Here is a 57671-nt window from a genome sequence, read left to right on the forward strand (position 1 = left end):
CCTATTCTCCTTGGGAAAGAGGAATAAATGAAAATACGAATGGATTAATCAGGGATTACTTCCCAAAAGGAACCGATTTTAATAAAGTATCAGAACTGGAGATTAACCTTGTGGCAAACCGATTGAATAATCGTCCTCGTAAAACGAGAGGTTACAAAACACCTAATGAATTATTTAAAGGAGTGCCCTCTCATTTACTTCGTTCATTACGGTGTTGCGCTTAATATGTGAATCCAAGAAATTTATTTAATTTTGTTTTTTATTTTGGTCAAGATTGGATAATGAGTATTTATTATTGGCACCAGAATATTATATTTATAAAAAAATGGCAGATTTGCACTGGGTTTTAAAATATAGCACAGAACACAAAAGAACCAAGAATATATTATTATATATTTATAGAAATAATGTGCATTGTTTCTAATATCACACGGCTGAATTTCGGAGTTTTTATAGACGACATATAATCAGCATTACCGGGACGATTAAAGTTATTGGCACAATAAGCCTTCAATTGGTTCTATCTGAGTTAGAGCGGTAGCCAAAGTCGCCTCGAAAGCTCGATCATCCTATCGATAAAGAGGCAACCAGCTTATTTATTTAATGTCGCTGTTTAAACCATTTTTCAATATCTTCAATGACAATCGATGAATTATCTTCTTTTCCACTATTTTTAAAGAAATGATCAAGGCCGTCATAAGTCATAAAAGTAACATTTTGCTTGTTGATTTTATGTCGCATGTTGTCGAATGATTCAACATTAACATTGATATCATTCATATTTTGTATAATCAAAATAGGTGATTTTATTGATGATATGACAGCCTGATTATCAATGGATAGCGATTCTTTCCACCAGCGAATGCCGTGGGTACTCATAATAAAATCGTCCGGCAGCTTACCTTCTTTCATTAATTCAAGCAGATTTTTCAGATTTTTTACTTCATCATCTATTTTTGTTCCCTGATAATTCTTTATCGTACTGTAAATGACATCATCACTAAAATAGCGCCCACCCGCATTTATTGATATTGTTGCATTACTGACATCTGACTGTGCTGTCACTAAGTTGGCAATAATGGCGCCTTCACTTCCACCCAGTAATACTACTTTTTTATAATTCTTTTTTAAGAGATTTATAACAGCGATATAATCCGATACTCTTTTTTTAGGTGAGTCATTGAGCATGTAGGCTTTGGGGCATTTATCGTCTTCTATTTCTACATCATCCTGCTTTGATGTATTTTCATTTAATCCATATTTTTCAATCAGTAAGAGATCACTATCAGGGATAACTCGGCCAAATTTCTTTATCATCCTTTTATTTCTTATAACACTCTTACAATCAGATCCCTGAATAAGAACCAATAGGTTTTTAGATTCTCCGTTATTTCGCTGAAAGAGATAATAAGTAATATCTTTTTTATCATCAGATGCCAGCGTATGGGTAGAAAAATTACCGATGCTTTTAACAGGTAAAGAAAAAATCAAAATAGATAAAATAATAATATATTTAATCATGTGATTACTTCCCTCTAAATGAATAAAAAACATGCAACAAACAATTCTGATTGAAGAAGAATTATTTTAAGTATTTTTGCAATAAAAAAATGGCCACCTTTTAAGGCAGCCATTTTTCACCGTAGTTTATTTAGATATTAAATCCAGAAGAACCACGCAATGACAGAGATAATGGCTATACATGCCAGATTCAGCACGATACCCACTCTCACCATTTCCGATTGCTTGATATAGCCCGAGCCATAAACAATCGCATTAGGTGGTGTTGCAACAGGCAACATAAATGCACAAGATGCACCGATACCAATAATCATGGTCAGGACGATAACTGGCATGCCCAGTGCTTCTGCAACGGTAGCGAAGATAGGTACAAGCAGCGCCGCACTCGCGGTGTTACTGGTAAATTCTGTCAGGAAGATGATAAATGCAGCTATCGCAACAATGATGACAAACCACGGACTGGTGCCAAAAGTTGATGCCATGCCATTCGCCATCACTTCGCTGGCGCCTGAATTTTTCAAAACAGCGCTCAGTGTCAGACCGCCGCCGAATAGCATCAGTACGCCCCATTCTGTGTTGTTCTGAATCTGTGACCATGTTGATACACCCGTCACGCCAATCAGAATAGCCGCACTGACTGCAATAATGGTATCCAGATCTTTTACACCCCCCAGAGCATCACTAATAACAGAACTAAAAATCCAGCATACGACTGTCAGCGTGAAAATGCCCATGGCAATTAAGCGCTTACAATTCCACTCAAGATGTTCCAGTTTCAGGTCAAATTTGTGATTCAGATTCGGGCGCAGCATGACATACATCAATGCCACCATGACCGGCAGCAAGATGAGTACCATCGGTATGCCATATTTCATCCATGTGACGAAATCCATACCCAACTGTGCGGCAGCAATGGCATTGGGTGGGCTGCCAACCAATGTACCCAAGCCACCAATACTGGCGCTGTATGCAACCCCCAACAGAACAAATACGAATGTATTGCGTTCAGTACGCACATCCAAATTAGCCAGAATGCCGAGGATCAATGGCAACATCATCGCCGCAGTAGCGGTATTGCTTATCCACATGGAAAGCACTGCGGTAATGCCAAAAATCAATAACACCGCTACCGACAAACGCCCACGGGCAATCATCAGCAAGCGGTTAGCAATCAACCTGTCCAGACCTTGGATATGTAGCGCTGTAGCCAATGCAAAGCCACCGAAGAATAAAAATATAATCGGATTTGCAAAAGATTTCAGCGCGTCACCTGTATTCATCAACCCCATAACAACAGCCAGAATTGGAACACACAGTGCGGTAATGGTGACATGAATGGCTTCCGTGAGCCACAAAACACCAACAAATGCCATCAATGCCAAGCCTGCATTTGCTTTTTCCCCGTAAGGTAAAAACTTAAGCAGAACCACAAGCAAGATGATGTCCAGCGCGAGGATAATTAAACCTCTTTTACTTGAGGGCATAGGCCCAACCGCTGGCGCTAAAGATTCAGAAGCGTCCATGAAGACTCCGTAGAACAATGAAACATAACCCTGTAATGTAAAAAGAATAATTAATGAATCATTGCCATAAATGTTAAAGAATTACATTACATGTGAAATAATAAGGTGTCTTAACGACAAAGAAAATACTAGGTGAATGATTTTGGGATCTACCGCGCGGGATTTGTTTAATTTGTGAATAATTATTCTAAAATTAACGAAAAATTTCCAATAACTTCACAAGTTCGTTAAGTAATCAGGTAAATAATTCTATTTATAAAATAAAATTTTCTCTTATTAAAAAGGCGGAAGAGAGTTAACTCTTCCGCCAATACATAAATAATATTTATTTTTTATTGAAGCTTAGTCAGATTACGCTTGACCTTTGACTTCTTTCAATCCGTTGAAAGGTGCACGATTACCCAGTGCTTCTTCGATACGGATCAGCTGATTATATTTAGCAACACGATCAGAACGGCTCATGGAGCCTGTTTTGATTTGGCCTGCCGCAGTACCTACTGCCAAATCAGCAATAGTTGCATCTTCAGTTTCACCGGAACGGTGTGAGATGACCGCAGTATAACCCGCGTCTTTTGCCATCTTGATTGCAGCCAGAGTTTCGGTCAGAGAACCAATCTGGTTGAATTTGATCAGGATGGAGTTCGCGATACCTTTTTCGATGCCTTCTTTCAGGATCTTGGTGTTGGTTACGAACAAATCGTCACCAACCAATTGGATTTTGTCACCCAGCACGTTAGTTTGATAAGCAAAACCGTCCCAGTCAGATTCGTTCAGGCCATCTTCGATGGAAACGATTGGGTACTCTTTGGTCAAGCCTTCCAGATAGTGGGTAAATTCCTGAGAAGTGAAAGTTTTGCCTTCGCCTTTCAGTTCGTAATTACCGGTTGCTTCGTTATAGAACTCAGAAGCGGCGCAGTCCATAGCCAGAGTAATGTCTTTGCCCAGTACGTAACCTGCTTGTTCAACTGCTTCTTTGATTGCAGCCAGTGCTGCTGCGTTGGATTCCAGGTTTGGCGCATAGCCACCTTCGTCGCCCACCGCAGTGCTCATGCCTTTTGCTTTCAGTACTTTTGCCAGATTGTGGAATACTTCAGAACCAATGCGCACCGCTTCTTTCAGTGTGCTCGCGCCAACTGGCTGGATCATGAATTCCTGAATATCCACGTTGTTATCTGCGTGTTCACCACCGTTGATGATGTTCATCATTGGCAGAGGCATGGAGAATTTGCCTGGAGTACCGTTCAGTTCAGCGATGTGCTCATACAGAGGCATACCTTTTGCTGCTGCCGCTGCTTTGGCATTCGCAAGGGAAACAGCCAAAATCGCGTTAGCACCGAAGTTAGATTTGTTTTCAGTGCCATCCAGTTCGATCATGATTTTGTCGATGTTAGCTTGGTCTTTCGCATCCTGACCAACCAGAGCCTGTGCAATCGGGCCATTGACCGCAGAAATTGCTTTCAGTACACCTTTGCCCATGAAGCGAGATTTATCGCCATCACGCAGTTCCAGTGCTTCACGGGAACCTGTAGATGCGCCTGATGGCGCAGCAGCCAAACCAACGAAGCCACCTTCCAGATGCACTTCTGCTTCTACAGTTGGATTACCACGGGAGTCGATGATTTCACGGCCAAGTACTTTAACGATTTTGGACATTCGGTTTTCCTCAAATCACAAGTTAAATTTCGGGCAACAGGTTGAATCTAAAAACAAGAAAAAATAACTGCTTTTAAAGTCACCAGATTACAACCAACCCATTGCCCCATATCTTATTTCAACTGGCCTTTCTGATACTTGCCTGCTGCTTCAACAAAGCCGGCAAATAGCGGATGACCATCGCGAGGCGTTGAAGTGAATTCAGGGTGGAACTGACACGCCACAAACCATGGGTGAGCCGGGTTCTCAATAATTTCCACCAGTTTGTTGTCGATTGAACGGCCCGCAACACGCAAACCTGCATCTTCGAGGCGTTTCAACAACAAATTGTTCACTTCATAACGGTGGCGATGACGCTCAATGATGTCATCCTGACCATAAAGTTCACGCACCAAGCTATTTTCGGTCAGATGACACAGCTGGCCACCAACACGCATCGTTCCGCCGAGATCGCTCTCTTCGCTGCGAACTTCTAAGTTGCCGTTCTCATCACGCCATTCGGTGATCAGACCAACAACCGGTAATTTACATTCAGGTTCAAACTCAGTGGAGTTAGCGCCTGCCAGACCTGCAACGTTACGGGCAAACTCAATCAGAGCAACCTGCATACCCAGACAAATACCCAAATAAGGGACGTTGTTCTCACGGGCATAACGCGCAGTCATGATCTTGCCTTCAACACCACGGCCACCGAAGCCGCCCGGTACCAGAATCGCATCCAGGCCTTTCAGCATTTCAACGCCACGGGTTTCAACATCCTGTGAATCGATCAACTTGATGTTGACAGTCAGACGGTTTTTCAACCCGCCGTGCTTCAGTGCTTCAATCACTGATTTATAAGCATCTGGCAGCTCAACGTATTTGCCGACCATCCCGATAGTCACTTCACCGGATGGATTGGCTTCTTCATAAATGACCTGTTCCCATTCGGACAGATCAGCTTCCGGGCATTCGATGCTGAATCGTTTACAAATATAATCATCTAAGCCCTGAGATTTCAAGAGGGCTGGGATTTTATAAATGGAATCAACATCTTTTAAAGAGATAACCGCTTTCTCTGGTACGTTACAGAAAAGGGCGATTTTTGCACGCTCATTAGCTGGGATGATGCGATCTGAACGGCAGATCAACACGTCCGGCTGGATACCAATGGACAGCAATTCTTTCACGGAATGCTGGGTTGGCTTAGTTTTCACTTCGCCCGCAGCAGCCATGTAAGGCACTAAAGTCAAATGCATGAACAGGGTATTTTCGCGACCCACTTCAACCGCCATCTGGCGAATGGCTTCCAGGAATGGCAGGGATTCGATGTCACCAACAGTGCCGCCGATTTCTACCAATACAACATCATGGCCTTCTGCGCCACGAATGATGCGGTCTTTGATTTCGTTGGTGATGTGAGGAATAACCTGAATGGTTGCGCCCAAATAATCGCCGCGGCGTTCTTTGCGCAGTACTTCAGAGTAAACACGGCCGGTCGTGAAGTTATTGCGGCGTGTCATTTTGGTTCGGATGAAACGTTCGTAGTGACCTAAATCAAGATCAGTTTCAGCGCCGTCTTCGGTGACGAAAACTTCCCCGTGTTGGGTTGGGCTCATTGTGCCTGGATCGACGTTGATGTACGGGTCCAGTTTCATAATGGTGACATTGAGTCCACGGGCTTCGAGTATAGCCGCCAAAGAGGCTGCGGCAATGCCTTTACCCAGAGAGGATACGACCCCGCCGGTCACAAAAATATAATTAGTTTTCATGCTGAACCTGAAAGTTTAGGTTTAAAAGAATGATGAATATAACAGGACGGGAAAGCAGTATACCCTAACCTTAATTTCGCTACAAACCATCTAAGCAGGTTAACCTACCCAACAATCAGTTACATAGCGAAATAAACCTTCTGCTTTCCTTTTAAATTCATCAAGTTATTAGTATAAAAATTTTTCACCTGATTCAGGTTATTCAGCCTTTCATGCAACAGCCTTTTTGCTGTTTCTATACAATTTGTCGTGTTTACAGGCAATTTACCGTGATTGCAGCATTGCCGTAGTTACGATGCTAGGACTGCTGATCTTTAACCCGCTGCCACATTTCGTCCATTTCTTCCAGTGTAGCAGTTTCCAGTGACAAGCCTTTGTCGAGGATCAGTTTTTCGACGTTACGGAAACGCTTTTCAAATTTATTGCAGGCTTTTTGCAGCGCCATCTCTGGATCGTGTTCCAAATGACGGGACAAATTCACAACCGAGAACAATAAATCCCCCAGTTCTTCTTCCAGTCGGGCTTCATCAACGACGGCCTGCTGTGCTTCATCCATGACTTCATCAATTTCTTCATAGACTTTATCCAGCACCGGGCCAAGGGTATCCCAGTCAAAACCGACAGAAGCACAGCGCCGTTGGATTTTATATGCTTTCATCAACGCCGGCAGGCTGGCGGGAATATCATCCAGCACGGAATGTTGGTTTTTTTCTGCCCTTTCTGTGGTCTTACGCTGTTCCCAGCTTCCTGCCACTTCTTCGCCGTGGGTTTCGGCTTGTTGGTTGAAAATATGGGGATGGCGGCGCTCCAATTTATCACACACCGCCTCACAGATATCATCGAAATCAAATTGCTGCTGTTCTTGCGCCATCTGAGCGTAAAACACGATATGAAACAGCAAATCCCCCAACTCTTCTTTCAAGTCATTGGCATCATTGCGTTCAATCGCATCAAGGACTTCATAAGTTTCTTCCAGTGTATAAGGGGCGATCGAGGCCGAAGTCTGTACTTTGTCCCAAGAGCAACCATCCTCGGGATGACGCAATTGCGCCATAATCCCTTTCAGTCTTTCAATAGAAATAGGTTTCATCTTATCCATGTTTTAATCAGTTACCCTGTAAACGTCTGGCTTCAATAACATCAGGCAATTGATTGAGCTTCGCCAATACCCGCCCGAGCACTTGTAAGTTGTAGATCTCAATATTCATGTCAATGGTGGCAAGTTGCTGCTTAACATCACTCCGGCTGCTGACCCCAAGCACATTGACCTTTTCATTGGCAAGGATAGTAGTGATGTCTCGCAATAATCCACTGCGGTCATTGGCGAGTACCCGCACCACAAGGGAGTAGCCGCTGGAGTAGCTTTCGCCCCAAACGGCATCGACAATCCGTTCCGGTGAGCTGGCTTCCAGTTCAACCAGTTGATCACAATCAGCACGGTGAATGGAAATCCCCCGCCCGCGGGTAATAAACCCGATGATTTCATCGCCCGGAATTGGCTGGCAGCAACGGGCAATGTGATGCATCAGGTTGCCAACGCCTTCGACAACAACACGGCCATTATCTTTCGCTGTGCTGCGAGCGGCATGGGCTTTATTTTCCAGAGTGCGAAGTGCTTTGCGATCTTCTTCTTCCGCCGTGGTTTTGTTGAATTTGCTTTGCAGGAAATTCACTAACTGATGGATACGAATGTCACCAACACCGATCCCTGCCAATACTTCTTCCAGTGAATGGACGTTATAACGGGCAATCAGTTCTTTTTCAGCCTCTTTAAGCGTGATGCCCAAATGTGCCAATTCGTTATCCAGCATCTGGCGGCCGGCAAGGATATTCTTGTCACGATCTTGCTTGCGGAACCAGTTATGAATTTTCGCCCGACCACGGCTGGTAGTGACATAGCCAAGGTTTGGATTCAACCAGTCTCGACTTGGGTTAGGCTGCTTCTGAGTGATGATTTCAATCTGATCGCCCATTTGAAGCTGGTAGCTGAAGGGGACGATTCGCCCGCCTATTTTTGCCCCAATGCAACGGTGCCCGACATCACTGTGTATATGGTAGGCAAAATCCAGTGGTGTCGAACCGGTTGGCAGATCAATCACATCCCCTTTTGGCGTAAAGACATAAACCCGGTCATCAAACACCTGACTGCGCACTTCATCCAGCATTTCGCCGGTATCCGCCATCTCTTCTTGCCATGCTATCAATTTGCGCAGCCATGCAATGCGGCTTTCATAACTGCCGGATTTGCCGCCGCCAATCGCGGTGCCTTCTTTATATTTCCAATGTGCTGCAACTCCAAGCTCCGCATCATCGTGCATTTGGCGGGTGCGGATCTGAATTTCAAGGGTTTTGCCATTAGGCCCCAAGACAACGGTGTGAATGGATTGATAGCCGTTCGGTTTTGGGTTGGCAACATAATCGTCAAATTCATCGGGCAGATGACGATAGTGAGTATGCACTATTCCTAATGCGGCGTAGCAATCCTGCAAGCGATCGACAACAATCCGCACAGCGCGTACGTCAAACAGCTCGTCGAACGACAGAGATTTTTTCTGCATTTTGCGCCAAATGCTGTAAATATGTTTGGGGCGTCCGTAAATTTCACCGTTAATCCCTTCTTTCAGCATGTACTTGCGCAAGGTGGTGATGAATTTCTCGATATATTGCTCACGATCAATCCGGCGTTCATGCAGCAGTTTGGCAATTTTTTTATATTCATCGGGATGCAGATAACGGAAGCAAAAATCTTCCAGCTCCCATTTTAACTGCCCAATCCCCAACCGATTGGCAAGCGGGGCATAGATATTGGAGCACTCTTTGGCCGCCAGTACCCGCTCATCCTCAGTGGCATCTTTCACTTCCCGCAAATGGGCGATGCGTTCTGCCAACTTAATAATCACGCAGCGGAAATCTTCCACCATTGCCAATAACATCCGGCGAACGTTATCGACTTGCGTAGAACAGGTTGAATCGGTGTGAGTGGCTTTCAACTGGCGAATGGCATCCATTTCCAGCACGCCGGTCACCAGATTTGTAATCTCCTTACCAAACTTTTCTGTCACTGTTTCACTGTCGAGCAGTTTAGAATCAAGGATGGGGAAAAGTAGCGCTGCACGCATACTGTCATTGTCCATGCTCAATGTAGACAAGATCTCCACCATTTCCACACCGCGCCACAGCAATAATTCCGCATTGGGATGATCTTGAACTTTTTCGTGACAGTAATGCCAGGTTTCAACCAATTTTTCACTCGATTGTGGATTGGTGATATTTAAACTCGCGATCCACTTATCGACAGCGAATTCCCCCGCTGGCGTAAGGTGCGCACTTCTTACCGCAACCATAATTTCTCCCTACTCGATAACCATTGGCTCATGGCTGACCATTATTTGCGGCCATTCGTTTCATGAATAAATGCTTCATTGGCAATTGGTTCACGAACAAACAGCGCCATGGACTCCAGATGGCCGGTGTGCGGAAACATATCCAGCATCCGCACACTAACAAGATGATAACCAGCCTCCAGCATAACTTTGCTGTCCCGCGCCAGAGTTGTGGGATTACAGGAAACGTAAACCACTTTTTCAGGGGCCAGTTTTACTATGTGTGACATGACACCCGCAGCGCCTGCGCGGGCGGGATCCAACAAGACTTTATTGAATCCCAACGCAGCCCAAGGCTGCTGATGAATATCCGCTTCCAGATTTTCATGGAAAAAATCGACATTCTGGAGTTTATTTAACTGAGCATTATATTGCCCACTCGCGACCAACGCGGCAACCCCTTCTACGCCTACCACCGATCGCACCTTAGTCGCAATCGGCAGAGTAAAGTTTCCCATCCCGCAAAATAGATCCAACACCCTGTCCGTTGGCTGCAAATCCAGCCATGACAGTGCCTGAGCGACCATTTGCTGGTTAACCTCGTCATTAACCTGAATAAAATCCTGCGGGCTGAATACTAATTTTAAACCATTTACCTGATACCAGGGTTCATCTTGCACCTCAATCAAAGGCTCAAGTGTTTTTTCATCCCCCGCCAGATAAATTTTCACATTATTCTGCACTGAGAAAGTGCGTAGCTTCTCCCTGTCTTCGTGCTTTAAAAGATCAAGGTGACGCAATACCAGCAGTGGGCCATTATCAGCCAGCACCAGCTCAACATGCCCCAGCCGCTTGACGGCTTTCAATTGGTTCAGGCACTGAGACAACGGTTGCAATAACCGTTCCAGATCTGGATGCATGACGGAACAATACTCAATGTTGACCAAATCATTGCTCTGGCTCTGGCGGAATCCCATCAGCAGAGTACGTTGCTTGGCATGATATTGCAGACCGAGCCTGGCCCTGCGTCGATAGCCATATTCCGGACCATGAATAATGGGATGTGCGCTGATGCTGATGCCCGTTTCCCGCTGGATCAGGTGTTCCAATACGCTAGCTTTTGTGTCGGCCTGCAACCCGATGGCAACGTGTTGTTGCTGGCATCCGCCACACGCCTTGAAATGCGGGCAGCGGGGTGTAACACGATGCGGGCTGTCTGATAGCCGTTTCACCACCTTGGCCTTCGCGAACTGGCGTTTTTCTTCTGTCAGTTGGATCTGGGCCTGCTCACCCGGCAATAATCCTGAAATAAAGATAGTTTTTCCCTTATGACGGGCAATGCCTTGCCCTTGGGCATCGAGGTTATCTGCGGTAACTGAAATAATGCCTCGGTTTACGGAACGACGATTTGGGGAGTAAAATTGCACCATGATTCTGACTGACTTTAAGAAATTTAGTTTTGATTTTCCCACAATGGACGCCTATGACCAAATATAGCCTACGCACCCGTATGATGAGCCTGATATTGGTTCCTGTTTTACTGGTCGGAACGCTTGTGAGTATATCATTTATCTCATACCGCTATTATGAGTTGAAGAGCCTGATAGTCCGCGCGGGGATCAGTATTATTGAACCGCTATCCATCGCCAGCGAAGTGGGCATTAACTTAGACAATCGCAGGCGGGTTAAGTCATTGATAAACAGCCTGCACCGACGGAACTCTGAAATTGTCAGGGCAATTGCAATTTTCGATGAGCATCATAAATTATTCGATATTTCAAACAACAAATATGATGTCAATCGCCTGAGATTAACTCCCGAGGAGCCAATTCCGACCTCATTAACCAAAACTGAGTATGGAAGTAGCATTATCCTGAAGATGCCCATTATCTCAGAAACCCTCACATCTCAATCATGGCAAAACGCGGCCAGCAGTGCGCAGCCCATCGGCTATATCGCGATTGACTTGGATTTACGCGCAGCCCAGCTCCAGCAATACAAAGAAATTGCCACCTCAATTATCTTGTTGATTCTGTGTTTGGGAGGAACGGCCTTATTTGCCTACGCATTGGTGCGCAAGGTGACGCAGCCACTGAATTGTATGGTTGAAGTGGTGGATCGCATCCGGCAGGGGCAACTGGATAGCCGCGTAACCGGTGCCATGCCCGGCGAGCTGGCAGCCCTCCAGCATGGCATCAATACCGTGGCAGGTTCGCTTTCTAAGTACAAAGATGAAATGCAGCTCCACATTGATCAGGCCACGTCTGATTTGCAAATCACCATGGAGCAGTTGGAAATCCAAAATGTTGAATTGACCCTCGCCAAAAAGCGGGCACAAGAAGCAGTCAGGATTAAAACGGAATTTCTCGCCAATATGTCCCATGAATTGCGCACACCGCTGAATGGTGTCATTGGTTTTACTCGCCAAATGTTAAAAACGCCCATCACATCCCAACAGATGGAATATCTTTATGTCATTGATCGTTCAGCCAATAATCTACTTAAAATCATCAATGACATTCTGGATTTCTCCCGGCTGGAATCCAACAAGCTGGTTTTGGATCAAGTCCCTTTTCTGCTGCGGGATACTGTCAATGAAGTGATTGAGCTGCTGACCCCTGCCGCCAGCGTGAAAAATCTGCCGCTGTATCACCATATTGATGACGAATTGCCAAACCTGATGATTGGTGATCCGATTCGTTTGCAGCAAATACTCATCAATTTGATTGGCAATGCGATTAAATTTACGGACAAAGGCTGTGTGACGTTGGATATCAAATTACGCCAGCATCAGCATCACCTTGTGCAAATTGATTTCGCTGTTACCGATACAGGTATCGGCATTAAGCCCGAATATCGCCCGATACTGTTTCAGGCCTTCAATCAGGCAGATGCCAGCATTACCCGTCATTACGGCGGAACCGGGCTTGGCCTGAGCATCACCAAAAGGTTGGTCAATGAAATGAAGGGGCAAATTGATTTCATCAGTGAAGTAGCCAAAGGAACTGTGTTCTATTTTGATATCTGGCTGGAAAAAGAAGAGCTTTTATTGGATTCACTGTCAAAAGATCTGCCTGTCTTTTCTGCGGCCGCACGCTTGCCGATGACGGTCATGGCCGTTGACGACAATCCCGCCAATCTTAAATTGATTGGCACATTGTTAGGTGAACAAGTTGAAAATACGTTGCTGTGCAGCAGCGGCATGGAAGCATTGGAAATGGCGGAAAAGCATGCTTTGGATCTGATTTTGATGGATATCCAGATGGCGGATATGGACGGAATACAGACATCCAAGCAGATCCATCAATTGCCCCGACATAAGACAACACCTATTGTGGCTGTCACGGCTTTTGCCTGCAATGAGGCAAAAAACACGCCATTTATCGATTGCCTTACCAAGCCTTTGGATGAAAACCGTCTGAAAACATTATTGAATCAATTCAGTCCACCGGAAAGAAGCGGTCAACAAGACAAACCTCAAGCCATCGATTGGGACATGGCGCTGAAACAAACTGCGGGTAAAGAATCACTGGCGAGGGAGATGCTGGAAATGCTGCTCCAGACATTGCCTGAAATAAAAAATATGATTGAACTCGCCTTGCTCCCTGACGGCGGGGTGACTCGCAACCACTTTCAGCATTATATCCACCAATTGCACGGCAGTTGTTGCTATAATGGTGTCCCAAAACTGAAAGCGATTTGCGAAGTTGTCGAAAAACAGCTGCAACAAAACATTGATTTACTCGATCTGGAACCGGAATTACTGGAATTCATAGATGAAATCAATCATGTCATTGAGGCCGCGCCCGATATTCTCCGAGCAACCAAGCCCCTTATTTCGTTACCATAAACTTGCGATATTCCTCGTAAGCATAATGGTCAGTCATGCCACTGATATAATCCTGAATGAGACGTGCCCGATAATAGAATTCGATAATATCTTTGTCAGCTTCATCAGTGGCTACTATCCCCTCCACCGCTTCGTTATAAGCCAGACGATGCTTGGTGGAAAGCTTGTGCAACAGTCGGGTTTCAATAAAGAATTTAGTGTGAAAATTATTTTGGTTCAGCTCCATGAAATCCTGTCTGGACATCTCCAGCAAAGGGCTATAAACGTCCAGCAACCCGTTGATAATCCGGTAACCCTGCAATTCCAGCTCTTCCACTTCCTGATGGTTAAAAACACGGGTACGCGTAACACTTTTCAACGTCTTCAATAAGCGGTGCTCTTCGCCATCCCCTTCCAGCAAGGCATGGTTAAATGTGCCTGCATAGATTTCCGGTAAATTCTCAATGAACAAGCGGGAAGTATAAGGAACCAATTTTCCCGTGATAAATACCCGCAAATACATAAAAAATTGTTCATGGATATTGCGGCGAACTTCATTATTGGCCGTTTTCTTATGGGCTTGCATCACCGTGGATTCAAACAAATCGCCTTTCCTGTGGCCTCCATTTTTCTCCCACTCTGCTTTCAGATACTCCACCAACTGTTCGACATTAAAAATGCCTTTTTCAACGGCATCGTCCAAATCAGCAATGCAATACGAAATATCGTCCGCCGCTTCCATAATGTATGTCAGCGGGAAGCGACAAAACTCCCCCATTTGCAACTCTTTTCTCAACTCTTGGATGAAACTGTTTTCTGACCAGTAATATCCCTTTTTCTTCATCAAATAACTGAATTCAGGAAGAGGCGGATCAAGGCGATAAGCCGGGCAAGTATATTTCAAGATACAGCCAATCTGGGCATAAGTGAGATTCAGCCGCAACAGATTATGGGCCAGACGAATAGCCTGAGCATTGCCTTCAAACTGGCATAAATCCTTGCGCAGTTGCCGTCGGAAGAGATCTTTCTTTTCTTCTCCAGTCAGCCGCAATGCCGCCACATTACAGCCATCCTGCCGATTTTCTGTGTTGAGCGAATAATCTGGATCCAGCCGCCGTGAAAACCAGTCTTTAATCGCAGCTTCCCCAAAATGGCCGAACGGAGGGTTGCCGATATCATGCATTAAACAGGCCATTTCAATCAGGCTTTCAAACGCAAGTAAGCGCTCACCTAACCCGTATTCTTGCAGCACACCTTGCTTTGTCAGCTCTGAAATAATCGTTTTTGAGATATAGCGACCGATTTGCTGCACTTCAAGTGAATGTGTCAATCGGCTGCGCACAGCCGCATTGCGCTCCAAGGGGAATACCTGCGTTTTCTGCTGCAACCGGCGAATCGCGGCTGAGTTAATGATTCGCCCGCGATCACTCTCAAATTGGCGTGTCACATGATCTTCATCATCAGAATGGATAGAAGATTTACTGAACTTACGCTGGTAATTCAACTTCTGTTTGAAATCAATCTTAGACATCAGTCCCCCATACTAAATGAAACGATGATTTAGAATTGAGCTCTCCGGTAAATGCCCATTCAATGATACACTTTCCGACTAAATCAACCGGTTAATAAAAAGTGAGTATGACACAATGAAAATAGGCGTAATAGGTGCAATGGAGCAAGAGGTGACTTTGTTGCGTGACCAGATTGAAGGTCTGCAAACATTGTCACGGGGCGGATGTGAAATCTATACCGGAAAATTGAATGGCGTCGACATCGCCTTGCTGAAATCCGGTATTGGTAAAGTTTCTGCCGCGCTTGGAACCACGCTATTGATGGAACATTGCCAGCCAGATCTCGTGATTAATACCGGTTCCGCCGGCGGCCTTGACCCTAAATTAAAAGTGGGTGACATCGTTGTTTCCGAAGAAGTTCGCTACCACGATGCCGATCTTACTGCATTTGGCTATGAAGCCGGACAGATGGCGCAGTGCCCAGCTGCATTCATTGCTGACAACGCATTGATCACACTGGCTGAAAAATGCATCCAATCCCTCAACCTCAATGCAGTACGTGGCCTGGTTTGCAGCGGCGATGCCTTTATCAATGGTTCAGAACCATTGGCCCGCATTCGTGCCACTTTCCCGCAAGTCGCGGCCGTTGAAATGGAAGCAGCCGCTATTGGCCATGTTTGCCATCAATATAAAGTGCCTTTTGTTGTTGTGCGTGCCATCTCTGACGTTGCCGATCAAGAATCCCATATCAGCTTTGATGAATTTTTAGTTGTTGCTGCTCGCGAGTCCACCCGAATGGTCAATGCCATGCTGACTGAACTCAGTAAACAATAAATCACCCGTTGAACGTGGAGCATTAATCATGAAATCATTTTTAAAAATTTCTCCTTATCGAACTATTTGGCTGACCTTTTTATTTCTCCTGTATAGTTTCAGTGCTCCACTTCATGCCGTTGCTTCCCGCGTCATCAGCCTCGCGCCATCCACAACAGAACTGGCTTATGCATCAGGACTCGGCGATCAACTTATTGCAGTCAGTGCTTACTCCGATTACCCCGAAGCGGCTAAAAAACTGGAACAAGTTGCTGATTGGCAAGGCATTAATGTAGAAAGAATTATTGCCCTGAAACCCGATCTGATTCTGGCATGGCGTGGCGGCAATCCCCAACGCCCGCTGGATCAACTGGCCTCTTTGGGAATTCCGATTTTTTATTCTGATGTAAAACAAGTAGAAGATGTTGCCACAGAGCTGGATCGTCTGGCTGAATATAGCCCGTATCCTGATGTTGCCAAGAAAGCGGCAGCAGATATTCGTTATAAATTCGATACGTTAAAAAAGAATAATGCTAACCGGACACCCAAACAGGTATTTTTACAGTTTGGCACAAATCCCATTTTTACTTCATCCAAACACTCTATCCAAAGTGAAATTGTCTCTGTCTGCGGAGGAAAAAATATTTTCTCTGACAGCCCCGTTCCATGGCCACAGGTTAACCGTGAGCAAGTCCTTACCCGAAAACCGGAAGTAATTGTGATAGGTGGGACAGAAGAGCAAAAACAACAAATTATCGATTTTTGGCGACCACAAATGAATATCAATGTGATTGCCCTGAATGATGATTGGTTTAGTCGCGCAGGGCCAAGAATTATTTTGGCTGCTGAAGAGTTATGCAATCAATTTAGTAAGATCGATAAAATAAAAAGATAAAAAGTCAGGGCAAGAACATAACGTTTCATTTCTTGCCCAACATCTGGAAACCTGCAATTCGCTCAGGCCCTAGCTCCACAGAACAGATAGTAAAATGAATTGGACAAGCATTCGGAGCGAATGCGAATACTTAGCCATTATTCTATCCCTATAAATAGCTCTATTTTTCCGTTCTGGTGAAAGACTTCATAGTCCGTCTTCCAGCTACGCTGATACAGGCAGTCAGTTTGCTCAAAATAGCGCCAGGCCGCCTGTTGCCAGAGTTGGAAAACTGGATTGCCTTCACTCATCAAACCAGAAAAAATGATATACCGACCTGCTGCCAGCTCGACTCTATCAAACGATAGCGCTTTCCTGAATGTTGTCACCTTCTTGCTCTTTTGCTTCTACTGCGGCAATGACGTCAAACTGCCCGCTGGCATCAGATTCGTCATTAGAATAAACACCATAGACAACATTGCCTGCCAACTGTTCAGGATAGATATTTTGAGAGAAATGCTGCCAAAGTGGCATAATTTTGGCAGTCGCTGCATCCACTTCATCTGCGTTTTTCGTACGCGTAGATGTCCCTATTAAAGATAGGACCGGACAATCAACAACTTGCATCTTGTTATCACCTTTACTTCACTAATAAAGTTTTCGTATTTTTATAAGCCTGATAAGTTTTGGGCAAAGCACTCTCTTTCAGCTCAAACCATGCCTTTAAGGCCTCATTCTTACCCTTTCCTTGGTTTTCACGGTCAGATAAGTAATCACTGATAAAGTTATTCATTCTGGCTGATGGGATCTGCGGCAGCCGTCCTTGCTTTTTTTTTCAGGCTGGCAAGGTGGGCAACCAAATCGCCATAAGTGATCGTTTTTCCTTCACCAATACATTGCTTGCGCCAGTGATTAAGCCAGTACCACTGACCGGATTTATCGGCTAATGCGCCAAACTGTTGCTCAACCGCAGCCAATAGAAACGATTTGGTCTTTTTATCACTAATATAGTTAACCACGAGAGTATCCAGCGTGAGCAAATCACGTGCGGCGCTATTTTTTCGGTTAGGAACAGCAACGGGAAGTTCACCAGAATAGCCAAATAAATGCGCTTTAATGTGCAGTTCAAGCTCATTTTTTTTCAGATTACCCACGGTAATACCTAACGTTTTAGCAAACGCTTGAAGTTCTTTAGCGTAAAAGTAACTGCCATCAAACTCTTCCTGACTCATCCCCTGATATAGCTTACTTACGTCTTCTCCTTACTGTTTTAACGACGCCGAAACAGCCTCATCTTGTTCAATTGCCGTTAATGTTAAAGTCGCAATTCGCTCCAAGAGCAGCTGCATAACCTGCCACGCCTGCTCACAGATTGCCTGTAATTCGATGCTGCGTTGGTGAGTGATATCCTGATAAAGCTCACAATCCAGCAAAACGTGCCCGTAATCTAACGTTGTGTGCTAATTCATCATGCCCTAACGCTTCTGGAAAATGCTCAAGGAATAAAAATGTAAACTTTATATTTTTACTCTTCGCCAACTGTAATACTCCATTATTCTTACTAACAATCATCAATTTTTCATGTAACGCTTTTTCCAGCTTCTTAAATAGCTCATTACGCTATTCAATTTTTTCTATTTTCATCACGATTACATGACGTAATTATTTCTTATTTAAACAAGAAGCAACCTATACAAGATTAATTAACCTGAAAACCTGCAATTAATACCTTATCAAAATATTCAGTATTCATATGAGCCATTGTTGTTTTGAGCCTGATACTGGCTTCGATTTTTCCAGCCTTCAGCCCCGTCAAAACAATATATTTAAAAACAATACATCAAATAAAGGATAACTGATTTTGGCAGACTGACGAGGATTTGTGAGTTCACTAAGATGGTAAGAAAAAGTATCGAATTTTATGAAGGTGTTTCCGCAAAAAGAGTATAACATCGCAACTCATTCGTGGATCAAATAGGTTAACATTGGTTAAATAGCGTTCTCGAACTTACCCTCGAATAATCACCCTGCTATATCGTAAGACTTTAGAGTAAGCCAATCACCGTAAAAGGAATATATCAATAATGAGTAAAGCTTTTTACCGGAGAGCTGAATTTTATGCCCTCACCGCCGCTGCATTGAACGGTACACTTGGTGTTTTGACCCACTTTGGCCTGAATTCAGGCATTAGCCACCATCAGATAGCATTCTGGAAATGTTTTATTGCTTTTTTGATCCTGATGGCATATTGCATGGTAAAACCTTCTGAGCGAAAAACCGTCTTCGCTTTACGACATAAAAGTCTGCAATTTGCCATACTTGCGTTTTTTGGGATCTTTTGTCTCTATTTCTTCGAAACTTGGGCATTTAAAGAAGCACCAATCCCGCTGGTCTCTTTTTTGGTTTATGCCTCAGGTGGCATTACGCTCATTCTCTCTTCGCTGTTTTTAGGCGAGAAAATGGGGGTCAATAAATGTCTATCATTCGGGTTAATTATTATTGGCGTCTACTGCCTGTTTAATTTTGCAGGGCAAACTTCCGGCAATTATACAGGCATTGTACTGGCATTGCTGGGTGGGCTGGGATATGCATTATTTATCTTTCTCTCAAAACTCATGAATATCGGCAGTGGCATATCAGTACTGCTCTGGTTATTCGGTTTCGGCAGCATTTATCTTGCTATTCCAGCCATCCATGAAGGGCTGCAATTCCCTTCCGGTATCGCATTACTGATGATATTGGGGCTTGTGCTACTCCCCTCCATCGGCGGGTTTTACTTTACGACCAAAGCCGTGGAAGAAGGCGAAGCCAGCAGTGTACAAATCACTGAAACCAGTGAACCCCTATTCTCAACGCTACTCGCATTTCTCATCATCGGAGAAACGTTAGACTGGATAGGGACATTGGGGGCACTTTTCATTATGTCAGGTTTGGTGGTCAGTATTCTTAAAAAACCCCGTGAACCACAGTTGATTTCGTCATGACTGAAGCATGATCACAGTTTCTGACAGAAAGTGTGATCATGCGGAAAATCTGCATCAGAATATGATGAGCCTCATTCCTGATCAACCAATACACCGATGGTGAATGGTTATCATGAGAATAAGAATCTGGCATAAGAACCACATAAATTGAAACATTTTACCCATTAAAATGGTATGGAATGTCGGTTCTTATGCTTCATGTTTATATCAAAATAAAATAGGGTTTATATTTCCATTTTTTAGGTTCTATTATTCTACCCGATTGTGGCTCTATAAGTTTAACTTCGAGTTCGTGATTGATAAATATATTAACAGAATGTGCTGATTTTTTATAACCGCCGAATATTACCCCAATGGCATATCCATATTTTTCATTATTTTCATAGGCTTTTTTGGAAGCCTGTGCTTTGCATACAAAACTAAAGTCATCACAATCAAAGGATTCTTTTCTATATTTGAAATTTACAAGACCTGATTCTTTATATATTTCTTTTACTTTTTCTTCTGAAATCAATGTATATAATTCATCTGAAATTCTAAGCAATACTAAATTAATTATCAGTTTTGGCCATATTTTTTTCACTAAACCGGCTATAATATCAGACTTAACAAATCTGGCATAGAAAGTATATAAGGTGTATTTTTTATTATGTACTTTTAAGTAAGGTGTTCCCTCACCTGGAGAAGGATTACACACAAAAAAGTCAACACCTTGATTATGCCAAATTAGCCTATATTGTCTTACCCCATTCACGGTTTTAATACAGTCTCTGTTGAATGATATTCGGCTGTCCGCTATATTGTCATTATGAATATGCCAGTATAAATCTGTTGACTCGAGGCTTACGGTATTGTCATAGGCATACATTTCATATTTTTTATCATTATATTCACCCGTCATTTCTATGGTGTTATCCATACGATTTTTATCCGACAGAATTATTGTAATAAATTGAGAAGACTTATTATCCTCTGAATCCGAACCCATATAGGCATATTTCTCTTCTTCATCCTCATCATCTCTGTAATCGATACTGAGTATATTCCCATCAACATCTTTGATAAAATAATAGGCGTAAGGTGATATTCCTTCCTCATCTGTTGGCAGTGTTTTTCCCTCTGAATCAGATGCCCTGCGTATTATAATATTTTTATATTTCTTTTCCATAATATGACCACCTTATTATTATATTAAATATTTATATGTAGTTTTCACTGGAAGTTAAAATACTGCCTTCCAGCATACAGCTGCTCTAACATCCAACCGCTCTGAGACACGAGTACTCAACAACCGATATTGTTATGTTTTACATTTATAATAATAGACTAAAATTATAAACATAATGGATTATTTAATATAGATAAAAAATATTTAATGTTGAACAAGCCATTCATTAGCATCCAATTAATGGTGATTAAGATAATATCATTTTGTAACAAAGCGTTTTTGATAGAAATAATAAATAGTCAGCCGAAAAAGCCGGGGTTAGATTTATATAGCGATAAAAGTGCGCTGCTTAAGAAAAATTAAAATGAATGACTACCAGAACAAAACTGTGTTATTTAAAACGAGGTTTCTGAAAAAGCGTTGTTGATTACTATCACCCGTATTCTCAATCAAATACTGAAAGAAGAACCACAGCCGCAGATCGTTTTTGCATTCGGATTAATGACAATAAAACAGGAATTTTCCCTCCCATGTAATCCATACACATAATGTCAGGTTTGATGAACCGTATTTTAAAATCCTCCGCCGTAATTAATTTCGTCTTAGTAATTAATGGAATAGACCAAAACCCTCCTTGCAAAACAGCTTCCAAAAGGAGGCTAAATTTTTTATTGGTCATATTTTAAATTGCATTAATTGACTTTTTATAACAATAATTATCACAGGCTTCATACATTACTTTGATGTTTTCCAATCATAAACGAAGCTTTTTTCTATATTAAATAAAGGGTTGCTTCTTAAATTCCAGTATATGAACTTCGGATAAGGATACTAAGTGATGCAGGTTTTCCCTCTTTCCTCAATCCATTGCACGACAGACGCAATGAGATTGAGAGACGCTGATATTTCTTATTCTGAATACCATTCTGGCTTTTTCGGTGCCACTTTTGTGTTGGTCTTGATAGTGGCGATGATAGAAGGTCTGGAGCGACATTATTACTCATGATGAGGGTCAATATGAAAAAAATAGCAACAACACTCATTGCACTTGGCGGTCTTCTGGGAAGCACCTGTGCGTTGGCAGATAATCATACCGTGTCCGTGGGCTACGCACAGAGTAAGGTGCAGGATTTTAAAGATATCCGCGGCGTAAATGCTCAGTACCGTTATGAGTGGGATTCCCCAGTCAGTGTTATTGGGTCATTGAGCTATATGAAAGGCGATAGCTCTAGCAGCTATTATGATGAAGCGAAAGATTTTTATAAGCGCCATATTGATGTGAAATACTATTCACTTCTGGCTGGCCCGGCCTATCGCATCAATGATTATGTTAGCCTCTATGGTTTAATGGGTCTTGCCCACACTAAAGCTGACGGCGGTTATGAATGGCGCAACAGCGTTGGCGCAGACGAACCTAATGGACATGCAAGCGGCAGTGTGTCCGGAAAATCCACTGGTTTTGCCTATGCCGCGGGTTTGATTATCAATCCAATGGAAAACCTGTCGGTGAATATTGGCTATGAAGGCAGCAAAGCTGATATTTATGGTAAACACTCGATCAACGGATTCAATGTTGGTGTGGGTTATCGCTTTTAAATAAAGTGAGGCGTAAGCGGGCAAAGCTGGTTTTTGCCCGCTTACATCTTTCTTCCTCGAATGGATCGATGATTCAAATTCTCGTCGTGCAATATTAATTCACATCGCCTAAATAGACAGGAGAGCCAAGGGAAAAACGTTTTTCGGCAATCAAGGGGCGCAATACCGCAGGAAATAAAGGCAGGTTTATAATATCTTCCAAATTGATCCATTGAGCTGCTATTTGATCCCTGTCCGCGTTGATATCCAAGTTATGCATATCGGCATTCTTATCAGCAAGCGAAGCAAGGAACATCAATTCAATTTGATGAACATCTTTATCAAATTCAGCGAACTCATGATTGCTCCCTATATATTCTCTAACAAATACCAGACGTTCAGGTTCAATTTTGTATGCCGTCTCTTCAATACACTCGCGAATTAATGTTTGAGCCAATGTTTCGCCAAAGAGCTGCCCTCCGCCGGGAAGGGTATACCATTCGTCTGAATCTGATTGATATCGGACAAGTAGAATCTGATCGTTGTGAATAATGATGGCTTTTGCTGAAATACGAATAGGGGCAGTACTATTTTGATCCATGACCGGTGCTCCGATAAAAACATTCAACCGATAAAAAGGTAAAAAGCTGTCCGCAATGACATACCTTAGGCGCTGTGTCTGGAGGGGTTGTCGATTTTTATCTATTTTTAAACGTGATTATTATTTAGAAAAAAACCTCGTTATTTTAAACGAGGTTTATCAGTACACGAGCCTTTTGGAAAAGGAAGTTATTTGCCACAACAGTCCCTATTCTCAATCAAAAACTGCAATCAAATACTAAAAGAAGAACCGCAACCGCAGGTCGTTTTTGCATTCGGGTTGGTGACAATAAAGCGGGAACCTTCCAGCCCTTCCGTGTAATCCACACATCCACCAACCAAATATTGCAGACTCATTGGGTCAACAACCAACTCAACCCCTTGCTTCAGGATCGTCATGTCACCTTCGTTAATTTGATCGTCGAAAGTGAAGCCATACTGGAATCCGCTACAACCACCACCTGTAATATAAACCCGCAGGCGCAGGTTCGGATTATCTTCATCAGCAACCAGTACTTTGACTTTATTGGCTGCGGCATCAGTAAACTGCAAAGGCAGTGCAGCATCATCGCTCATATTTTTACTCCAGTCCGGTTTTCCGGTAAGAATTCTCGAAAGGTCATTTTACGCTTTCTGATCAGTTATCGGGATTATCCAATACCTGACTAATTCGTTCAAGTTTTGCCACACGAATGCAACAATATCATCTTTCTTGATTATTTGGCTTAGCTATTGGGGTGCTTTAGAATGGCACCATTGTATCTCTACCATTATCTTTACCTTTCAGGAGCTTTTATCAATGAGCCAGTCCGAAACGCTTTACTCTCAGGCAAAACATGTGATCCCCGGCGGTGTTAATTCCCCTGTACGTGCTTTTAATGGCGTAGGTGGAACGCCTGTCTTTATCCAGCGTGCCGATGGCGCCTATCTTTATGATGTTGATGGCAATGCTTATATTGATTATGTCGGTTCATGGGGGCCAATGGTTCTTGGGCACAATCATCCCGCTATCCGCAATGCCGTTATTGAAGCAGCGGAACGTGGCCTGAGCTTTGGCGCGCCGACTGCTGCTGAAGTGGAAATGGCAAAGCTGGTAACCGAGCTGGTGCCTTCCATGGATATGGTTCGTATGGTGAATTCCGGTACAGAAGCCACCATGAGCGCCATTCGTCTGGCCCGTGGTTATACTCAACGCGACAAAATCATTAAATTTGAAGGTTGCTATCACGGCCACGCAGATTGCTTGCTGGTAAAAGCAGGCTCAGGCGCGTTGACCATTGGTCAACCTAATTCTCCGGGTGTCCCTGCGGATTTTGCAAAACATACCCTGACTTGCATTTACAATGACCTGAATTCCGTTCGTGAAGCTTTCGAAAAATATCCGGAAGAGATTGCATGTATCATCGTTGAACCTGTCGCGGGTAACATGAACTGCATTCCTCCACTGCCAGAATTCTTGCCGGGTCTGCGTAAGCTGTGTGATGAATTCGGTGCCCTGTTGATTATTGATGAAGTAATGACTGGCTTCCGTGTCGCTCTGGGCGGCGCACAAGAATATTACGGTGTTAAACCCGACCTCACTTCTCTTGGCAAAATCATCGGTGGTGGTATGCCTGTCGGTGCCTTCGGTGGCCGTCTGGAAATCATGGAAAAATTGGCACCAACCGGCCCGGTTTATCAGGCGGGAACCCTTTCAGGTAACCCAATCGCTATGGCTGCGGGTCTGGCTTGCCTGAGCGAAGTTGCCCGAGAGGGTGTCCACCAGCGCTTGACTGAGCTGACAGACAATCTGGCGGCTGGCCTGAAAAATGCGGCTTCAAACGCAGGCATTCCGCTGGTTGTCAATCATGTTGGCGGCATGTTTGGTATTTTCTTCACTGATTCAGAAAGTGTTACCTGCTATCAGGATGTCATGAAATGCGATGTGGAACGCTTCAAGCAATTCTTCCATTTGATGCTGGAAGAAGGTGTTTATCTGGCACCTTCTGCATTTGAAGCCGGCTTTATGTCCGTCGCCCATACTGATGAAGATATCCAGCGTACTGTTGATGCTGCCGCACGTTGTTTCGCGAAACTGAAATAACCTGCCTTATTTTTCCAGACGTCGCCACCGGATTGTCCGCGACGTCTGGAGAAAAAATCACACCAACGCGCGTATCGCCTGAACGGCCGACATCACAGCCAATACTCCAAGCAGGATCAACACCAACCAGCGGAAATGCTGTGGGCTAATGTGCGTTCTCAGGCGGGTGCCAATAAAGAGAGAAAACAGGGATAACACCGTTAATATCAAGACCGGCCATAAATAATCCGAAGAGAAGAGTTCGAATGCTTCATTGTGCAACACGATTAATTGGCTGATTTTCCCGAGTAAAAAACACAAATTTGCCGCACGGGCAATTTCATGGCGATCATTGCTCATTGCCAATAAGCACATAATCAAGATAGGTGACATTGCATTGGTCGCACCACCAATCACTCCGGCCGCCAAACCGAAAAACGCCAAAATAATTGGGTTTTCAGGTAAGCGGAAATTGCTGCTGCGAATACTTGTGAAAATGTAAAATGCAATGACAGCACTCAGCAAGAGCTGTAAGTAGGCAGGATTAATTAAGAATAAAAGCTTGGCACCGATAAAACTGCCAATTAATGAGAATAATGCCAATAAACCATATTTATAGAGTATATTCCCTATCTTCCCGCCTGATATTACACTCAAGACATTGACTAATAACGTCGGCCATAAGGCTAATACCACGGCCTCTTTCAATGGCATAAATAGGCTTAATGAAGTTGTACTGGCAATCGGAAAACCTATGCCGCTGATTCCATGTAATAACGCTGCGGTAATAAAAACTAAGCATAAGACGAGAAGATTCAAGATGCTACACCCTCTGATTCAGTTCATTGGATTAATCTATAATAAATAATCTCCCTATCAAAATGTCTTTTAACCTCATAAAATTAATCGGACACATTACATCCAACCTTATTGATAAACAAAATTGGAAAAAATAATGTCAAAACGTACTATTTTGTTAACCGGAGCAAGCGGGCGTATAGGGCGAACTTTTTTTCTGGCTATGCAAGAACATTATGTTTTTACACTTGTCGATCAAAAACATCCCGACTATCCGGTTTTACCTCCCCATCGTTTTATTCCTGCTAATTTATCCGATCCGTCTGTTTCAGAACAACTCGTCATAGGGATGGAGAATATTGTTCATCTCGCCGGTATTCCCCACCCTGACGCGAAGTTTGAACAGTTATTATCTGCCAATATCTTAACTACAACTTACCTTCTGCAAGCCGCAGCAAAATCGCAATGCCGCCGCTTTGTCTTTGCCAGCAGCGCGCAGACAATTGAAGGATATCCCGTTGATAAACAGATCCCCGATGGGGTAGCTGTTTCACCTGCCAATCTGTATGGCGTGACAAAGTGTTATGGCGAAGCTCTCTGTTCTTATTTCGCAACTCAGCAAGGATTATCTTCCGTCGTGCTACGAATAGGGGCTTTCGAACCCAAGGAGCAGCACGAGCTGAAAAATGCCCGTGACCTGAGTGCCTGGCTGAGCCATGAAGATGCTGTTCATTTGATTACTTGTGCCATTGAGGCGGAAGGCATTACGTTTTTTATCGCCCACGGCATTTCCAACAATCGGTTTAAGCGCCTTGATCTCACCCAAACCCGCAAAATATTGGGCTATTCACCTCAAGATGATGCATTTATCACATTTAATCTGAATGCGTATTTATTAAATACCACAACAGAAAAACTTATCGATACAGAGAACAAAGAGAACATCCACCAGCCTAAAAAACAAACGCCCAATTAATTAGATAAGAACTTTCGCTGTCGTTATCCCGTCACCTTTCAAATCGCAGCTTTGTTGGCTGCGTTTATTCTCCTTGCTATCATTTTTCCTGCTATCGTTTTTTAATCTCTTTATCTATACCCTATTAATTTCAAGTTTCAGGAAGCAACGTATTATCATCCCGCGTCGCGGGATGATAATACATGCACCTTGAAGTACGACGCGTATATATCCTTTTCATGAAAATTTATTTTACGACATAATAAAATAGTCTGATTAAGATAATTTAGAATTGCTACCCTGTGTATCCACATATACACCTATATATATCGTGGATATTTACTTTTCGCTTAAATAAAAATCCAATAAATTCGGCAATTGTTTTCTATGTAATATTAAATGGGGGCTGGCAAGGTATTAAATGGGGGCTGGCAAGGTATCGTGGGGAATTCTTCCGTTATCCATCCCATCGCGGACATTGTTGCCGTATGCCAGAAAGCTTGCTTTGGTGATTGATGAACTGGTGATTGATCAAACTGCATTGCCGTTGAACCATTGCCATTAATTAATGGAAAACTGAGAGATGGAAAGTCTGGTTAAAGAAAATCAGGCCGGGGAAGATTAAACGAGGGAAATGAGATTAAAGACAAACTCCCCACCCGATTGCGGTGGGGAGTGGCCTTTTACTGATTACTGCGGTAATTATTGACCAAACATCTCGCGCAGCCAACCCGGAGCTTCTTCTTCGTTATCCTCTATCGGCTGCTGTTGCACAGATTGCTGACACAAGGCCTGCGGATCATCTGTCCAGACAGGCAGAGTCCTGATGCCTGTCCCCGTACAGTTGAAACTGCCATCTTCATTGATTGACATATCCGCGATACCTTCCGGAGGATTGTTGTTCAGTGTCAGAGGCGTTTCGTTGTCCAGATAACGGCGGTAAATCGTCAGGGCGCCAGTTGCTCCCGTCAATTTGGTCGGCCCATTGTTATCACGGCCAGTCCAGACAATTGCGACCTCTTTGCCATCAATCCCCGCAAACCAACTGTCACGCAGATCATTGGTTGTCCCGGTTTTCCCGGCCAAATTTAATCTGCCGTATTTTCCGGTCAATGAACGCCCTGTGCCTTGTACCACAACCTGCTGCATACCGTATAGTGTCAGATAGGCGGCTTGTGGCGGCACAACTCTCTCCGCTTGCGGATAGCTCTGGTAAATCACCGTACCATCTTCAGCCATGATAGAGCGCACCGCGGAAAGGTTGGCTTTGTTGCCTCCGCTGGCAATGGTCTGGAACTCCTGTGCCATCTCCATAGGTGTCAGGTTAACGGCACCCAGCAGCATGGCCGGAACCTTCTGGATCTCTTTCGCAGGAATGCCCAAAGACACTAGCGTATTGGTAATGCGATCCAATCCAACATCCATGCCCAAATTCACGGTTGGAACATTCATCGAACGTGCCAACGCGTCAATCAGCATTACTCGTCCGCTGAAAGTACGGCTAAAGTTCTTCGGTGACCAAGGCGCGCTTCCCGCGATAGGAATAGCAATAGGTTCATCTGCCAACCAAGTATTCAAACGGTATTTATCCGGTTCACTCAATGCCGTCAGATAAGTCGCGGGTTTCGCCAGAGAGCCAATCAAACGGCGGGCATTCAATGCGCGGTTAAAGCCTGCATATTGCGGTTGTGCTCCCCCGACCATCGCGCGAACTTCACCACTGAAGCGGTCAACAACAACCATAGCCCCTTCCAGATCTTTGATATTGCGAGTTTTCCGTAACGCTGCAACGCCCTCTTCCACTGATTTCTCTGCCGCATCCTGAGATACCGGATCTAAGGTGGTGAAAATTTTCACACCGGACAGGTTGTTAATCTTATCGCCTAATTTTTCCTGCAATTCCTGACGCACTAGCTGCATAAAGGCAGGCTGTGGCGTTATCACCCCGCTTTTGGGTTTTACACCCAATGGGCGGGCACTCAGCATGTCATACAATTCTTGATCGATAACATTACGATTCTGGAGAATTTTCAATACGACGTTGCGGCGTTCGAGGGCAAGTTTCGGGTTGCGCCACGGGTTATACAGCGACGCGCCTTTTACCATGCCAACCAGCAAAGCCTGTTGATCCAAACTCAGTTCTTCTATTGGGCGACCAAAATAGTACAAACTCGCCAGCGGGAAACCCCGGATCTGTTCGTCACCACTTTGCCCCAAGTAAACTTCATTTAGATATAGCTCAAGAATACGGTCTTTACTGTAACGGGCATCCATCAGCAACGCCATGAGCGCTTCATTTGCTTTGCGGCTCAGGGTTCTTTCATTGGACAGGAACAAGTTTTTCACCAACTGCTGGGTCAGGGTACTGCCTCCCTGAACCGAATGCCCCGCTGTCAGATTGGCCAATGCTGCTCGAACGATGGAAAGCGGCCTGACTCCGCCATGTTCATAGAAGTAGCGATCTTCTGTTTCCAGCAACGTCTGAACCAGTAAGTCAGGAAAACCTGAACGCGGAACAAACAGACGCTGTTCGCCATTCGGCGACTGCATCATGGTGATCAATTTCGGATCGAGGCGGAAGAAACCAAACTGACGCTGGTTTTCCATATTTTCGATACGGGAAAGATGGTTGTTATCAAAGGAGAGGCGAGCCTCAATTTGCCCTTCTTTCCCATCAGGGAAATCGAACGGGCGACGCAACATCTCAATGCTGTTTCCTTTGACAACGAATTCACCCGCACGAGTGGCTTTCGTTACCTTCCGGTACTGCATACCCTCCAACAAATGAACCATTTCATCTTTGCTGTAGTTCATGCCCGGCTCAAGGTTAACCATTCTGCCATAAACAGCAGCCGGTAAATCCCAGACTTTTCCATCGATACGCTGGCGAATTTTGTTATCCAGATAGAAGCCATAAATAACAACCAACACCGTCAGCACGATAAAGATTTTTACCAGCAACCACAAAAGCCAACGATTTTTCTTCTTTGGCGTTCGAGCTTTGGGTGAACGGGATTTTTTCCCTTTTTTGGTCATGACTTCATCCTCATCGTCGTCGTCATTTTCATAATCATCGTAGTCATCATAATCATCCCGCCGAACGCGATTTTTTGATGCTCGCTCACGACGCCGTTTCGATTTTTCGCCCTTACGTCCGATTGGCTGACGATCATCATCAGACATACCGAATTCTCCAATTGTTTTTATTCAATGCGCTTTTTTAATGCGTTCTTTATCTAATCACTCAGTGATCAAATGCCGCTAGATGAATACAGATACATAAATACAGCAACATAATTCCAAAAGTGATTACAGATATTTCTTCACACGTCTTGTCGGTGCTGTGTTGGCAGGATCATCCGGCCATAAGTGTTTGGGATAACGCCCTTTCATCTCTTTTTGTACCTCACGGTAAGCACCGAACCAAAATGCAGCCAGATCTTGCGTGATCTGCAATGGACGATGAGCTGGAGACAGTAATTCAATGACTACCGGGATCCGCCCTTTCGCCAGTACCGGATTTTGCCGCTCACCATACATTTCTTGCATTCTGACTGACAATACGGGTGGCTTATCCTTAAAGTATTGAATGGCAATCCGGCTTCCTGTCGGCACAGTGTAATTAGTAGGCAGTTCATTATCCAGTATCTGCCGTTGTTGCCAATCCAGTAAACCTTGCAGGCAAGAAGATAGTTCTATCTGGCGCAAGCCTTTTAAATTACCGACCCCTTCCAAGGCAGGAAGCAGCCACTGCTCAAGGGTGTTGAGCAAGGCGTCATCATCAACCTGCGGCCATTCGATTTCAGGCAACCATTCTGTCGCCTTTTCCAGACGAATGCGCAGTTGCAAGGCTTCCGATGACCAATTCAATGCCGATAACCCTTCCTGCCGAACCCAATTCAGTAAAGCCTCTTGCAATTCTGCTGCTGACGGTTTTGCCAGAGGCTGGGCCTTGACTATCAAGCGCCCGCATTGCAAACGCCGCCATGCCCGCAGGGATCCTTTGCTATCATCCCACTCTACTGCCGTATGTTCAGTAAACAAAAGCGGATATTGACGTATGGCATGCTCAATATTCAATGGGCAGGCAAGCAAGACTCTGGCATCAGGCTGTTTGCTCCCCTGCTGCAATGAAGGGGCAATCAACCAAGCCTCCGCAGACAGCGGCTCGTCACGTTCCAGCGCTACGCCCAACCCATTGGTTAGCTGGAAGCGCCCAAGATTATCACGGTTTTTAGCGATTCGATCGGGAAATCCCTGTATCAATAATTCAGGAATAAGGTCAAAATCGATTTTGTCATGTCTATTATCAATACGCTGACGTTCACCTTGCGCGATAAGATTCCGGATGAGTTGGTTCGCCCGTTGTTGCCAATGGCGCTGGTTGATTGTCATCCAATGGATCAGATCTGGCTGGCCACGGCGTGGCGGTTCTTCCAAAATGGCGACCAGTTTCGCTGCCGTTGCCAGCGCTGTGTTATCTTTTTCTTTCGCCGCATGTTCCTTGGCGGCACATAACATTGCCGCCAGACGCGGATCGCTGCCAAGTTCAGCCATCTGCCAACCTCGGGCCGTCAGTTGTTGCTTCTCATCCAGTGCCCCCAATTTCAACAACAGGGACTCTGCAACAGCCAATGCGGGTTGCGGCGGATTATCCAACCAATGAAGCTGGGCACTGTCACGGCATCCCCATTGCAACAATGAGAGCAACAGATTGCTTAAATCGGCATTCAGGATTTCCGGCTCACTGTGTTCCGCCGCTCTTTCGGCCTGTTCCTGACTGAACAAATGCCAGCAAACTCCCGCTTCCAATCGTCCGGCACGACCTGCACGCTGCACCATTGATGCTTGGCTGATACGTTGGGTTATCAGGCGGGTCAGCCCGCTTTTCGGCTCAAACCGGCTGGCACGTTCAAGCCCACTATCGATCACCAAACGGATCCCTTCAATTGTCAGGCTGGTTTCTGCAATGTTCGTCGCCAATACCACTTTACGCATGCCCGCAGGGGCCGGTGTTATTGCCTTGCGTTGATCGGACAATGACAGCGCGCCATAGAGCGGGCACAATAATGTGTCGTCATTTATTTTGCTTTCCAGCTGTGACAATACGCGCTGAATTTCACCCACGCCGGGTAGAAACAGTAGCAATGATCCCGTTTCTTGCTGCAACAGGCGCAATACTGCCGAGGCGACTGACTGTTCAAAAGGCTGGTGGGGAGAAAGCGGGTGATATGATCGCGCTACCGGATAGCTTCGCCCTTCTGAAACAATAACGGGGGCATCCGGTAATAATGTAGAAAGGCGCTGATTGTCCAACGTTGCCGACATGACCAAAATGCGTAAATCATCACGCAACCCTTCCTGAACTTCCAGCAGCAAAGCCAGTGCAAGATCAGCCTGCAAACTGCGTTCATGGAATTCATCCAGAATAACAAGAGAGACATCGCTCAACTCAGGATCTTGCTGGAGCATACGAGTCAGGATCCCTTCAGTCACCACTTCAAGGCGCGTAGATGCACTGATTTTCGTTTCCGAGCGCATACGATAGCCCACGGTCATGCCTACAGGCTCATTCAGCTGCTCAGCAAGGCGTTCAGCCACACTGCGGGCAGCAATGCGCCGTGGTTCCAGCATAATAATGCGGCCGGGCAGTCGGCCTTGGTGTAAAATCGCCAAAGGCAACCCGGTTGATTTTCCTGCCCCTGTTGGCGCATGCAGCAGAACCTGCTTCGATGTCTGCAATTCAGTGATTACTGATTCGACTACATCGTAAATAGGTAACGAGTCATAACTTGGTAATAACAAAAGAACACCATAATGGATTAACTTTCAATGAATGCCATTGTAGCATTGGCACCTTCAATTTTATTTCATCGAATTTCAGTCCATTGAAACTGTTGAGCGATTCATTTTATATGCAATGAATTTTAAATTGCATCTCGGCGGCAAGGGAATGACAAATTCATCGGGAACGAATTTGAACAGCCAAAGGCTGGCCTCCGGTGAAAGGCTGGAGTCTCTCATAATCCCCGGGAGCATAGATAACTGTATGTTGGTAAACACGGTGATCGGGGTGAGCGAGCGCAGCCAATAAAGAGACAGTTTGAAAGACGAAGTGTATATCTATCAACAAATGCTATTGACCACTGGTTATGAGGAAAGTTTATGGAATTTGCTCCGCCCCTGAAATCAGCCACTTTAATCCGGCGTTACAAACGTTTTCTCGCGGATGTCCTCACGCCAGAAGGCGAGGAGCTGACTATACACTGCGCCAATACCGGCGCAATGACAGGCTGTGCAACGCCGGGAGACACGGTTTGGTATTCCACCTCTGACAATCCCAAACGTAAATACCCAAATAGCTGGGAGCTGACCCAGACTCAAGAAGGTCATTGGATTTGTGTCAATACACTCAGAGCCAACGAGTTAGCTTATCAATCTATTGAAAAAAATGTAATTTCGGAATTATCTGGCTATGAGCAAATTAGCCGTGAAGTGAGCTATGGAAAAGAGAAAAGCCGCATAGATTTATTGTTACAGTCAAAACAAAAAGTTAACTGCTATATTGAAGTTAAATCAGTAACATTATATCAACAAAATAATGGATATTTTCCGGATGCAGTCACAATTCGCGGGCAAAAACATTTACGTGAGCTATCATTGATAGCACAACAAGGCCAGCGTGCTGTCCTGTTATTTGCTGTATTACACTCTGGAGTCAATCAGGTTGCGGCAGCAAAACATATTGACCCTGATTATGCTGTTCTTTTGGAACAAGCATGCAATTCAGGAGTCGAAGTAATCTGTTATAAGGCCAACATGACAGAAAAAGGGATGGTTCTATGTGACAAATTACCTTTCTTATCAATGGGATAATTTGTAAACAGAACATACTGATGAGCTTAGTTTTGCGATATATTTAGACAGTAAACACGTTTGTCTTCACACCATTGTAAAACTAATGGCAGGAACAATTGCCAACCTCGCAGTCATCTGCTATTTATAGCGGCCTATTTTTTCCCCCCTACTGTTGGGGGGGTCATTTGATAGTGCGAGTGTAAGGAGAAGCATTATGCAAGAAGGGCAAAAACGTAAAACCTCGTCCTTGAGCATTCTCGCCATCGCTGGGGTAGAACCTTACCAGGAAAAGCCAGGCGAAGAATACATGAACGATGCCCAGTTAGAGCATTTCAAGCTGATTCTGGAAGCATGGCGCAACCAACTCAGGGATGAAGTAGACCGTACTGTATCTCATATGCAAGATGAGGCAGCTAACTTCCCTGATCCAGTGGACCGTGCGGCGCAAGAAGAAGAGTTCAGTCTTGAATTACGAAATCGGGATCGTGAGCGTAAATTGATCAAAAAGATCGAGAAAACGCTGAAAAAAGTCGAAGAGGACGACTTCGGCTATTGTGAATCCTGTGGGGTTGAAATCGGCATCCGCCGTTTGGAAGCTCGCCCTACAGCCGATTTGTGTATTGACTGTAAGACATTGGCCGAAATTCGCGAAAAGCAAATGGCTGGCTAACTGTTTAATTAAAATACATGAATAATTAAAGTACATGAAAGTACATGGGGTAAGTACGGCGCTGAATGGCGCCGTATCACCCTGCATTAATTCCAATATGACACAATCTGAACATTCCCCGCTCTATGTCGGGCGATTTGCCCCATCTCCTTCAGGTGATCTTCATTTCGGCTCTTTAGTGACTGCTCTGGGCAGTTATCTACAGGCACGCGCCTGCCACGGAAAATGGCTAATGCGCATTGATGACATTGATCCCCCCCGGGAAGTTGCCGGCGCAGCCAGCCGGATATTGAAGGCGCTTGAACACTACGGCCTCAACTGGGATGATAAAGTGCTTTATCAATCTCAGCGACATGATGCTTACCGCGCCATTCTTGACCAGTTGCAACAGCAGGGAAAAAGTTATTACTGTACCTGCACCCGCCAGCGCATTCACCAACTGGGAGGGTTTTATGACGGTTACTGCCGGGATTTGCATCTCAGTGCAGACAATGCAGCTATCCGCCTGAAACAACATTATCCGGTTTATGGTTTTCGCGATAAATTGCAAGGTAATGTCACCGTGTCCACGGAAATGGCGAAAGAAGATTTCATCATTCATCGCAAAGATGGCTTATTCGCCTATAATCTTGTCGTTGTTATTGATGATAACTATCAGGGCGTCACTGAAATTGTCAGAGGAGCGGACTTAATTGAACCTACAGTTCGTCAAATTTCTCTATACAATCAATTGGATTATAAGACGCCGGATTATGTGCATTTGCCTCTCGTGCTGAACAAAGAGGGAAATAAACTTTCCAAGCAAAATCATGCCCAGCCGCTCCCACTGAGCGATCCAAGGCCATTGCTTATTGATGCGTTATCATTTTTGAATCAACCCACGATTGCAGGTTGGCAAGATCTCACGATTGAGCAATTGCTCCAACAAGCGATCGCAGGTTGGAATATAAACGCAGTTCCGCCTGAAAAACATAACGAGTGAAGCGAATAATCGCTAATTTAAATAAAGTGTTTCTATTGGCTTTGTAAGCATTCTCAAAAAATGTCCAGTAAGTTATGATTGGCGGCTGTTTTTTGTTTTCATTGATTAGTCACTATCGAGGTGTACCATTTTTAACCGAGTAGCAACTTTCTGCCGTAATCTGTTGGCCCGCGATAATAGGGTAAAGCCCAACACACAGGCAGTCAGTGAAAGGCCAGTCACCGTATCTGACCATTCTGCTCAAACAGAGAGCAGTTCTCCGCGTAGGCGTCGCAGAGAAAATCATTCGTCTTCATCATATGCCGATAACGACAAAATGAAGAAAAAATCCGCAAAGGTAAAGCCTTCGGACACTCCAATCACGGTGATACCACGGGATCAACATCCGATTTCCCGTAAAGACATCAGTGATAATGCACTGAAGGTTCTGTATCGCCTGAATAAATCAGGTTTTCAAGCCTATTTGGTTGGCGGTGGCGTTCGCGACTTACTGCTGCACAAAAAACCCAAAGATTTTGATATAGCCACCAACGCTACACCAGAACAGGTTCGTAAACTGTTCCGCAATTGCCGCCTTGTCGGCCGTCGTTTTCGCCTTGCTCATATTATGTTTGGCCCGGATGTCATTGAAGTTGCTACTTTCCGCGGGCCACATGATCAAGTTGAAAACAACGATCGCAATCAGTCGCACAAAGCACAGAGCGGCATGTTACTGCGCGACAATATTTTCGGCTCAGTCGAAGAAGATGCCGTTCGCCGCGATTTCACCATCAATAGCCTCTATTACGGCATTGAAGATTTCGCCTTGCGGGATTATGTCGGCGGATTAGCAGATCTCAATGAAGGCATCATTCGCTTAATTGGCGATCCGGAAACCCGTTACCGGGAAGATCCCGTGCGCATGCTGCGTGCTGTCCGTTTTGCCAGCAAGCTGGATATGACCATTGAACCGGCCACCGCAGAACCGATCCCACGCCTTGCCTTCTTATTGGGCGAAATTCCATCTGCGCGTTTGTTCGAAGAATCGCTGAAGTTATTACAATCAGGGCAGGGTTACAGCACTTACAAACTGCTGCGTGAATATCACTTGTTCCAGCCATTGTTCCCCATGATCCAGCGCGGTTTCACTCAAGGCCATGATTCCCCGATGGAAAGGCTACTGGTGCAGGTATTGAAAAATACAGATCACCGTATCCAGAACGACAAGCGCGTTAACCCCGCATTTTTATTCGCGGCCATACTGTGGTATCCATTGATTGAACATGCGGAAAAACTGTCACAGGAAGGTGGGTTGCAGTATTACGATGCGTTCGCTCTGGCAATGAATGACATTCTTGATGAACAATGTCGCTCCATCGCCATTCCGAAACGCCATACCACCACCATGCGTGACATTTGGCTGCTTCAGCTCCGCCTGCCGCGCCGTCAAGGCAAGCGGGCTAATAAATTGATGGAGCATCCGAAGTTCCGTGCTGCGTATGATTTACTGGAATTACGTGCCAGCATTGAGCCACGCCATGAGTTGAAAGAGTTGGTGAATTGGTGGAGTGAATTCCAGCAATCACCCCCTTCCCAACAGCGCGGCATGATATCAGAGCTAGGCAACGAGCCGCTCCGTCGCAGAACACGTCCACGCCGTGGCGGACGCCCCCGTCAGAATAGGGCCAACAGCTAATATGACTCGGGTTTATGTCGCCATTGGCAGTAATCAGGCCTCTCCTTTGCAGCAAGTCAATAATGCACTTGCTGCACTGAAAACTATCCCTGAAACCACTTTGGTCGCTCAATCATCTTTCTATCGCACCAAACCGATGGGGCCACAAGATCAGCCTGATTTCCTTAACCTCGCCGTCGCACTGGACACGCTATTACCAGCAGAAACATTGCTTGATCACACTCAAGCAATTGAATTGGCACAAGGCCGCGTTCGCAAAAATGAGCGTTGGGGGCCCAGGACTCTCGACTTGGATATCATGCTGTTTGGTGAACATGTCATTGAAACTGAACGTCTGACCGTCCCTCATTACGGCTTAAAACAGCGCGAATTCATGCTTTATCCACTTGCAGAAATTGCTCCCGGCCTTGTATTCCCCGATGGAGAAACGCTGGCGGAACGATTGACACAAGTTCCAGAAAACGGCCTGACATTTTGGTAATAACCAACAATTTTATAAAGGAAAGTCATTCAACATCTCATACAACCAAGGCCGATTTCTGGATAATCAGGGCCTATCGTAATTGGGGTATTTTAAAAATTCCCTTAAATTGAGATAGGCCCTATGCCTATACCCATTTTGGATTTCAAGATGCAGCGCGATGGCAAGGGAACAAGTTTACCCAGCCCAAAGCTGACCTCCGGTGAAAAGCAAGCGCCTTTCATTCATCCCCGGAAGCATAGACCTCCGTACGTTTGTAAAAATGGTGATCGGAGTGAGCACAGCCAACAGCGCTGCCACTTGAAAGACGACAGGTATCATTTCAGGTTGTGGGCAAATTCACACAGCGACTTGAAAATAAAGGTATACCCATTCAGGAGATAATAATGAAACCAACAACCCTGGCTGACCTGCGCCAGTTAAAAAAAGAGAAACGCAAGTTCGCGACTATCACAGCTTACGACGCCAGCTTCGCCCATCTTTTTGCCGAACAAGGCATCAATGTTATGCTCATTGGCGATTCACTTGGCATGACTGTGCAGGGATTCGATTCTACCTTACCCGTTACCGTTGAAGATATCTCATACCACACCCGAAGTGTCCGCAATGGCGCTCCCAACGCTTTCCTTATCGCTGATTTACCTTTCATGAGTTATGCCACCCCAGAGCAAAGTTTTGCCAGTGCCGCTGCTTTGATGCGTGCCGGTGCCAATATGGTCAAAATTGAAGGTGGGGACTGGCTGTGTAATACAGTTAAAATGTTGGCCGAACGGGCAGTCCCGGTTTGCGGCCACTTGGGGCTAACCCCACAATCAGTCAATATCTTGGGTGGTTATAAAGTGCAGGGGCGCAGTGAAGATGCAGCCCAGAAATTACTCAATGATGCCATTGCCTTAGAAAATGCGGGGATGCAATTACTCGTACTGGAATGCGTTCCGGCCGAATTGGCGAAGCGTGTCACCGACGCGCTGGATATCCCGGTCATTGGCATCGGTGCCGGCAATATGACTGATGCGCAAATTCTTGTCATGCATGATGCTTTGGGCATTACCGCCAAAGCACCTAAATTTGCCAAAGACTTCCTTAAAGAAACCGGCAATATACGGGATGCCATCAATCTCTATATCGAAGAAGTTGAAAGTGGTGCCTACCCTGATAAAGCACATTCCTTCAACTGACGTTCTTTCAACCAACATTCTCTCAACTATTCTTTCAACTAAAATGGAATAGTTGCCAGCATGACTGCTATTAAAGGAGTACAGCAATGCTGATTATAGAAACAACCCCCATTTTACGCCGTGAAATCCGCCGTTGGCGCCAAGCGGGGAAACGCATCGCCTTTATCCCAACGATGGGGAATCTGCATGACGGGCACATGGCTTTAGTTGATACCGCCAAAGCTCAGGCTGATGTCGTTATTGTCAGTATTTTCGTAAATCCCATGCAATTTGACCGAGAAGACGATTTGGTCAACTACCCACGCACTTTGCAGGAAGATTGCGAAAAACTGAACCGTCACAATGTTGAGCTGGTTTTTGCTCCCAGTGCTGGGGAGATGTACCCGAATGGGTTGAATGGCCACCAAACTTTTGTCGAAGAACCGGAACTCTCTTATATCCTTGAAGGCGCCAGCCGCCCGGGACATTTCCGTGGCGTGACTACAGTTGTCAGCAAGCTATTTAATCTGATCCAGCCTGACTTAGTTTATTTTGGCGAAAAAGATTTTCAGCAATTACAGATTATCCGCAAAATGATTGCGGATATGTCTTACGATATTACATTGGTTCCTGTGCCGACCGTTCGTGATAAAAATGGCTTGGCACTCAGCTCGCGCAATAATCTTTTGTCTACCGAAGAGAAAAAAGTTGCCCCCGTGCTTTATCAAGTCATGCAGGTGATAGCGGAGAGACTGCAACAGGGTGAGCGTGATGTCGAACAATTAGTTGAGTTGGCATCCTCCCATCTGCGGGAAAAAGGTTTTATGCCGGATGAGATATTTATCCGTGATGCAGAAAATCTGGCGCCATTAACAAGACAAAGCAAAAAAGCCGTGATCCTGATGGCTGCATGGTTAGGTCAAACACGTTTGATTGACAATCAGCAGGTTGCTTTAGCTGACTAACTGCCCTATATATCCCGATGGATTTCGGGTTGCATTGAAGCAATAAGGGGAAGTGCATCTCCCAGCCACATCCAGTCACATTGATAATTATGTGGCTGGATGACTGGAATTGCCGGGGCGCAATGAAAATTATATATTTACGCCATATAGGAATGATTAAGGAGTGCAAATACCTTTAATCACAAGATGTTGAATTAAAATAATTGTTTTGGCATCAATGATCTGACCATTATCAATCATTTTCAGGGCATCTTTTATAGGGATCTCAAGTACCTTGATATCCTCCCCTTCTTCTTCCAGACCGCCTCCCTCATTGATTCGCATATCATGGGTAAAAGGCGCGATAAAAAAATGCAGACGCTCGGTAACAGAGCCAGGACTCATGAATAATTCGCCAATCTTTGTGATCTCATTTAATTGATAGCCGGTTTCTTCTTCAGCCTCTCTTTTAATCGCCTGTATGGGATCGTTTTCATCCAAAAGGCCAGCACATGCTTCAACCAGTTCGTAATTGTGACCGCCCAAAAAGGCAGGCAGGCGGAATTGACTCGTTAGAATGATTGTTTTTTCAACTGGATGGTAGAGTAAGATCGTCGCTCCGTGTCCTCGATCGTAAGCTTCACGCGTGAATTTTTGTTCTAAGCCATTTGATCGGGTGTAGGTTATATCGTATTGAGTCAACGTCCCCCACTCATTTGCCAATACCTTACTGTTATTGATAGTTGCCACAGTGGTAATGGGAGAATAAGTGGTAATGGGAGAATATGTTGTATCTGTCATAAATCATTAACCTGAGCGTCATTTAAGAAAGGAAGGAAGGAAGGAAGGAAGGAAGGAACAAATAAGAGCCTGAGGCACGATCATATTTTTTCTTAGAAAACAAAATAATGGCATACCTCAGGCGGTGGCTACTTTAAAAGAACTTGTCTGCTGCATCAATAAGTTCTGCCTGACTTTCATTTCCCTTTGATAACAACAACTCGTTGAAAATGACCCGTTTCAGCGTCATCGTGCTACTTTTTTACCTTCCTGCCAACATTCCTTCTTGCCTCTGGGCATATGCAACAATATCTCAGGACGAGTTCCCCTGACTTAATTAGCTGAAAATATTAATTTTCTATCATATCAGCCAGATCAGCGGGGTGCTGTTTCTGAGCCAAAGCGACTAACGGGGAATGATGCTTGAACTTAATGTCATTGGACACGAGAGAAATAAAATCAGCAATATCGATTCTTCCCACATCCTCGCCCGTTCCCATGCGTAACGATAGCTGATTTGATTCAACTTCCGCATTTCCGATGACAATTAAATAAGGTATTTTCATCAACGTATTTTCGCGGATCTTATAGCCAATTTTTTCATTGCGTATATCTAATTTGACTCTCAACCCTTGCGCTTTCAGCTTATCGTGCAAAGCTATACAAAAGTCTGTTTGCTTCTCTGAAATATTCATAATGGCAATCTGATGCGGAGCAAGCCAAGTTGGAAGCGCACCGGCATAATGTTCAATCAATATTGCAATGAAACGTTCTACGGAGCCAAGCATTGCCCGATGCAACATGACAGGCACTTCTTTATTCCCTTGCTCATTAATAAACCTGGCGCCCAAGCGATCAGGAATCAAGTAATCCAGCTGGATTGTTCCGCACTGCCACTCTCTTCCCATACGATCTTTTAAATGGAATTCGACTTTGGGGCCATAGAATGCACCTTCTTCCGGTAATATTTCATAGCGGTATCCCGCTTGTTTGACTGCATCCTGTAGTGCTGTTTCCGCCCGATCCCACACTTCATCAGAACCAATTCTATTCTCTGGACGAGTGGCGATTTTAATTGATATGTTTTTCTGCTCGAAACCAAGATCTTGGTAAACCTGAAAAACTTGACCAGTAAATAGGGAAACTTCAGAGCGAATTTGGCTTTCTTGACAAAAAATATGCCCGTCATCTTGAACCATCGACCTGACACGCATCAGGCCACGTAAACTTCCCGATGGCTCATAACGATGGCAACAACCGAATTCAGCATATCGAATCGGCAAGTCTTTGTAACTTCTTAAGCCATCATTAAAAACTTGAATATGGCACGGGCAATTCATTGGTTTTACAGCATATTCCCTGCCTTCGATATATGTCTCTCGGAATATTTGTCTGTATGGCCTGACTTTTTCCAAAGAATTCTGTCAACTAATTGGGGTGTATGAATCTCGTCATAACCAAAAGCCTCCAAGCGTTCCCGCACGTAGTTAACAATTGTTTTATTAATTGTCCAACCTTTCGCATGCCAGAAAACCATACCCGGCGCTTCTTCCTGCATATGGAAAAGATCGAGCCGCTTACCAATATTCCGGTGATCATTTTTTTCAGCTTCTTTTAGGGCTTCCAAATATTCATTTAATTCACCCTCTGAATTCCAGGCGGTTCCATATATGCGCTGCAACGATTGATTATTTGAATCTCCCCGCCAATAAGCACTAGAGACTTTCAGTAATTTAAAATGGTGCAGAAAACGTGTATTAGGAACATGAGGGCCTCTGCACATATCCACATATTCTTCGTGAATATACAAATTGACATGTGTGGTCGATTTATCCAACCCTTGAATGATTTCTACTTTATAAGGTTCATTGCGTTCAGAAAAAACGCGAATGGCTTCATCAAGGGTGACTCTTTTACGGATCACATCATAGTTTTTCTTCACTAATTTTTGGATGCGTTGCTCTATTGTAGAAATGTCATCCAAAGAAAAAGGGGAGTGGTCAATGTCATAGTAAAAACCATCCTGAATGACGGGGCCGATGGCCATTTTAGCATCAGGATATAGTTGCTTAACCGCCTGCCCGATTAAGTGGGCAAAAGAGTGGCGTATTATCTCTATCCCTTCAGGATCGTCAGCCCTAATGATATTGACTTCTGAATCATCAACAATAAGCTCGCAGAGATCAACTAACTGACCGTTAACTTTACCGGCAACGGCTGATTTGGCCAGACTGGTACTGATGTACTTTGCAATATCGAGCACAGATACGGGGCATTCAAATTCTTTTTTCTCACCGTTTGGAAATCTAATGATAGGCATGAATTTAACCTCTCTAACTTGAGACTTGTACTTGAGACTTATAGTAGAAATACATTGCAGAAACATAATGTAGAAACACAATAAATATTTAAATCACACCAGAATAAAAAGTTCCTGACACCAAAGCATAATCAGGTGCATCCTTTATTAAGGAATGACCCGAAAAATAATTGGTGAAGAGGCTGTAAATAAGACAATAACATCAAAAAAGAAATAATAGGTCATTCACTTCATATGGCATAATGAGCTTTGTTATATTTCTGGCAGGAACCTAAGAAGACACCTAGTATGTTAATAGGCAGGGATAGATATAACTTAATATTAAAAATGAATTTCTTATTCTATATCCCCTATTATTTTCGATGAAAGCATTATCATTTAACTGCGAATATATAATGTAGAAACTATGTAGAAAAGTAACTATATGACAGCATTGAATACAGAAACCAAAAAGGTATTGCTAAGTTCATCAGAAAGGCAAATTTATTCTACTTTCAGCAACCTAAATTAGAGCCATCATATGAAAAAACTTGAATATTCCGGCGGATGTCTGTGTGGTTATATTCGATTTACAGCAGCAGGTGAAGTTGGTGATCCTCATACATGCTCTTGTTCCATGTGCCAGCAACATTCTGGGGCATTGACGCTATGTTGGGTTGAATTTCCCAAGGCCGCCGTTCATTGGAATGGGCCGGGCGGAACACCCTCTTTATTTCGCTCCTCCGATTACTCCAGCCGAGCCTTTTGCCCGCAATGCGGAAGCTCTCTGGGAGCCATAGACGATGGCCCTACAGTCGGTTTGTTGCTGGGTAATTTTGATAGCAAAAACCGAAAAAGCCTTCACCCAGTTTCACATTCATTTGTCTCGTCACGCCCTCATTGGTGGAAAATAGACATTCACTCCAAATAGTGAGTGAAGAAACGCGTTTTGTGGAAAAATCGGGATTTTGATTCCCTACTCCGCTTTAATCTGTGGCGAAGCAGGGAATTAATTGAGGAAATTAATCGAGGGGATTAACGCTATTACGTTCTGAGGCCGCGGCCTGATTCAATCAAATACCAAGCCAGAAAGTAAAATGCAATAATAAAGGCGCTCAGCATTCCCAATGTCATCGCCAATGAAACATCAGTAATACCAAGGAAACCATATCGGAATCCACTGACCATATAGACTATCGGATTCAGTTTGGATACGGCCTGCCAGAAAGCCGGCAATAGGGTCAGGGAATAAAATACACCGCCCAAATACGTCAGCGGAGTCAGCACAAAAGTGGGAATAATGCTGATATCATCGAACGTTTTTGCAAAAATGGCATTCAGCAGCCCCGCCAATGAAAACAGAATAGATGTCGCCAACAGAGTAATCACGACCATTCCCCATGAATGCATCTGCAATGGCACGAACAATAGGGAAACCAAAGTCACTAAAATCCCCACCAATACCCCACGGGCAACTCCCCCGCCAACAAATCCAGCAATGATGATATGGGTTGGCACCGGTGCTACCAGCACTTCTTCAATGCTGCGCTGGAACTTGGCACCAAAAAAAGAGGAAGAGACATTCGAGTACGAGTTGGTGATCACAGACATCATGATCAAGCCCGGCACAATAAACTGCATATAACCAAAGCCGCCCATCTCACCTATACGGGAACCAACCAGATTGCCGAAGATAACGAAATAAAGGGACATGGTGATCACAGGAGGAAGCAACGTCTGTACCCAAATACGGCCAAAACGAGTGATTTCTTTAATCCAAATAGTTTTCAGAGCCACCCAGTACAATTGGAACATTATTTGTCTCCTTGATTGTTATTGGTCAATCCAACAAATAGTTCTTCCAGACGATTTGCTTTATTGCGCATACTGTTAATTTGAATTCCTTGAGCACTCAACTGGGCGAAAATATCATTTAACCCCTGCCCACGTTTGACATCGACTTCCAGCGTAACTGCGTCGAGTTGGCGATAAGCGTAACCCTCTACTACCGGAGTTATGCCTGTTGGTGCCAAATCAAGCAAAAACGTTTCAAGTTCAAGCTGACTGAGCAGATTTTTCATGCTTGTGTTTTCTACCAGCTCACCATGTTGAATAATGCCAATATTGCGGCACAGCATTTCCGCTTCTTCCAGATAGTGAGTTGTCAAAATGATCGTCGTCCCCTGCGCATTCAGATCTTTCAAAAATTCCCACATCGATCTGCGCAGTTCGATATCCACTCCCGCTGTAGGTTCATCAAGGATCAACAACTTAGGTTGGTGCATCAGTGCGCGGGCAATCATCAAGCGCCGTTTCATGCCGCCAGATAAACGAATAGCTCTTTCGTTGCGTTTTTCCCAAAGATCCAATTGGGTAAGATAGGTTTCTGCCCTTTCCAACGCGATATGGCGCGGCACGCCATAATATCCGGCCTGAAACAGTACAATCTGAATAACGGTTTCAAACGGGTTAAAATTGAACTCCTGTGGGACAAGCCCAAGCTGGCGTTTCGCATTGACAAGATCCGTATCAATATCGTAACCAAATACTTTGACTTTGCCGTGGCTTTTATTTACCAATGAGCTGATGATACCAATTGTGGTCGATTTTCCTGCGCCATTCGGCCCTAAAAGCGCATAGAAATCACCTACATTTACGCGCAAATCAATTCCCCGCAGTGCTTTCACACCTCCTGCATAGGTTTTTGTGAGTTGCGTTAATTCCAATGCATATGCCATAAGTAAAAAACACCTTAAATTTTTTGCTATTTTTTTGAGTGCAAGGTAGAAATTATGCCACTATTTTTCCTGCATTTCTTTGCAATGACAGGGATCAAATAAAAAACATGACTCAATAAAATATTAAATTCTCAATTAATGTTGTATATGATTCTATCTCAAAAATGTTGCCAGGCTATTCGTTATGATGAAAAAGATTGAAGAGCTGTTTGCTAGGAACAAACAGTGGTCAAAATCCGTAAATGAAGAAAACCCACATTTTTTCAAGGATTTGTCAAAAGCACAAAAACCACATTTTCTGTGGATAGGTTGTTCTGATAGCCGTGTTCCTGCGGAAAAACTGATTGATGCCGCGCCGGGTGACCTTTTTGTTCACCGGAATGTTGCCAACCTTGTTATCCATACCGATTTAAACTGTTTATCAGTTGTGCAATATGCTGTTGATGTCTTACAGGTAGAACACATCATCATCTGCGGTCACTATGGTTGCGGGGGCATTGAAGCTGCTGTAGATGGCACTGAGTTGGGCTTAATCAATAATTGGCTGCTCCATATTCGCGATTTATGGTACAAGCACAGCTCCATGCTCGGTGAATTGCCACCCCATGAGCGTTTGAACCGCTTATGCGAATTAAATGTCGTTGAACAAGTTTATAACCTCGGACACTCAACCATTATGCAATCTGCGTGGAAACGCGGGCAGAAAGTGATGATTCACGGTTGGGTATATGGTTTGAAAGATGGCGAGCTGCATGATTTGGACATCACCGCTGATAGTCGGGAAAAGCTGGAACTGAATTATCGTCAAGCAATTGCCAAACTATCTCAAATCAAATAATGCATTGAGAGTGAAAAGCGAAAAAACAAATGGCAGCTATCCGCTGCCATCTGCTCACCGCACTGAAATTACGTTTGCTTGAAGTAAAAATTAATCTTCCAGCAAAGTAACATGCCCAATGTAAGGCAAATGGCGGTAGTGCTGTGCATAATCGATGCCGTAACCAACAACAAACTTATCTTCGATCGAATAACCAATCCACTCAACTGGAACATCAACTTCACGGCGAGATGGCTTGTTCAGCAAAGTACAAATCGCTAGTGAATTCGGCCCGCGCAATCCTAAGATTTCACGGATTTTCTTCAGTGTATTGCCCGAATCAATAATGTCTTCAACGATCAACACATCTTTGCCACGAATGTCTTCATCCAGATCCTTGAGGATTTTTACATCGCGGGTAGAACTCATTTCATTGCCGTAACTGGATGCAGTCATAAAATCCACTTCGTGAGGAACCTGTACTTCACGGCATAGATCTGCCATAAAAATAAACGATCCTCTCAACAAACCAATCAGCACGAGCTCACGATCGCTATTGCGATAATGCTCTGTGATCTGTTGGCCCAGTTCAGCAATACGTTGTTTAACCTCCTGTTCGGAGATCATCACTTCTACAATATGTTTTAGTTCACTCATAACTATCTATTTTTAAACAAGAATTAAAATAAAATCAGGTATCTTTTTACGAAAAGTGATACACAGATTGATATACCGTTCACCACACAAAGACGCAGACACAAGAAAACATGAGAACAAAATATTTTGCAGAGCATATCAGAATTCACTGCCTACAGTAAAAGAAGGGTTGAATCTATGACTCGTTGCCAATAAACAGATCAGAAGGTATTAAAGATTGCGGTGACGGATAACCCATTGTGCCACCTCACCAAAGCAAACAACACAGTAGGTCATGAGATGAGGTGACTATTTCCCTGATGTTTTCCGGTATTAGAATAATTATTCTGCTAATTTTTCGCGAATTTTGCGTTCGATAAGATTACCGTTCATATCAAAATAACGGCTAGGCCAGATTTCAGACGGGTGAATGTTGAGATAATTAGCAATAATCCATTCGCCTTTAGGCCATGGGCGGCTTAATGCGTTTGCTAATGTCGATGAGCTGAGTCCAGCTTCACGGGAGACAGCCGCCAAGGTTGTACCACGTTTACGTAATGCAGCAATAATATCGGCTTGATGCCAGTCATTTCTAACGTTATTCATTCCTGCTACCCCTTCCATTAATTAATCATTGATGGTGGTGATTCAAGCAGGGTTAGCAGACCGGAGTACCCACCGGCGAGGCCGAAGCCTCCCCCGCCTGAACCACCATTGAAAGGGTGATAGCAAGCGCACTGGCAGAAATATCCTACCAGTGTTTGGGTACACAAGGCTGCTAAACCTTGACCATCGGATTTTGCCAATGGCGGGATTACTTTAACTGATTGTTTTATCTGACTCAATAACTGAATCACTAATACCAATCACTAACTCAGTCTCAATTCAATAGGTTAGGAACCTTACTGGCTTTATTTGCCGCCCATTCATCAACTTCTTTTGCCATCCATAGCATAGAACGGATACCCAGCTTGCGAGGTTTAGGAAAATTTCCCTGCCGAATCAAATGATCGATTTGTGATTTTTCCAATCCGGTCTTTTTCATCACATAGTCCAGACGAATGAAAGTCAGAGTTTCCATCATTCCTGCCCTCCCTGACTGTAAACTCGTTCCACATAACGCCCACGACCATCCCCATGCCCTAAATCCATTGAGACCAAGGCTCGTGCTTCTTGGCGGCTAAAGCCATTTTGTTGGTAAAACGCCAGTGCATCCTGTGCCCATGCATAACGCAAACTGTGGGGAGAATGGCAGCCCGTTAAACCAATTCTTGTGGTATGGGTTCGCCAATAGTTCATGGCCTGTTTGAGATCCGGTTTATCAATCAACCTTCCACCTCGTTGTTCTGCAATAGCAATTGCCTGCTCTACAGCCTCTTTCACCGCAGCAACATCCAGTACATGGGTTTGTCTTGGCCGGCCGCCTTTTGTACCGAAAACAACATAAAGTTTCGGCTCTGGTTGTTCTAACTGCTTCCGCCAACTTTTCAATGAAGCACTACATTGCACCGCTTCCTGAGAACGCAGTCCCATCAAGCGGGCAAGTTTCAATGTGACGGCAAATCCGGCATCACGCTCAAGGGCTTTCTGATACACAGTCTGAAACTTGGCATCAGGGATCGCCTGCTTCGTTCCGGCGCGGCTGGCTCCATTTAATCCCAACGCCTTATTGCTCAAACGCGGAGAGGTTTCCAGTTTCTCCCGGCCTGCCATGCGGAAAATATTACGCAGCGCAGACATTTCATTCTGCACTGTTCGTTTAGCAATGCCCTGAGATAAACGGGCATCAACGTAATGTTCTACATGCTTGGCTTTCAAGTGTCCGAGACTTTTAACCTGAATATTCAGGCTCAATAACAACGCGCCCAAACGCCCCGCAATCCGAGTGCGGTCATGGCAGGTTTTATGGCTGCCGCCACCCTGCCGGGCAAAAAATTTTAATTCCTTAATCAATCGGCTCATCTGATTCCCCTACTTAACCTTTCAACATGCAATCTCTGGCGCGCGACAGTGCTGACAAAACAGGAAATGCCTGCTTTGTCCTTGACGGATATCTGTGCGCCAGAGTGAACGCGGGTTGAGGTATTGCGGGGTATCGGTTGAGTACTCAGTACTGCCGCCTATATAAACAGGTCATCCCCACCGGCAAAAAACCAGCCTCGATATCGTCAAGTTCTCCTTTTGATGCTTTTTTAATCTATAAAATGCAGTGTCAGATTCACTGCGCTGTTAAGCAGGCATGAGCCTGTCATCGTCATGTTGTCCTTTTGCTGCGGCGTCACTTTCAGCGATAAATCCGCAAAAAGTGACGCCTTAAGTCCGCAAACAGTCAGCAAAAGTGGTGCGAGCGTTGAAATGCCAATAGGCACAGCAAAACGCCGCAAGGTTAAGGAGCAAACGGTAGCAATAAGCTAATTGTTTAGGTGTAGAGAAGCCGCCCGCTAAATATTTCAAGCAGACATAGCTAAGCATGAGCGAGATGCGCGAAAGCAATCCTGCTCATTGAGGTGAAATGAGATCGAGACGTAACTCAACCCCATAGTGCGTAAGGCTGATGGGTTTTATCACCTGACGCTAATGTGAAAAGTAAGCAAATATTCTTGCTTACCTAAGAGTGGATCTTCCCCACCCTGAAGCCAGCTACGAAAGGTAATGAAAATCACAACCTAACGCGCCTAAGTACCGTTGGTACTCTATTAGTTAAAAAGACCTTCATCGCCGGACGGTGGGTTATGTGTCCGGCGATATCTGCTTCCAAAAGTGCGCAGATGTACCGCAATTTTTGCTCTCCCTTTCAGGCTACGGGAGTTTTTCTAGTCGCTCGAAAGCGCTTCCTTTCAGACTATAGGAAGCATTGGTGACCATCGGTGATGGTGATTGAACTAACTTAGATTAACTAATCTTTTTGATAGTGGCAAGAGGGGATGATGATTTTATAAGCATACTAATAAATCTTTTATCTATGTAATCCACACACTTATCTTATTATCATAATCAAAGAAACTTCTTTCCTTTATAACTGTTCGTAATCTATAAATTAAAGAACTAATCGTTTACTCTCTGGTTCTTGATGTACAGTTATCTTAAACTATCACGGTTTATACAAAGAAAAATGGGAAGATTACCACGGGATGTTACTCTAAAGAAAAATAAGACAGGAATAGCTCAAAAAGCTTCAACCCCAACATCAATCTAGATGGAGTTATCACAACTCAATCTGCTGTGGTTCAATGATTTTGGTCACCGTCATAGAGGTGATACTCTCACTTCATCAAATCATCAATTGTTCAAGTTTTTCTAATAGGTGTATTATATATGTGGACGTGTTTTGGCAACGTAAGGAATCAATGTGTACATAAGAAAAGTTGAGATTCAGAATTTCCGAGCATTTAAAGAGTTTGAAATTATACTTTCAAACCTGAGTCTGATTATCGGTGAAAACGAAGCAGGTAAAACGAATCTATTTGATGCATTATCTCTACCTTTGAATAGTAATGACATTAGCTTCAATCAAAAAAGACTATCTGTTTCAGACATAAACCGTCAATCCATCATCGATTTCTACACTGCTATCTTGAGTAATAAGCCCGATACTGAGATTAAATCACTTATCCCCAAGGTACTCATTAAAATTGAATTTACAGCCCCTCAAGGAGCTGTTGAAGAACAAGTATTGTCTAAGTGGCTCACTCAGGATGAATCAGGACAAAGTTACTGCGTCCAGTACTCATTTAGGCCAAAAGATGAAAAAGAATTCATTGAAAACGCAAAGGAAATTCTAAATGAAGTCACTGACATCAAAGATACTCATTGGTTTTCACTTCCAATCGAACATTACGATTACGATATTACTTCGACAAATAATGGCAAAAAGGTTTCATATTCTGATTTAAAGCATATCGCAATCAACTCCATTAATGCTGAGCGTGACGATTTTTCAGATAACAGCACTCAAAAATCGAACGGAATTCTAACAAAAATGTTAGTGAACTCACTTGCATCAACGGACAAGTCACTGATCAATAGTTCATACTCTGCATTCTTCGATTCTATTGAAAATACAGATACATTTAAAAAAATAGTAAAACCAGATCCAGAGTTTAAAAATTTCTTCGATCATCTGGACAAACTGGAGTGCATACCAAATCTCCCCAACCTAAAGAGCATTTTGTCAAACATCACGCTGAAATCTGGTGAAAGCTATCTCTACCAACGCGGGCTGGGATATCGAAATCTTGTTTATATATTCCTATTATTTGAGTTCTTTAAGTCAAATAGTTACGTTTTCAATCTTTGCTGTATCGAAGAGCCTGAAGCACACTTAAGTATTAATAATCTTCGATTTGTAACCGATTTCATCTATAAAAGCACAAAAGGTAAAAAATCCTCATTACAAACACTTGTTAGCTCACACAGCCCATTAGTCATAAATAAACTAGAATTATCCAACGTGATCGTTTTGTCAGATAGTAAAGCAATCCAATTGAAAGATTCCTCCAACGAATTATCCAACTATCTTCGCAAGCGCCCAAACTTTGATATTTTAAAGTTACTTTTCAGTGATCGGACAATATTAGTGGAAGGACCAACGGAAGAAATGCTGATCAACTCAATCCTCTGTAATGATAATGAAAATATTAATCGAGTTGAGGTCATATCGATTGGACAAAAAGGATACAAGACGTTTATGGATATATGGTTACAAGTAAATAAAAACAATAGCCAAAAAAAGCTTGGTATCATCCGTGATTATGACAATCAATATAATGCTAAAGCTGAGCATGATAGGTACGATGATGACAACGATAATATAATCGTCAGAACAACAGAAAAGTACACACTTGAAGATGACCTAGTTAGTGCTGGAAATAACCTTACGAGTCTACAAACCATTTTTGGTAGAAAGACTGACAACGATGAAAAAATGGTTAAGTTTCTGAAAGATGGTAAAGCTGAATGTATGCTGCGGATATGCGATGCTATTTTTCAAAAGGATAAGACTCAGAACATTACATTACCCAAGCATATTCAAGATGTTCTGGAGTTCATGAAATGATTGAAATTCAAATTGCTGGTGCTGGTGCTGGTAAAACTTTTGGATTGGCTCAAAAGATAGCTGAGCATTATGATCCAAAGTGTCACAAAAATATATTTGCAATAACTTATACCAATGACGCATCGAAAAACATTTCCGATGCAATTATTAAACAGCTTGGATTTCTACCTGATAACATCAAGGTTCAAACAGTCCATACGTTTCTTTTGAATGAGATAATCTACCCGTACTCACCATTTGTGCTGAATGAAACGTATACTACCTCTTCACGTTGCCAATTAAGTTTTGCTGATACTAAAGGAAAACACAAAACTAGAGTGACTAAAAGTTTCATCCTTAAGAAATTAAAAAATAAAGGAATAATGCATGTTGAAGAAGTTTATTCAGCTGCATGGCGTATCGTTGACGAGTCGCATTCGATTCATTGTTCAAAATCAAAGAAGGCAAAAGTGCATCGAGTTCTAGAAATATTAGGATTCTGTATTGATAAAATTTTCCTAGACGAGGCTCAAGACCTTGATCAGACAGCGCTTAAATTATTTAAGGAAATTGGTGAAAAATCTGTTGATATATATATGGTTGGAGATCCTAAACAAGCTATCAAGTATCCTGAATCATTCAAAGAATTTCTAAAAAACAACGAAAGTAACAAATTAATAACATATCATCCCAACATCAGTACATCTCGAAGGGTTCCGCAAAACATCTTAAATATATCCAATCGATTTTGCCCTGAAAATCAGAAACAAAGAAGCCTGTCAAAAACTACGGGAAAACTTAAATACATAGTTTCAACTACTCCTAATTATGAAGATTTTCTTAAAAAACACATTCAATCAGGAAGTTTGGTTAGTATCTACCAAAAGACGGGCAACTACTCAACAAAAAGCATAAATTCAAAGCCTGAGTTTGATCTTGACATTGAAGAGTTACTCATCGAACACAATAAAAATATTGATCACGAGCTGTTAATAGGCACAGCAAAGACTTGGTTAGCTAAGATAGTACCTACTCAATCACCGTCAGCTTCAGTTACACAGTTTTTAGAAGAATTCCATATTCCCTACAGCTCCAGAACTTATGCGCAGCTTTGTCATACCATAAATTCTTACGATTCATCAAAATCAAATATAGCAAAATACGCGATAAGCAGCATCACTAGAACGAAGGGATTAGAGTCAGATACATGTATTCTTGTCTTAACTCCAAGTATCCATAAGTATTTGATGCAAAGTGGCATTAAGAATAGCGAAAAATACAATAAAATGTGGAATCTAGTTTATGTCGCATTGACACGAACAAAATCCAACTTTATCGTTGCTGTTGATAAAGACTTATTTAATACAACAACGACAGTGGATAAAGTGATTGCTGACTTAGTGACTCTGGGATTTTCAGAACTTGAATAGCAGTGATAACATATGCGCTTAAGTATCAACCATGTTTTCAGCCCATAAGCTCTAACTCATTATTTTACTTACGATAACGATTAGCATGAACAAGATGGGCAGGCTTTACCTTTAATAAAACTTTGCCATATTTCAACTAATCCCTCTGTCTAACGATAGGTAAATTGATCTAATTCACTTTTGTCCAAATATTAGTTAGCTATTAATATCCGCTTTGCTCATAGCAGTCTGTCGGAATAGGTTGAATCCTGACTATCAGAGTGCACAAATCCATTGGTGATTACGAAACAAAATAGCTCTTAAATATGGTCGGAAGATCTGTTTAATCTTCCGACTTTCTTTTTATAGGCACTGAATGAGGTACTCTCGCTCATTTTTTAAAACTATTATTTCAAATAACACTATGCCGTTTGTACAAAAAATAAACCATCAATTTCATTTTCTTCTTTATTTCGAATAAACAAGTAGCCAATGGCATCAGATAAACCTAATGCATCTTGAAACGGAGCAGGAAAATCGGCCGAATAAACCTGGCATACAAAGTGATAATCATTTTCAATATCACCAATATCATCTAATCCATTAGGTGTTTTTTCTGAAAAAAGTGAAATCATTGGGTAATCATTATCATCCATTTCCATATCTAAAAAACTAACACTTCTTTCTGGTATGAATTTATCATTATCTTCCAAGGTATCATTAGTCAAAGAATATGAAACAAACGTAAAACCTGACTTAATGAGATCAAGCTCTTGATCATCACCAAAATAAGTAATGTTATCAAGGAAGTAATCATCACTGGAATAAGTTGAAAACACAGACAAATACCCCGATGTTGGCAATACTCCTTGAGGTATCCGAGAAGACAATTTTTCGCAATCGATAGAAAACAGATGAAGTAATTTTTCGCCATTTGGATTTACAGGCCACTGTGATACATATCCTTTTTTTCCCCCTAGAATAAAACCAGAGTTATTATTAAAGGTTTCTTCTACAACAATTCGTGTAAGACTATACATGTAACATTTCTCCTATTTACAAGTGCCAGCATTTTTAACCTTATTTGATAATTCTCTGTAGAATTTCTTGGCCTGTTTTTTCATTCTTTTCACTCTACTAGCAGGAACACCAGATTTTCTTAAACCACCAGAAGTGATATCAAGTTCTCTTTTCAACGTTGACGCAAATATTCGTGCCTCAACAGCTCATGCGCTTGAAATTTATCGCCAACATGAGTTGTCCCATTTAATTCACCATATGTACCCAACTCGAATAACTTAGCAAACCCAAGCGGAACAACCCATAATAATGGATTCGGCGCATATTGATACAGATTGATACCACCATTTAATCCTACCGGGTTCGGCGTAATAAATCATCCCAATCTTAGGCGAATAATATCGGTAAAATTATCTACAAATAAAAATTTCTAATTACTGAATTTCAATATATTGGATACATAACCGACTCTTTGGGGGATTACATCCCCCTAGAATTTTATAATTTAAAGATATCACAGTAATTAAACCTGCATTACTTTGAGGAAGTTAATGTTAAGTTCATTTGAATGACAAAAATCGACAAACTTCTGAGACACAATCAATCTTTCTTTAAAATTTGTATCCCTTGCGATATAAAAATCCAATTCATCACAATTTTTATATATTGCCTTTGTTAAAATTTTCCTTCCATTACTCAACGACCTAAATTCTGAATTTTCAGTGTCAACTAAATTCAAAAAGACATTAATAAAACACATATAGTAAACATACTCACCTTCTTCACAATTTACAATACACTCAAATCCTTTAATGTCATCGATGAATGTACTTTCAAATGCTTTCATTGCCTTTTTTGAAAAAACAGGTATTCCAATATTGGCAGGAAGATAATCAGAAGACAATAGATTATCTAATTTTATATTTTTTTGAGACTGGCAGCGAGGTTTCATAAAATTAAGAAAATTACCATCTTCTTTATTCCAAATAAAGTAAGATGATAACCGTCCTTTAGAGTCATTGATATCAATGACATCTCCATTTGATTTTAAAGTACTGTCTAATTCATATAGTATCATTATCGTCCCCTCTATGATGCACAAGTATATTTTCCAGTTTGGAATCCAGACCTTCGTTCTTGTTGCAGATTTAATATTTCTCGTTGTATACGTCTATAGTCCCACTTTTCTTCTTTAGCTATTTCGTATAAAGCATCAAACTCGGCTGTCATAGCTTTATTATATGCAACATGCTCTACTGTCCATCCTCTATGTAAGCCAAGATTTGGGTTTGGATCAATTCCTTTAGCCACAGGTAAATACATCATATTTGATGCGCCATTAATGCTCATTCTGGAATTCACAAATAATGGGTGATTACGAAGAGAATAAGGAACAATGTGTTGTCTCTGATAGCCTCGTTTAGTATCCATCCACGTAGGAAAACGATCTAATCCCAGTGGGTCGATCCAAGATAAAGGGTTAGGGGCATACGCATATAAATTGATGCCCCCGTTCAACCCAATGGGATCTGGCGAAATAAACCTGCCAATCTCAGGGGCATAAAATCTGTAAGTATTAAAGTGCAGCCCCGTCTCTTTGTCAAAATATTGCCCTGCATAGCGCAGATTCTGGTCAAAGTTCCGGGATGAACGTTCTGTGTCGGTAAAATAGGCTATCGTGGTACTGTTAACGGCACCAAAGGCGTCATATTTCCCTGACCACGCAATTTTCCCGTCTTCATCCGTGACCTCCAACGGGGCACCATTAATATCGGTGTGATACCAGAAATAATCACGTATTTCCCCCTTAGCAACGATACAAGCCAACGGCGTATAGCTATCATGGGACTCGTAACAATAGGTCTGGATTTTTCCCGTATTTGCATTACGCTCCTGCAATAATTTCAGTCCGTGCCAGACAAAATCCGTCTGTTCCTGCTGTAGTGTGCCCGTCGGCCATGTTGTCACCACCTTGCGGATACGTCGGCCAAGCGCATCATAATGATAGATGGCCTTCATGCCGTTGCCTTCGGCGAGCGTCAGGCGGTTATCACCATCGTAGCGGTAGGTCTGCCGATTGCTGGCACTGGTGCCACGGCTGATAACATTGCCATGTGCATCATGTTCATAATGCCACTGGTTCCACTGCACCAGCCTGTCACCTTGTGGGGTCAGGTATTTTTTCTGCTCAGCCTCTTTTTCCATCATGGATTGAGGACGCTCCAGCAGGTTATCGGCGCGGTCGTACCACAACATTTCTTCAAAGCTGTCCACGCTGGTGACTTTTTTCAGCCGGCTTTCCGAGTCATACAGATATTCCACCCAACCACGATAATGGTCTTCCATCAGGGACAGATCATCCTGTTGGTCGTAATGCCATGCTCGCCAGGGTTTACCTTGTCCGATAGCGGCAGATTTATCCCTGGCACTGTATTGGCTGATGCGGCGTCCCAATGGGTCATATTCACGGAATTGGAATAAGTTACCTTGTGTCCGGCTGGTTTCACGGTGCAGGTTGTCACGTTCAAACTCTATAATCATCTGCTGATTGTGGCGAATGGCACTGAGATGACCGGAACCATAGTAAAGCCAGCACAGGGTATCGCCTCGTGGCAGGGTCAGTTCAGTGAGGTTATCCATTTCATCGTGACTGAATTGAAGAATATCCTCACCGTTCTGTTCCCGAATCACCCGCCCCAACGCATCATATTCAAAGTTGATCGTATTCGGCAGCAACCCCAGTTGTTTCCCTACCGTATTGGGTACGCGGGCTGCTTCCAGTAACCGCCCCATTTTATCCCACTGGTACTGGTAACTGTCGGTGTCGGTTTCCCGCTTGATAAGATTATCCGCCGCATCGTAATGCAGGTAGACCGGACGCACAGGTTGCCGGAAGACGCGATCGCCCATGCGTTTTTCCGCACTCAACAAACCGGCGGCATTGTATTCATAGTGGATCAGGGTGTCGTCAGGGCGGATTTCTTCAATCAAACGTCCTTCCGCATCACGATTGAGCAAATAACGGCCACCATTGGCATTATCAATCTGTATCAGATGCCCTTCGGGACTGTAGTGATAGCTGATTTGACGTTGCAGGCGGTCGGTGGCACAAACCACCTGTCCCAGTGCATTATATTCCCAGTAACGGGAGGTATTTTCATTACGCTGGTGATGGGTAAGCTGACCAGCATTGTCCCACGCCATTTGCTCTGTCGAACCATCAGGATAGG

52 protein-coding genes and 2 pseudogenes (1 of these 54 running past the window's edge) are annotated in these 57671 nt (G+C 43.6%); 21 read left to right on the forward strand and 33 right to left on the reverse strand.

From position 1 onward, the window contains the following. Window positions 1–224: IS30 family transposase (locus tag BM100_RS16380; protein ID WP_139216979.1), on the forward strand; the 224-nt coding region annotated here is incomplete at its 5' end. Window positions 225–600: 376 nt separating this feature from the next. Here the strand turns inward: BM100_RS16380 and BM100_RS16385 are convergent. The 7 genes from BM100_RS16385 to rlmD form a co-directional block, all read right to left on the reverse strand. After that, entirely contained in the window at window positions 601–1521 is a 921-nt protein-coding gene (locus tag BM100_RS16385) for an alpha/beta hydrolase family protein (protein ID WP_169924737.1), read from the reverse strand. Between the two features lie 137 nt (window positions 1522–1658). Beyond that, window positions 1659–3044, reverse strand: coding sequence for an SLC13 family permease (locus tag BM100_RS16390; protein ID WP_092512881.1), 1386 nt, complete (start codon window positions 3042–3044; stop codon window positions 1659–1661). A 351-nt stretch (window positions 3045–3395) separates the two neighbouring features. Next, window positions 3396–4697, reverse strand: a complete 1302-nt coding sequence (gene eno, locus BM100_RS16395) for a phosphopyruvate hydratase (RefSeq protein WP_092512883.1) — start codon at window positions 4695–4697, stop codon at window positions 3396–3398. Window positions 4698–4810: 113 nt separating this feature from the next. Further along, window positions 4811–6448 carry a glutamine hydrolyzing CTP synthase gene (pyrG, locus tag BM100_RS16400; RefSeq protein ID WP_092512885.1) on the reverse strand — a complete coding sequence of 546 codons (1638 nt, stop codon included), beginning with the start codon at window positions 6446–6448 and terminating at the stop codon, window positions 4811–4813. A 298-nt stretch (window positions 6449–6746) separates the two neighbouring features. Further along, window positions 6747–7547, reverse strand: a complete 801-nt coding sequence (mazG, locus tag BM100_RS16405) for a nucleoside triphosphate pyrophosphohydrolase (RefSeq protein WP_092512887.1) — start codon at window positions 7545–7547, stop codon at window positions 6747–6749. Between the two features lie 7 nt (window positions 7548–7554). Next, the gene (relA, locus tag BM100_RS16410; RefSeq protein ID WP_092512889.1) at window positions 7555–9792 is read right to left on the reverse strand and encodes a GTP diphosphokinase; all 2238 of its coding nucleotides are present in this window, start codon (window positions 9790–9792) and stop codon (window positions 7555–7557) included. A gap of 41 nt (window positions 9793–9833) precedes the next feature. Beyond that, complete coding sequence (gene rlmD / locus BM100_RS16415) at window positions 9834–11201, reverse strand: 23S rRNA (uracil(1939)-C(5))-methyltransferase RlmD (protein WP_092512991.1); 1368 nt, start codon at window positions 11199–11201, stop codon at window positions 9834–9836. A 53-nt stretch (window positions 11202–11254) separates the two neighbouring features. Between rlmD and BM100_RS16420 the strand changes: the two genes are divergently transcribed. After that, entirely contained in the window at window positions 11255–13621 is a 2367-nt protein-coding gene (locus BM100_RS16420; protein WP_092512891.1) for an ATP-binding protein, read from the forward strand. On the opposite strand, the gene dgt is transcribed toward BM100_RS16420, so the two are convergent. Continuing rightward, window positions 13605–15131, reverse strand: coding sequence for a dGTPase (gene dgt, locus BM100_RS16425; protein ID WP_092512893.1), 1527 nt, complete (start codon window positions 15129–15131; stop codon window positions 13605–13607). The genes BM100_RS16420 and dgt overlap by 17 nt on opposite strands. A gap of 115 nt (window positions 15132–15246) precedes the next feature. Between dgt and mtnN the strand changes: the two genes are divergently transcribed. Both mtnN and btuF read left to right on the forward strand, forming a co-directional pair. Further along, window positions 15247–15945 (forward strand): 5'-methylthioadenosine/S-adenosylhomocysteine nucleosidase, encoded by a 699-nt coding sequence (gene mtnN / locus BM100_RS16430; RefSeq protein ID WP_092512895.1) that lies wholly within the window; start codon window positions 15247–15249, stop codon window positions 15943–15945. A 28-nt stretch (window positions 15946–15973) separates the two neighbouring features. Beyond that, the gene (gene btuF, locus BM100_RS16435; RefSeq protein WP_092512897.1) at window positions 15974–16819 is read left to right on the forward strand and encodes a vitamin B12 ABC transporter substrate-binding protein BtuF; all 846 of its coding nucleotides are present in this window, start codon (window positions 15974–15976) and stop codon (window positions 16817–16819) included. 137 nt (window positions 16820–16956) lie between these two features. Here btuF and BM100_RS22645 read toward each other — a convergent pair whose 3' ends face one another. The 5 genes from BM100_RS22645 to BM100_RS23150 are packed head-to-tail and all read right to left on the reverse strand — an operon-like array spanning window position 16957 to window position 18231. Further along, window positions 16957–17187, reverse strand: a complete 231-nt coding sequence (locus BM100_RS22645; RefSeq protein ID WP_139216980.1) for a hypothetical protein — start codon at window positions 17185–17187, stop codon at window positions 16957–16959. After that, window positions 17156–17425 (reverse strand): GyrI-like domain-containing protein, encoded by a 270-nt coding sequence (locus BM100_RS16440; RefSeq protein ID WP_092512899.1) that lies wholly within the window; start codon window positions 17423–17425, stop codon window positions 17156–17158. Before BM100_RS16440 ends, BM100_RS22645 begins: the two co-directional genes overlap by 32 nt. A gap of 13 nt (window positions 17426–17438) precedes the next feature. Continuing rightward, complete coding sequence (locus BM100_RS23645; RefSeq protein ID WP_244896540.1) at window positions 17439–17591, reverse strand: hypothetical protein; 153 nt, start codon at window positions 17589–17591, stop codon at window positions 17439–17441. Continuing rightward, the gene (locus tag BM100_RS16445) at window positions 17584–18030 is read right to left on the reverse strand and encodes an SAP domain-containing protein (protein ID WP_244590675.1); all 447 of its coding nucleotides are present in this window, start codon (window positions 18028–18030) and stop codon (window positions 17584–17586) included. The genes BM100_RS23645 and BM100_RS16445 overlap by 8 nt, the downstream gene beginning before the upstream one ends. A 30-nt stretch (window positions 18031–18060) precedes the next feature. Next, entirely contained in the window at window positions 18061–18231 is a 171-nt protein-coding gene (locus BM100_RS23150) for a hypothetical protein (protein ID WP_169924738.1), read from the reverse strand. A 651-nt stretch (window positions 18232–18882) separates the two neighbouring features. Here BM100_RS23150 and BM100_RS16450 point away from each other — a divergent pair. Further along, on the forward strand, window positions 18883–19782 hold the full coding sequence (locus BM100_RS16450; protein WP_092512901.1) for a DMT family transporter: 900 nt from the start codon (window positions 18883–18885) through the stop codon (window positions 19780–19782). A 202-nt stretch (window positions 19783–19984) separates the two neighbouring features. Here BM100_RS16450 and BM100_RS16455 read toward each other — a convergent pair whose 3' ends face one another. Then, the gene (locus BM100_RS16455) at window positions 19985–20950 is read right to left on the reverse strand and encodes a lectin MOA-related protein (protein WP_092512903.1); all 966 of its coding nucleotides are present in this window, start codon (window positions 20948–20950) and stop codon (window positions 19985–19987) included. Between the two features lie 449 nt (window positions 20951–21399). Continuing rightward, window positions 21400–21480, reverse strand: a pseudogene (locus tag BM100_RS22650) (iron-sulfur cluster insertion protein ErpA); the annotation flags it as partial. A 305-nt stretch (window positions 21481–21785) separates the two neighbouring features. Between BM100_RS22650 and BM100_RS23155 the strand changes: the two are divergent. After that, on the forward strand, window positions 21786–21956 hold the full coding sequence (locus BM100_RS23155) for a hypothetical protein (protein ID WP_169924739.1): 171 nt from the start codon (window positions 21786–21788) through the stop codon (window positions 21954–21956). 11 nt (window positions 21957–21967) lie between these two features. Continuing rightward, window positions 21968–22546 (forward strand): Ail/Lom family outer membrane beta-barrel protein, encoded by a 579-nt coding sequence (locus BM100_RS16465; RefSeq protein WP_092512907.1) that lies wholly within the window; start codon window positions 21968–21970, stop codon window positions 22544–22546. Window positions 22547–22640: 94 nt separating this feature from the next. On the opposite strand, the gene BM100_RS16470 is transcribed toward BM100_RS16465, so the two are convergent. Continuing rightward, on the reverse strand, window positions 22641–23126 hold the full coding sequence (locus BM100_RS16470) for an NUDIX domain-containing protein (protein WP_092512909.1): 486 nt from the start codon (window positions 23124–23126) through the stop codon (window positions 22641–22643). Window positions 23127–23356: 230 nt separating this feature from the next. Then, window positions 23357–23701 carry an iron-sulfur cluster insertion protein ErpA gene (gene erpA / locus BM100_RS16475; protein ID WP_092512911.1) on the reverse strand — a complete coding sequence of 115 codons (345 nt, stop codon included), beginning with the start codon at window positions 23699–23701 and terminating at the stop codon, window positions 23357–23359. Window positions 23702–23924: 223 nt separating this feature from the next. Here erpA and hemL point away from each other — a divergent pair, with 223 nt between their 5' ends. Beyond that, the gene (hemL, locus tag BM100_RS16480; protein WP_092512913.1) at window positions 23925–25208 is read left to right on the forward strand and encodes a glutamate-1-semialdehyde 2,1-aminomutase; all 1284 of its coding nucleotides are present in this window, start codon (window positions 23925–23927) and stop codon (window positions 25206–25208) included. A 57-nt stretch (window positions 25209–25265) separates the two neighbouring features. Here the strand turns inward: hemL and BM100_RS16485 are convergent, their stop codons facing one another. Next, on the reverse strand, window positions 25266–26006 hold the full coding sequence (locus BM100_RS16485) for a sulfite exporter TauE/SafE family protein (protein WP_169924740.1): 741 nt from the start codon (window positions 26004–26006) through the stop codon (window positions 25266–25268). Between the two features lie 136 nt (window positions 26007–26142). On the opposite strand from BM100_RS16485, the gene BM100_RS16490 reads away from it, so the two are divergent. Beyond that, window positions 26143–26961, forward strand: coding sequence for an NAD-dependent epimerase/dehydratase family protein (locus BM100_RS16490; protein WP_092512917.1), 819 nt, complete (start codon window positions 26143–26145; stop codon window positions 26959–26961). A gap of 400 nt (window positions 26962–27361) precedes the next feature. Beyond that, the gene (locus BM100_RS23160; protein ID WP_169924741.1) at window positions 27362–27505 is read left to right on the forward strand and encodes a hypothetical protein; all 144 of its coding nucleotides are present in this window, start codon (window positions 27362–27364) and stop codon (window positions 27503–27505) included. Window positions 27506–27642: 137 nt separating this feature from the next. Here BM100_RS23160 and mrcB read toward each other — a convergent pair whose 3' ends face one another. Next, the gene (gene mrcB / locus BM100_RS16495) at window positions 27643–30123 is read right to left on the reverse strand and encodes a bifunctional glycosyl transferase/transpeptidase (protein ID WP_092512919.1); all 2481 of its coding nucleotides are present in this window, start codon (window positions 30121–30123) and stop codon (window positions 27643–27645) included. 126 nt (window positions 30124–30249) lie between these two features. Then, on the reverse strand, window positions 30250–32745 hold the full coding sequence (gene hrpB, locus BM100_RS16500) for an ATP-dependent helicase HrpB (RefSeq protein WP_092512921.1): 2496 nt from the start codon (window positions 32743–32745) through the stop codon (window positions 30250–30252). Window positions 32746–33105: 360 nt separating this feature from the next. Between hrpB and sfsA the strand changes: the two genes are divergently transcribed. The 7 genes from sfsA to panC all read left to right on the forward strand — a co-directional run bounded on the left by sfsA (window position 33106) and on the right by panC (window position 39728). Then, on the forward strand, window positions 33106–33816 hold the full coding sequence (sfsA, locus tag BM100_RS16505; protein WP_092512923.1) for a DNA/RNA nuclease SfsA: 711 nt from the start codon (window positions 33106–33108) through the stop codon (window positions 33814–33816). A gap of 196 nt (window positions 33817–34012) precedes the next feature. Further along, the gene (gene dksA, locus BM100_RS16510) at window positions 34013–34468 is read left to right on the forward strand and encodes an RNA polymerase-binding protein DksA (protein ID WP_047963537.1); all 456 of its coding nucleotides are present in this window, start codon (window positions 34013–34015) and stop codon (window positions 34466–34468) included. Window positions 34469–34565: 97 nt separating this feature from the next. Then, window positions 34566–35450 (forward strand): tRNA glutamyl-Q(34) synthetase GluQRS, encoded by an 885-nt coding sequence (gene gluQRS / locus BM100_RS16515; protein WP_092512993.1) that lies wholly within the window; start codon window positions 34566–34568, stop codon window positions 35448–35450. A 316-nt stretch (window positions 35451–35766) separates the two neighbouring features. After that, a complete protein-coding gene (gene pcnB / locus BM100_RS16520; RefSeq protein WP_211284510.1) occupies window positions 35767–37125 on the forward strand; it encodes a polynucleotide adenylyltransferase PcnB in 1359 nt (452 codons plus the stop codon). 1 nt (window position 37126) lies between these two features. Beyond that, on the forward strand, window positions 37127–37606 hold the full coding sequence (gene folK / locus BM100_RS16525; protein ID WP_092512927.1) for a 2-amino-4-hydroxy-6-hydroxymethyldihydropteridine diphosphokinase: 480 nt from the start codon (window positions 37127–37129) through the stop codon (window positions 37604–37606). Between the two features lie 386 nt (window positions 37607–37992). After that, window positions 37993–38784 (forward strand): 3-methyl-2-oxobutanoate hydroxymethyltransferase, encoded by a 792-nt coding sequence (gene panB, locus BM100_RS16530; protein ID WP_092512929.1) that lies wholly within the window; start codon window positions 37993–37995, stop codon window positions 38782–38784. 86 nt (window positions 38785–38870) lie between these two features. Continuing rightward, window positions 38871–39728 (forward strand): pantoate--beta-alanine ligase, encoded by an 858-nt coding sequence (gene panC, locus BM100_RS16535; protein ID WP_092512931.1) that lies wholly within the window; start codon window positions 38871–38873, stop codon window positions 39726–39728. Window positions 39729–39884: 156 nt separating this feature from the next. Here the strand turns inward: panC and BM100_RS16540 are convergent, their stop codons facing one another. Beyond that, the gene (locus BM100_RS16540) at window positions 39885–40508 is read right to left on the reverse strand and encodes an NUDIX domain-containing protein (protein ID WP_092512933.1); all 624 of its coding nucleotides are present in this window, start codon (window positions 40506–40508) and stop codon (window positions 39885–39887) included. Window positions 40509–40837: 329 nt separating this feature from the next. After that, window positions 40838–42807: pseudogene (thrS, locus tag BM100_RS16545) on the reverse strand (threonine--tRNA ligase). Window positions 42808–43327: 520 nt separating this feature from the next. Here thrS and BM100_RS16550 point away from each other — a divergent pair. Then, the gene (locus BM100_RS16550; protein WP_092512935.1) at window positions 43328–43717 is read left to right on the forward strand and encodes a GFA family protein; all 390 of its coding nucleotides are present in this window, start codon (window positions 43328–43330) and stop codon (window positions 43715–43717) included. A gap of 113 nt (window positions 43718–43830) precedes the next feature. Here the strand turns inward: BM100_RS16550 and BM100_RS16555 are convergent, their stop codons facing one another. After that, on the reverse strand, window positions 43831–44601 hold the full coding sequence (locus BM100_RS16555) for an ABC transporter permease (protein ID WP_092512937.1): 771 nt from the start codon (window positions 44599–44601) through the stop codon (window positions 43831–43833). Then, the gene (locus tag BM100_RS16560; protein ID WP_092512939.1) at window positions 44601–45524 is read right to left on the reverse strand and encodes an ABC transporter ATP-binding protein; all 924 of its coding nucleotides are present in this window, start codon (window positions 45522–45524) and stop codon (window positions 44601–44603) included. The genes BM100_RS16555 and BM100_RS16560 overlap by 1 nt, the downstream gene beginning before the upstream one ends. Before the next feature lie 184 nt (window positions 45525–45708). Between BM100_RS16560 and can the strand changes: the two genes are divergently transcribed. Further along, entirely contained in the window at window positions 45709–46362 is a 654-nt protein-coding gene (gene can / locus BM100_RS16565) for a carbonate dehydratase (protein WP_092512941.1), read from the forward strand. 90 nt (window positions 46363–46452) lie between these two features. Here can and hpt read toward each other — a convergent pair whose 3' ends face one another. From hpt to BM100_RS23165, 6 genes are all read right to left on the reverse strand, one after another. Next, complete coding sequence (gene hpt / locus BM100_RS16570) at window positions 46453–46998, reverse strand: hypoxanthine phosphoribosyltransferase (RefSeq protein WP_092512943.1); 546 nt, start codon at window positions 46996–46998, stop codon at window positions 46453–46455. A gap of 321 nt (window positions 46999–47319) precedes the next feature. Beyond that, the gene (locus tag BM100_RS16575) at window positions 47320–47583 is read right to left on the reverse strand and encodes a helix-turn-helix domain-containing protein (protein WP_092512945.1); all 264 of its coding nucleotides are present in this window, start codon (window positions 47581–47583) and stop codon (window positions 47320–47322) included. 17 nt (window positions 47584–47600) lie between these two features. Then, on the reverse strand, window positions 47601–47822 hold the full coding sequence (locus tag BM100_RS22655; protein ID WP_139216981.1) for a hypothetical protein: 222 nt from the start codon (window positions 47820–47822) through the stop codon (window positions 47601–47603). A gap of 35 nt (window positions 47823–47857) precedes the next feature. After that, complete coding sequence (locus BM100_RS16580) at window positions 47858–48061, reverse strand: helix-turn-helix transcriptional regulator (RefSeq protein ID WP_420855326.1); 204 nt, start codon at window positions 48059–48061, stop codon at window positions 47858–47860. Beyond that, window positions 48058–48939, reverse strand: a complete 882-nt coding sequence (locus BM100_RS16585; protein ID WP_092512947.1) for an integrase domain-containing protein — start codon at window positions 48937–48939, stop codon at window positions 48058–48060. Before BM100_RS16585 ends, BM100_RS16580 begins: the two co-directional genes overlap by 4 nt. Window positions 48940–49169: 230 nt before the next feature. After that, on the reverse strand, window positions 49170–49346 hold the full coding sequence (locus tag BM100_RS23165; protein WP_169924742.1) for a hypothetical protein: 177 nt from the start codon (window positions 49344–49346) through the stop codon (window positions 49170–49172). 980 nt (window positions 49347–50326) lie between these two features. Here BM100_RS23165 and BM100_RS16590 point away from each other — a divergent pair. Both BM100_RS16590 and BM100_RS16595 read left to right on the forward strand, forming a co-directional pair. Then, the gene (locus BM100_RS16590) at window positions 50327–52033 is read left to right on the forward strand and encodes an ATP-dependent nuclease (RefSeq protein ID WP_092512949.1); all 1707 of its coding nucleotides are present in this window, start codon (window positions 50327–50329) and stop codon (window positions 52031–52033) included. Further along, the gene (locus BM100_RS16595; protein ID WP_092512951.1) at window positions 52030–53442 is read left to right on the forward strand and encodes a UvrD-helicase domain-containing protein; all 1413 of its coding nucleotides are present in this window, start codon (window positions 52030–52032) and stop codon (window positions 53440–53442) included. Before BM100_RS16590 ends, BM100_RS16595 begins: the two co-directional genes overlap by 4 nt. A gap of 401 nt (window positions 53443–53843) precedes the next feature. On the opposite strand, the gene BM100_RS16600 is transcribed toward BM100_RS16595, so the two are convergent. The 3 genes from BM100_RS16600 to BM100_RS16615 form a co-directional block, all read right to left on the reverse strand. After that, the gene (locus tag BM100_RS16600; RefSeq protein WP_092512953.1) at window positions 53844–54461 is read right to left on the reverse strand and encodes a YwqG family protein; all 618 of its coding nucleotides are present in this window, start codon (window positions 54459–54461) and stop codon (window positions 53844–53846) included. A gap of 503 nt (window positions 54462–54964) precedes the next feature. After that, on the reverse strand, window positions 54965–55519 hold the full coding sequence (locus tag BM100_RS16610; RefSeq protein ID WP_092512955.1) for a hypothetical protein: 555 nt from the start codon (window positions 55517–55519) through the stop codon (window positions 54965–54967). Window positions 55520–55530: 11 nt separating this feature from the next. Continuing rightward, a protein-coding gene (locus tag BM100_RS16615; RefSeq protein WP_092512957.1) for an RHS repeat-associated core domain-containing protein crosses the window boundary here: on the reverse strand, window positions 55531–57671 show its 3' portion. Its footprint extends 2107 nt past the window's final position; only the last 2141 of its 4248 coding nucleotides appear in the window; the start codon falls outside the window, past its right edge; its stop codon occupies window positions 55531–55533.

This window comes from Xenorhabdus mauleonii (assembly GCF_900113945.1).
In the GTDB taxonomy this organism is placed as follows: domain Bacteria; phylum Pseudomonadota; class Gammaproteobacteria; order Enterobacterales; family Enterobacteriaceae; genus Xenorhabdus; species Xenorhabdus mauleonii.

What these genes read in the sequence shown, in the direction of transcription:
- BM100_RS16385 (WP_169924737.1), bottom strand. Translation starts at nt 1,521, where the DNA reads ATGATTAAATATATTATTATTTTATCTATTTTGATTTTTTCTTTACCT.
- BM100_RS16390 (WP_092512881.1), bottom strand. Translation starts at nt 3,044, where the DNA reads ATGGACGCTTCTGAATCTTTAGCGCCAGCGGTTGGGCCTATGCCCTCA.
- eno (WP_092512883.1), bottom strand. Translation starts at nt 4,697, where the DNA reads ATGTCCAAAATCGTTAAAGTACTTGGCCGTGAAATCATCGACTCCCGT.
- pyrG (WP_092512885.1), bottom strand. Translation starts at nt 6,448, where the DNA reads ATGAAAACTAATTATATTTTTGTGACCGGCGGGGTCGTATCCTCTCTG.
- mazG (WP_092512887.1), bottom strand. Translation starts at nt 7,547, where the DNA reads ATGGATAAGATGAAACCTATTTCTATTGAAAGACTGAAAGGGATTATG.
- relA (WP_092512889.1), bottom strand. Translation starts at nt 9,792, where the DNA reads ATGGTTGCGGTAAGAAGTGCGCACCTTACGCCAGCGGGGGAATTCGCT.
- rlmD (WP_092512991.1), bottom strand. Translation starts at nt 11,201, where the DNA reads ATGGTGCAATTTTACTCCCCAAATCGTCGTTCCGTAAACCGAGGCATT.
- BM100_RS16420 (WP_092512891.1), top strand. Translation starts at nt 11,255, where the DNA reads ATGACCAAATATAGCCTACGCACCCGTATGATGAGCCTGATATTGGTT.
- dgt (WP_092512893.1), bottom strand. Translation starts at nt 15,131, where the DNA reads ATGTCTAAGATTGATTTCAAACAGAAGTTGAATTACCAGCGTAAGTTC.
- mtnN (WP_092512895.1), top strand. Translation starts at nt 15,247, where the DNA reads ATGAAAATAGGCGTAATAGGTGCAATGGAGCAAGAGGTGACTTTGTTG.
- btuF (WP_092512897.1), top strand. Translation starts at nt 15,974, where the DNA reads ATGAAATCATTTTTAAAAATTTCTCCTTATCGAACTATTTGGCTGACC.
- BM100_RS16440 (WP_092512899.1), bottom strand. Translation starts at nt 17,425, where the DNA reads ATGCAAGTTGTTGATTGTCCGGTCCTATCTTTAATAGGGACATCTACG.
- BM100_RS23645 (WP_244896540.1), bottom strand. Translation starts at nt 17,591, where the DNA reads ATGAATAACTTTATCAGTGATTACTTATCTGACCGTGAAAACCAAGGA.
- BM100_RS16445 (WP_244590675.1), bottom strand. Translation starts at nt 18,030, where the DNA reads ATGAGTCAGGAAGAGTTTGATGGCAGTTACTTTTACGCTAAAGAACTT.
- BM100_RS16450 (WP_092512901.1), top strand. Translation starts at nt 18,883, where the DNA reads ATGAGTAAAGCTTTTTACCGGAGAGCTGAATTTTATGCCCTCACCGCC.
- BM100_RS16455 (WP_092512903.1), bottom strand. Translation starts at nt 20,950, where the DNA reads ATGGAAAAGAAATATAAAAATATTATAATACGCAGGGCATCTGATTCA.
- BM100_RS16465 (WP_092512907.1), top strand. Translation starts at nt 21,968, where the DNA reads ATGAAAAAAATAGCAACAACACTCATTGCACTTGGCGGTCTTCTGGGA.
- BM100_RS16470 (WP_092512909.1), bottom strand. Translation starts at nt 23,126, where the DNA reads ATGGATCAAAATAGTACTGCCCCTATTCGTATTTCAGCAAAAGCCATC.
- erpA (WP_092512911.1), bottom strand. Translation starts at nt 23,701, where the DNA reads ATGAGCGATGATGCTGCACTGCCTTTGCAGTTTACTGATGCCGCAGCC.
- hemL (WP_092512913.1), top strand. Translation starts at nt 23,925, where the DNA reads ATGAGCCAGTCCGAAACGCTTTACTCTCAGGCAAAACATGTGATCCCC.
- BM100_RS16490 (WP_092512917.1), top strand. Translation starts at nt 26,143, where the DNA reads ATGTCAAAACGTACTATTTTGTTAACCGGAGCAAGCGGGCGTATAGGG.
- BM100_RS23160 (WP_169924741.1), top strand. Translation starts at nt 27,362, where the DNA reads ATGGGGGCTGGCAAGGTATCGTGGGGAATTCTTCCGTTATCCATCCCA.
- mrcB (WP_092512919.1), bottom strand. Translation starts at nt 30,123, where the DNA reads ATGTCTGATGATGATCGTCAGCCAATCGGACGTAAGGGCGAAAAATCG.
- sfsA (WP_092512923.1), top strand. Translation starts at nt 33,106, where the DNA reads ATGGAATTTGCTCCGCCCCTGAAATCAGCCACTTTAATCCGGCGTTAC.
- dksA (WP_047963537.1), top strand. Translation starts at nt 34,013, where the DNA reads ATGCAAGAAGGGCAAAAACGTAAAACCTCGTCCTTGAGCATTCTCGCC.
- gluQRS (WP_092512993.1), top strand. Translation starts at nt 34,566, where the DNA reads ATGACACAATCTGAACATTCCCCGCTCTATGTCGGGCGATTTGCCCCA.
- pcnB (WP_211284510.1), top strand. Translation starts at nt 35,767, where the DNA reads ATGAAGAAAAAATCCGCAAAGGTAAAGCCTTCGGACACTCCAATCACG.
- folK (WP_092512927.1), top strand. Translation starts at nt 37,127, where the DNA reads ATGACTCGGGTTTATGTCGCCATTGGCAGTAATCAGGCCTCTCCTTTG.
- panB (WP_092512929.1), top strand. Translation starts at nt 37,993, where the DNA reads ATGAAACCAACAACCCTGGCTGACCTGCGCCAGTTAAAAAAAGAGAAA.
- panC (WP_092512931.1), top strand. Translation starts at nt 38,871, where the DNA reads ATGCTGATTATAGAAACAACCCCCATTTTACGCCGTGAAATCCGCCGT.
- BM100_RS16540 (WP_092512933.1), bottom strand. Translation starts at nt 40,508, where the DNA reads ATGACAGATACAACATATTCTCCCATTACCACTTATTCTCCCATTACC.
- BM100_RS16550 (WP_092512935.1), top strand. Translation starts at nt 43,328, where the DNA reads ATGAAAAAACTTGAATATTCCGGCGGATGTCTGTGTGGTTATATTCGA.
- BM100_RS16555 (WP_092512937.1), bottom strand. Translation starts at nt 44,601, where the DNA reads ATGTTCCAATTGTACTGGGTGGCTCTGAAAACTATTTGGATTAAAGAA.
- BM100_RS16560 (WP_092512939.1), bottom strand. Translation starts at nt 45,524, where the DNA reads ATGGCATATGCATTGGAATTAACGCAACTCACAAAAACCTATGCAGGA.
- can (WP_092512941.1), top strand. Translation starts at nt 45,709, where the DNA reads ATGATGAAAAAGATTGAAGAGCTGTTTGCTAGGAACAAACAGTGGTCA.
- hpt (WP_092512943.1), bottom strand. Translation starts at nt 46,998, where the DNA reads ATGAGTGAACTAAAACATATTGTAGAAGTGATGATCTCCGAACAGGAG.
- BM100_RS16575 (WP_092512945.1), bottom strand. Translation starts at nt 47,583, where the DNA reads ATGAATAACGTTAGAAATGACTGGCATCAAGCCGATATTATTGCTGCA.
- BM100_RS16580 (WP_420855326.1), bottom strand. Translation starts at nt 48,061, where the DNA reads ATGATGGAAACTCTGACTTTCATTCGTCTGGACTATGTGATGAAAAAG.
- BM100_RS16585 (WP_092512947.1), bottom strand. Translation starts at nt 48,939, where the DNA reads ATGAGCCGATTGATTAAGGAATTAAAATTTTTTGCCCGGCAGGGTGGC.
- BM100_RS16595 (WP_092512951.1), top strand. Translation starts at nt 52,030, where the DNA reads ATGATTGAAATTCAAATTGCTGGTGCTGGTGCTGGTAAAACTTTTGGA.
- BM100_RS16600 (WP_092512953.1), bottom strand. Translation starts at nt 54,461, where the DNA reads ATGTATAGTCTTACACGAATTGTTGTAGAAGAAACCTTTAATAATAAC.
- BM100_RS16610 (WP_092512955.1), bottom strand. Translation starts at nt 55,519, where the DNA reads ATGATACTATATGAATTAGACAGTACTTTAAAATCAAATGGAGATGTC.